This is a genomic window from Acidihalobacter sp. (assembly GCF_037381185.1).
Lineage (GTDB): Bacteria > Pseudomonadota > Gammaproteobacteria > DSM-5130 > Acidihalobacteraceae > Acidihalobacter_A.
This window is the reverse complement of sequence record NZ_JARRQY010000047.1, coordinates 1-43116: the sequence shown is the minus strand read 5'-3', so window position 1 is coordinate 43116 and position 43116 is coordinate 1. Positions and strand designations below refer to the sequence as shown.

40 protein-coding genes are annotated in these 43116 nt (G+C 63.3%); 26 read left to right on the top strand and 14 right to left on the bottom strand.

The window, feature by feature from the left end; all coding sequences use genetic code 11:
- Nucleotides 1-420: 420 nt before the first annotated feature.
- Nucleotides 421-1644, bottom strand: coding sequence for a hypothetical protein (locus tag P8014_RS15535; protein WP_337818241.1), 1224 nt, complete (start codon nucleotides 1642-1644; stop codon nucleotides 421-423).
- A gap of 244 nt (nucleotides 1645-1888) precedes the next feature.
- Between P8014_RS15535 and P8014_RS15530 the strand changes: the two genes are divergently transcribed.
- From P8014_RS15530 to P8014_RS15520, 3 genes are all read left to right on the top strand, one after another.
- Nucleotides 1889-2734: an OmpA family protein gene (locus tag P8014_RS15530; RefSeq protein WP_337818240.1), complete on the top strand. Its 846-nt coding sequence runs from the start codon at nucleotides 1889-1891 to the stop codon at nucleotides 2732-2734.
- Nucleotides 2735-2859: 125 nt separating this feature from the next.
- Nucleotides 2860-4071 (top strand): argininosuccinate synthase, encoded by a 1212-nt coding sequence (locus tag P8014_RS15525; RefSeq protein ID WP_337818239.1) that lies wholly within the window; start codon nucleotides 2860-2862, stop codon nucleotides 4069-4071.
- Nucleotides 4072-4111: 40 nt separating this feature from the next.
- Entirely contained in the window at nucleotides 4112-4900 is a 789-nt protein-coding gene (locus P8014_RS15520) for a VacJ family lipoprotein (RefSeq protein ID WP_337818238.1), read from the top strand.
- A gap of 73 nt (nucleotides 4901-4973) precedes the next feature.
- Here the strand turns inward: P8014_RS15520 and P8014_RS15515 are convergent, their stop codons facing one another.
- Nucleotides 4974-6149 (bottom strand): phospholipase D-like domain-containing protein, encoded by a 1176-nt coding sequence (locus tag P8014_RS15515; protein ID WP_337818237.1) that lies wholly within the window; start codon nucleotides 6147-6149, stop codon nucleotides 4974-4976.
- A gap of 103 nt (nucleotides 6150-6252) precedes the next feature.
- Between P8014_RS15515 and P8014_RS15510 the strand changes: the two genes are divergently transcribed.
- Genes P8014_RS15510 through trxA form a run of 5 tightly spaced genes read left to right on the top strand, consistent with a single transcriptional unit; the run spans nucleotide 6253 to nucleotide 9866 of the window.
- A complete protein-coding gene (locus P8014_RS15510; protein ID WP_337818236.1) occupies nucleotides 6253-6780 on the top strand; it encodes a hypothetical protein in 528 nt (175 codons plus the stop codon).
- A gap of 6 nt (nucleotides 6781-6786) precedes the next feature.
- Nucleotides 6787-8163 (top strand): UDP-N-acetylmuramate:L-alanyl-gamma-D-glutamyl-meso-diaminopimelate ligase, encoded by a 1377-nt coding sequence (gene mpl, locus P8014_RS15505; RefSeq protein ID WP_337818235.1) that lies wholly within the window; start codon nucleotides 6787-6789, stop codon nucleotides 8161-8163.
- A complete protein-coding gene (locus tag P8014_RS15500) occupies nucleotides 8160-8786 on the top strand; it encodes a flavin prenyltransferase UbiX (protein ID WP_337818234.1) in 627 nt (208 codons plus the stop codon). Before mpl ends, P8014_RS15500 begins: the two co-directional genes overlap by 4 nt.
- A complete protein-coding gene (locus tag P8014_RS15495; protein WP_337818233.1) occupies nucleotides 8783-9397 on the top strand; it encodes an LON peptidase substrate-binding domain-containing protein in 615 nt (204 codons plus the stop codon). The genes P8014_RS15500 and P8014_RS15495 overlap by 4 nt, the downstream gene beginning before the upstream one ends.
- Before the next feature lie 52 nt (nucleotides 9398-9449).
- Nucleotides 9450-9866, top strand: coding sequence for a thioredoxin (gene trxA, locus P8014_RS15490; protein WP_337818243.1), 417 nt, complete (start codon nucleotides 9450-9452; stop codon nucleotides 9864-9866).
- A gap of 64 nt (nucleotides 9867-9930) precedes the next feature.
- Here trxA and ugpC read toward each other — a convergent pair whose 3' ends face one another.
- The 6 genes from ugpC to P8014_RS15460 form a co-directional block, all read right to left on the bottom strand.
- A complete protein-coding gene (gene ugpC, locus P8014_RS15485) occupies nucleotides 9931-11070 on the bottom strand; it encodes a sn-glycerol-3-phosphate ABC transporter ATP-binding protein UgpC (RefSeq protein WP_337818232.1) in 1140 nt (379 codons plus the stop codon).
- A gap of 64 nt (nucleotides 11071-11134) precedes the next feature.
- The gene (locus P8014_RS15480; RefSeq protein ID WP_337818231.1) at nucleotides 11135-11905 is read right to left on the bottom strand and encodes a glucose 1-dehydrogenase; all 771 of its coding nucleotides are present in this window, start codon (nucleotides 11903-11905) and stop codon (nucleotides 11135-11137) included.
- A gap of 20 nt (nucleotides 11906-11925) precedes the next feature.
- Nucleotides 11926-12750, bottom strand: coding sequence for a carbohydrate ABC transporter permease (locus P8014_RS15475; RefSeq protein WP_337818230.1), 825 nt, complete (start codon nucleotides 12748-12750; stop codon nucleotides 11926-11928).
- Nucleotide 12751: 1 nt separating this feature from the next.
- On the bottom strand, nucleotides 12752-13567 hold the full coding sequence (locus tag P8014_RS15470; protein ID WP_337818229.1) for a sugar ABC transporter permease: 816 nt from the start codon (nucleotides 13565-13567) through the stop codon (nucleotides 12752-12754).
- Nucleotides 13568-13724: 157 nt separating this feature from the next.
- A complete protein-coding gene (locus P8014_RS15465; RefSeq protein WP_337818228.1) occupies nucleotides 13725-14495 on the bottom strand; it encodes an L-iditol 2-dehydrogenase in 771 nt (256 codons plus the stop codon).
- 156 nt (nucleotides 14496-14651) lie between these two features.
- A complete protein-coding gene (locus tag P8014_RS15460; RefSeq protein ID WP_337818227.1) occupies nucleotides 14652-15962 on the bottom strand; it encodes a sugar ABC transporter substrate-binding protein in 1311 nt (436 codons plus the stop codon).
- A 265-nt stretch (nucleotides 15963-16227) separates the two neighbouring features.
- On the opposite strand from P8014_RS15460, the gene P8014_RS15455 reads away from it, so the two are divergent.
- From P8014_RS15455 to P8014_RS15385, 15 genes are all read left to right on the top strand, one after another.
- Nucleotides 16228-17241: a LacI family DNA-binding transcriptional regulator gene (locus tag P8014_RS15455; protein WP_337818226.1), complete on the top strand. Its 1014-nt coding sequence runs from the start codon at nucleotides 16228-16230 to the stop codon at nucleotides 17239-17241.
- A 12-nt stretch (nucleotides 17242-17253) separates the two neighbouring features.
- Nucleotides 17254-17529: a hypothetical protein gene (locus tag P8014_RS15450; protein WP_337818225.1), complete on the top strand. Its 276-nt coding sequence runs from the start codon at nucleotides 17254-17256 to the stop codon at nucleotides 17527-17529.
- 127 nt (nucleotides 17530-17656) lie between these two features.
- Entirely contained in the window at nucleotides 17657-19450 is a 1794-nt protein-coding gene (locus tag P8014_RS15445; protein WP_337818224.1) for an acyl-CoA dehydrogenase C-terminal domain-containing protein, read from the top strand.
- Between the two features lie 13 nt (nucleotides 19451-19463).
- Complete coding sequence (locus P8014_RS15440) at nucleotides 19464-20213, top strand: electron transfer flavoprotein subunit beta/FixA family protein (protein WP_337818223.1); 750 nt, start codon at nucleotides 19464-19466, stop codon at nucleotides 20211-20213.
- Nucleotides 20213-21142 (top strand): FAD-binding protein, encoded by a 930-nt coding sequence (locus tag P8014_RS15435; RefSeq protein ID WP_337818222.1) that lies wholly within the window; start codon nucleotides 20213-20215, stop codon nucleotides 21140-21142. The genes P8014_RS15440 and P8014_RS15435 overlap by 1 nt, the downstream gene beginning before the upstream one ends.
- Nucleotides 21143-21188: 46 nt before the next feature.
- Nucleotides 21189-22838 (top strand): electron transfer flavoprotein-ubiquinone oxidoreductase, encoded by a 1650-nt coding sequence (locus P8014_RS15430; protein WP_337818221.1) that lies wholly within the window; start codon nucleotides 21189-21191, stop codon nucleotides 22836-22838.
- Between the two features lie 130 nt (nucleotides 22839-22968).
- Complete coding sequence (locus tag P8014_RS15425) at nucleotides 22969-23367, top strand: MerR family DNA-binding transcriptional regulator (protein WP_337818220.1); 399 nt, start codon at nucleotides 22969-22971, stop codon at nucleotides 23365-23367.
- Between the two features lie 62 nt (nucleotides 23368-23429).
- Nucleotides 23430-24566 (top strand): thiolase family protein, encoded by a 1137-nt coding sequence (locus P8014_RS15420; RefSeq protein ID WP_337818219.1) that lies wholly within the window; start codon nucleotides 23430-23432, stop codon nucleotides 24564-24566.
- The gene (locus P8014_RS15415; protein WP_337818218.1) at nucleotides 24566-26890 is read left to right on the top strand and encodes a 3-hydroxyacyl-CoA dehydrogenase NAD-binding domain-containing protein; all 2325 of its coding nucleotides are present in this window, start codon (nucleotides 24566-24568) and stop codon (nucleotides 26888-26890) included. The genes P8014_RS15420 and P8014_RS15415 overlap by 1 nt, the downstream gene beginning before the upstream one ends.
- A 3-nt stretch (nucleotides 26891-26893) precedes the next feature.
- On the top strand, nucleotides 26894-28678 hold the full coding sequence (locus P8014_RS15410; protein WP_337818217.1) for an acyl-CoA dehydrogenase C-terminal domain-containing protein: 1785 nt from the start codon (nucleotides 26894-26896) through the stop codon (nucleotides 28676-28678).
- A 37-nt stretch (nucleotides 28679-28715) separates the two neighbouring features.
- Complete coding sequence (locus P8014_RS15405) at nucleotides 28716-29219, top strand: thioesterase family protein (RefSeq protein ID WP_337818216.1); 504 nt, start codon at nucleotides 28716-28718, stop codon at nucleotides 29217-29219.
- 94 nt (nucleotides 29220-29313) lie between these two features.
- Nucleotides 29314-30135, top strand: a complete 822-nt coding sequence (locus P8014_RS15400) for an NAD(P)-dependent oxidoreductase (protein WP_337818215.1) — start codon at nucleotides 29314-29316, stop codon at nucleotides 30133-30135.
- Nucleotides 30136-30167: 32 nt separating this feature from the next.
- Entirely contained in the window at nucleotides 30168-32003 is a 1836-nt protein-coding gene (locus P8014_RS15395; protein WP_337818242.1) for a long-chain fatty acid--CoA ligase, read from the top strand.
- A gap of 180 nt (nucleotides 32004-32183) precedes the next feature.
- Complete coding sequence (locus P8014_RS15390; RefSeq protein ID WP_337818214.1) at nucleotides 32184-33323, top strand: beta-ketoacyl-ACP synthase III; 1140 nt, start codon at nucleotides 32184-32186, stop codon at nucleotides 33321-33323.
- 197 nt (nucleotides 33324-33520) lie between these two features.
- Nucleotides 33521-33799 carry a DegV family protein gene (locus P8014_RS15385; protein WP_337818213.1) on the top strand — a complete coding sequence of 93 codons (279 nt, stop codon included), beginning with the start codon at nucleotides 33521-33523 and terminating at the stop codon, nucleotides 33797-33799.
- 46 nt (nucleotides 33800-33845) lie between these two features.
- On the opposite strand, the gene P8014_RS15380 is transcribed toward P8014_RS15385, so the two are convergent.
- The 4 genes from P8014_RS15380 to P8014_RS15365 all read right to left on the bottom strand — a co-directional run bounded on the left by P8014_RS15380 (nucleotide 33846) and on the right by P8014_RS15365 (nucleotide 35762).
- Nucleotides 33846-33998, bottom strand: coding sequence for a hypothetical protein (locus tag P8014_RS15380; protein WP_337818212.1), 153 nt, complete (start codon nucleotides 33996-33998; stop codon nucleotides 33846-33848).
- A gap of 194 nt (nucleotides 33999-34192) precedes the next feature.
- Nucleotides 34193-34411: a hypothetical protein gene (locus P8014_RS15375; RefSeq protein WP_337818211.1), complete on the bottom strand. Its 219-nt coding sequence runs from the start codon at nucleotides 34409-34411 to the stop codon at nucleotides 34193-34195.
- Nucleotides 34401-34955, bottom strand: a complete 555-nt coding sequence (locus P8014_RS15370) for a GNAT family N-acetyltransferase (RefSeq protein WP_337818210.1) — start codon at nucleotides 34953-34955, stop codon at nucleotides 34401-34403. Before P8014_RS15370 ends, P8014_RS15375 begins: the two co-directional genes overlap by 11 nt.
- Before the next feature lie 18 nt (nucleotides 34956-34973).
- Nucleotides 34974-35762: a TatD family hydrolase gene (locus P8014_RS15365; RefSeq protein ID WP_337818209.1), complete on the bottom strand. Its 789-nt coding sequence runs from the start codon at nucleotides 35760-35762 to the stop codon at nucleotides 34974-34976.
- Nucleotides 35763-35886: 124 nt separating this feature from the next.
- On the opposite strand from P8014_RS15365, the gene pepN reads away from it, so the two are divergent.
- Nucleotides 35887-38538, top strand: coding sequence for an aminopeptidase N (gene pepN, locus P8014_RS15360; protein ID WP_337818208.1), 2652 nt, complete (start codon nucleotides 35887-35889; stop codon nucleotides 38536-38538).
- 701 nt (nucleotides 38539-39239) lie between these two features.
- A complete protein-coding gene (locus P8014_RS15355) occupies nucleotides 39240-39713 on the top strand; it encodes a hypothetical protein (RefSeq protein ID WP_337818207.1) in 474 nt (157 codons plus the stop codon).
- 28 nt (nucleotides 39714-39741) lie between these two features.
- On the opposite strand, the gene P8014_RS15350 is transcribed toward P8014_RS15355, so the two are convergent.
- Entirely contained in the window at nucleotides 39742-40113 is a 372-nt protein-coding gene (locus tag P8014_RS15350; RefSeq protein ID WP_337818206.1) for a hypothetical protein, read from the bottom strand.
- A 240-nt stretch (nucleotides 40114-40353) separates the two neighbouring features.
- On the opposite strand from P8014_RS15350, the gene hemN reads away from it, so the two are divergent.
- Nucleotides 40354-41736 (top strand): oxygen-independent coproporphyrinogen III oxidase, encoded by a 1383-nt coding sequence (hemN, locus tag P8014_RS15345; RefSeq protein WP_337818205.1) that lies wholly within the window; start codon nucleotides 40354-40356, stop codon nucleotides 41734-41736.
- A gap of 1200 nt (nucleotides 41737-42936) precedes the next feature.
- Here hemN and P8014_RS15340 read toward each other — a convergent pair.
- On the bottom strand, nucleotides 42937-43116 hold a 180-nt coding region (locus tag P8014_RS15340), incomplete at its 5' end, for an EAL domain-containing protein (protein WP_337818204.1).

Below are 43116 nucleotides of genomic sequence, written 5' to 3'. Positions count from 1 at the left end.
CGCCGCTGGCGAAGGCAATAAGCCTTCCCTGCACGGCGCGCCTTGTGGCGAAACAGCCTGGAGTCGCTGCAGCCGCCAATGGCACAGGTGCAGAGTGCTTGGGGTGCCTTTCTTTCGCCCCTTTCTTTGGGCATGCAAAGAAAAGGGCTCGGGCGCGTCACCCAAATAGGATCAATACTGGAAACGTTGATTCGCGCCCGAAACGAGCGCTGGCGTCAACAATGGGAACGGGTATCACTGTATTACCAAAACAGCCGCAGCCAACAAGTACGTCGCCTTCACTCACGCAAAATCGAAACTACAAACACCGATGCACGCCCGAGAACTCCACGCCAATCGCAAGAACCTGCGGTGCAATCAAAAAAGCCCCGCACTTTGGCGGGGCTTTCCAGTCGGACGCATCGGCCCGACGAAGGCTGATCAGTCCTTGTTGCCGCGCAGGAGGCGATAAGCCAGCTCGATGACGAAGCGCAGCACGTACTGCGTCTTGCGCGAGAAGACGATGCTCAGCAGCCCGAACAGGCCGCCGCCTTTCTTCTCCTTGCCTTCCATGGCCTGCATGGTGCTGTGCAGGGCGGGGATCGCACCCTGGATCTGTGGCTGATATTCGCGTAGCAGATCGCTGGTCTCGTCCAGCCAGGCCTTGAAACGCTCGTCCTCCGGAATGTGTGGCTCGATGGCGGCCAGCAACATGTTAACCTTGCGGAACATGCCGGTGCGGTTGACGGTGGCGAAGAAGGTGACCATCTCCGGGCCGACCTGTTCGAGGCCTGCGTGGCGGATGCCGGCAAGAATGGCGCGCACGCGCACGGTAAGGGTCTCGGCATCGCCCTTGACTACGTCGTTGGCCTGCCAGGCGATGTCCAGCCACTCCAGAGCGCCGGCGGCAACCTTGGCGCCGATGGTGCCAAGGTCGAGATCGTTCATCACTTCAGGCGCCATGTCGCGCAGGGTGCCGACGGCGATGCCGATCTGTCCGCCCCAATGTTCGGCTTGACCGACCAGCCATTCGACCCGGTCGCCGAGGCTTTCGGCATCGCCCTGGGCGAGGTGCTTGGCGCGAATGGCGATGCGCCACCACTGGTCGGCCATGTCCTCGAGCACGGCTACACGTTCCGGCAAGTCGAGTTCCTTGACGCGATCGCCTACGATGCGCAGCCCTTCGCGGGCCGTGGCGGTCCAGTAGCGCAGGTTTTCGTTGAGCCCGTTGAGACGCTCGGCCAGCGCTTCGGGGTCGATGGAGGCGGTCAGCGAACCGATCTGCGCGAGCAGCGGAGGCAGCACCTTGAGCAGGCCGCTGCTGTGCAGGGCGCCGAGTAGATTGATCAACTCGGGCGCGGCTTCGCGCACCTGGGCGGTTTGCATCGCCTGCAGGTTTTCGTGCACCGACTGCTGCAGGGCCTCGGCCGAATCGATACCGAGGAAGCTCATCAGTTCCCCGAGGGTGTGGACCAGCGCCTCGACTTCGGGGCCGACGCGGTCGGCCATGGCGTCGATGTCGATGCTGTCGCGCATCGACTCGAGTGCGGCCTGCGCCAGTTTGAGCAGTTCGGCGATCTGATTGGCGGTATCGCCGACCTTGCCCAAGCCTTCGAGCTGACCGGCGGTGAGCTGGACCTCCGCGTTATCTTCTTGCAGCGTCATTGCAGGGTTCGACATCGTTGCTATGCCTCTCATGTGGTCTGTCTACGTATCGTGGACGAGCGGTTCCTTCTTTTCGCATCACTCGTAATCCCGCATTTTGCCACCTTTTTACCCCGCGCGGCCATTGTGTATGGGGCCATGCTCCGAGGGTGTCCACGCAATGACCGGCTCAAGCGCACGGTCTTGCTGCCGACAACAAGTTACGAGCGGTCGTCCGCGCTGTATTCGAGTCCACGGATCAATCATGCGTTCCCTGTTGTGTTTGCTGCTGTTCTTCGTCGGGATGACGACGGTCCGCGCCGAGACTTTGGAGTTCGGTAATGTCATGGAGCAAACGCAATGGCATTTGGAACGCGGGACGTTCACCTGCGGCTTGGTGCAGACCATCGCTGACTATGGCCGTGCCGAGCTGGTGCAGCGCGGCGATGGACGCTTGGGTTTCAGCGTTCACGCGAGGCCAGGGCTGTACGAAGGCCAAATGACCCGCGTGGCGCTGGTGACGGCGCCATGGCAGTCTCCGGCGCAGCCTCGGGTGTTAACTATGAGCCAGGGGGCGGTGGGTCTGCCGGTGAAGCTCGACAGCGAGGCCGCCCGCCAAGTCATGTTGGGCTTTCAGGGCGGACGCTTCACGGAGTTCAGCTATCCGGCGGACAGTCAGCCGAGCATCAGGGTGTTCATCTCTTCGCTGGGTTTCCGTGCGGCGCTCGGCAAACTGCAGAAGTGCGTGAGTGCACTGCCTTCGGCGAAGTTCTCCGACTACGCCAAAACCGAGGTCCATTTCGCCAGCGGCTCCTACCGGCTGGGCAAGGCGGGACGTGAACATATCGAGCGTTTGGCGGGGTATCTAAAAACCTACGGAGGAGTCAAGTTGATCATCGCAGTGGGCAATACCGACAACGTTGGCTTCGCCACCTTCAACTACCGCTTAGGGGAACGCCGGGCTCGCAGCGTCGCTGATTTCCTGCGCGCGCAGGGGGTGGGGGTGCCGATCGAGGTGATTTCCCACGGTGAATCCCGTCCGGCCGATCTCAACAGTACGGCCGTCGGGCGAGCGCACAACCGCCGCGTGACCATTACGTTGGAACGCTGAGGCGCGTCCCGCTGATGGCGGGCGGGTCTCCGGCGCGCAATCACGTTATACTGGAAAGGCATATATCTAATACAGCCCACGCACTCTGCGTGGGCTCGTCGTTGAAAATGTCGGAGTCAAAGCGCATGGCGGACGTGAACAAGGTCGTGCTGGCCTATTCGGGCGGCCTGGATACTTCTGTAATCCTCAAGTGGCTGCAGGAAACCTACGATTGTGAGGTGGTGACCTTCACCGCCGATTTGGGACAGGGCGAGGAAGTCGAACCGGCCCGCGTCAAGGCGCAAAAGCTTGGCGTGAAGGAAATCTACATCGAGGATCTGCGCGAGGAGTTCGTGCGCGACTTCGTGTTCCCGATGTTCCGCGCCAATGCCATCTACGAAGGCGAGTATCTGCTCGGTACGTCCATCGCCCGTCCGCTGATCGCCAAGCGCCTGGTCGAAATCGCCAACCAGACCGACGCCGATGCCGTGTCTCACGGCGCGACCGGCAAGGGCAACGATCAGGTGCGTTTCGAGCTGGGCGCCTATGCGCTCAAGCCGGGTATTCAGGTCATCGCGCCCTGGCGCGAATGGGATCTGAACTCGCGCGAGCGCCTGCTGGCCTACGCTGAGCAGCACGAGATTCCGATCGAGCGTCACGGTCAGAAATCGCCGTATTCGATGGATGCCAACCTGCTGCACATCTCCTACGAGGGCGGTGTTCTCGAGGATCCTTGGGCTGAGGCCGAGGAGTCCATGTGGCGCTGGAGCGTGTCTCCGGAGCAGGCTCCCGACCAGCCGACCTACATCGAACTGAGTTTTGCGCAGGGTGATGTGGTGGCCATCGACGGCGAAGTGATGAGCCCGGCGGCGGTTCTGGCCAAGCTGAATCAGATCGGCGGTGCCAACGGCATCGGCCGTCTGGATATCGTCGAGAATCGCTACGTGGGCATGAAGTCGCGCGGTTGCTACGAAACCCCTGGAGGCACAATCCTGCTCAAGGCGCATCGTGCGATCGAATCCATCACACTGGACCGCGAGGCGGCGCACCTTAAGGATGAGGTCATGCCGCGCTACGCCAGCCTGGTCTACAATGGTTACTGGTGGAGCCCGGAGAGGCGTATGCTGCAGTCGATGATCGACGCCTCGCAGGCGCCGGTGAACGGCGTGGTGCGCCTGAAGCTCTACAAGGGCAACGTAAGCGTGGTGGGGCGCAAGTCCGACGACAGTCTGTTCGATGCCAGCATCGCGACCTTCGAGGACGATGCCGGGGCTTACGATCAGAAGGATGCCGCCGGCTTCATCAAGCTCAACGCGCTACGCTTGCGCATCGCCGCGGCGCGCGGCCGCAAGGCCTGAAGCTCGCGCGCGGAGGACCGGGACGTCTGGAGAACCGCCGGTGAAGACAATCACGACCCGACTGCGCCGAGCCGGATTGCTCGGCGCGTTGCTCGCACCCCTGCTGGGGGGGTGCGCTACCACGCCTCATGCATCCAACCCGGATGATCCGTGGCAGGGCTACAACCGGGCCATGTACGGTTTCAACACGGCGCTCGACCGCACCGTGTTGAAGCCCGCGGCAAAGGGTTACGACGCAGTGACGCCGACGTTCGTGCGTGGTCGTGTGAGTGATTTCTTCTCCAATCTCGGGGACGTTTCGGTCACGGCCAACGCGTTGCTGCAGGGCAAGCCCCAGGCGCTGGAGGACTTTACCCGCTTTCTGATGAACAGCACCTTCGGTCTGGCCGGGCTGTTCGACGTGGCTACGCCGCTTGGCCTGCCCAAGCATCAGGAGGATATCGGCATGACACTGGCGGCCTGGGGCGTGCCTCAGGGGCCATACGTCGTGCTGCCGCTGTTCGGACCGAGTACGTTGCGCAACGCCCCGTCGCCGTTGGTGGATGGCACGCTGTTGAATCCGCTCGGCTACTACGAACATCCGCGTACACGCTGGGCCTTGACCGCGCTGAAGTTCATCAGCCTGCGCGCCTCCTTGCTGCCCCTGGATTCGACCATCGACGAGGCCTACGATCCCTACGCTTTCGTGCGCAACGCCTATCTGCAGCATCGTCGTTACCTGCTCGAACGGAACAATCCCAAGCCTGCCGGCCCGAAACAGGGGCAGCAGCTCGATTCGCTTCAGCAGGAACTGCTGCAGATGCAGTCAGGTTCTTCGTCGTCCCAGTAGAATGGTTGAAAGTCGGGGTTTGTTTCGGGCGCGGGGCCGCGGAAGGTATTTCTTGTCTTGCGTGGATCGTGCGTCAACTGCGTTTTGACGCAAGAGGGTGACGCTTGGGGTTGCGAAGCCCCTGCCGATAGCTGCGCCGCGCGAGCCACGCGCTGATCTCTCCCCAGAACCACTCCCCGAGGCGTTCCCAGCGGCTGCGTTTGCGCCACTCGCGCAGGATGATTTCCTCGGCTTGCGCCAGATCCGCGCGGAACACATCGAGTGCGGCGTCGGTGCAGCCGGGATCGCGAATGTCCAGATTCGCTTCCAGGTTCCAGCGCAAGGTCCAGTGATCGAGGTTGGCCGAGCCGACGCTGATCCAGTCGTCGCAGATCATCAGCTTGGTATGCGTAAAGCGTGGTATGTACTCGTGAATGTGAACGCCGGCGCGCAGCAGGCGACCATAGTGCTGTCGGCTGGCGTAGCGGACAGATTCATGGTCGGTGTTGCGCCCCGGCAGCAGCAGGCGCACTTCGACGCCCCGTCTGGCAGCACCGCGCAAAGCGGCAGCCAGTACGCGAGGGGGCACGAAATAGGCGACGCTGATGAGCACGCGTTGCCGCGCGTGGCGGATGCGGGCAATGAGTTCCTCGATGAATTCGCGTCGGCCCGGTTCGTGTACCAGCAGACGCGCCGCGCCTCCGGGTTCTGTCGGGGTGGCGGGCTGCAGTCGCGGCAACGCACCCTCATCGCCGCCGCCCAGCCGCCAGATCCTCGCGAAACTGGCTTGCAGGTCATCGATGCAGGAGCCTTCGACGGATAGCATCAGATCGTGCCACCAGCTCTGCGGGCGGGCGAGCGGATCGAAATCGTCGGTCAGTCCCGCGCCGCCGACGAATGCCTTTAGTCCATCGGTCACCAGCAGTTTGCGGTGGTCGCGGTGCAGGTTGCGGTGCAAGGGTCCGAAGCGCAGCGGATTGTAGAACAGGAGATTGACGCCGACGCCAAGCAGGCGTTGGCGGTCGTAGGAGCCCAGGCGCAGCGAGCCGAAATCGTCGAGCAGCATGCAGACCCGTACGCCGCGCCGGGCTGCTTCGCTCAGCGAATGGATGAAGCGATCGGAGACTTGCCCGGATTCGCACAGGTAGGTTTCCAGCAGCACGTAGTACCGGGCGCCGTCGATGGCTTCCAGCATGGCCGGCAGGAAGCGCTCGCCATCGACCAGTATGCGTAAATGATTGGAGGGCCGAAATGGGTGACTGGGGCGCATGGCGTTAGCGCGGAAGCGCCCTGCAAGGAGCCTGAAATGCTATGCTCGACTTCCTGTCGCTGGATTTGTTTGCCACGTTTCGTTGCGTTCCCTGTAAACCGTCGTGCCTTTTCTCAGTGTACTCAAACTGATCTTGCGTCTGTGTCTGTTGCGCGCTGGTCCGCAGGACCTGCCGGCTTCCTACGGCTGGCTGGCCGCCAGCATCGGCGGTTACACGCTGCTCAGCGTGTTCAATGTGCTGCCGCTGTACAGCTGGGGAAATGCGCTGGCCCAGGCCGTGGTCGAGACCAGCGTGCTGGCGGCTTGGATCTACGGCGCTCTGATACTGGCGCACCACCCGGGCAGACTGGTCCAGACTTTGACGGCGGTGGCGGCGGCCGGCACGGTCATGGGTATATTGTTGACACCACAGGTCTACGCCTTGTTCCGTGCCGAGGCGAATGGAATCTCCGCGCCCTTCACTTCTTTCTCCTATCTGCTGACGGTCGGCTGGACACTTGCCGTGTTCGGGCGCATCTTCCAGCATGCGCTGGATCTGCGCCAGGCCTGGCTCGGTGTCATGGTCGCGTTGGCACTGGTGTTGACGTCCTCATTGCTGATCATCGGCATCTTCGGTGGTATGGCGGGATAATCAGATATGCATATTCATATTCTCGGCATCGGCGGCACCTTCATGGGCGGCATCGCGCAGCTCGCCAAGGCCGCGGGGCATGAGGTCTCCGGCAGCGACGCGCAGCTCTATCCGCCGATGAGCACGCAACTCGAGGCCGCCGGCATCGCCGTGCACAGCGGCTACGATCCCGCGCAGCTCGAGCCGGCGCCGGATCAGGTCGTAGTCGGCAACGTCATGCGCCGTGGTCTGCCTGTGGTGGAGGCTCTGCTCGAGAGCGGTCTGGACTACGCCTCGGGGCCGCAATGGCTGGCCGAGCACGTGCTGCGCGGGCGTTGGGTGCTGGCGGTGGCGGGCACGCACGGCAAAACCACCACCAGTAGTCTGCTTGCGCACATCCTGCAGCAGGCCGGGCTGGAGCCGGGGTTTCTGATCGGCGGCGTCCCGGCGGATTTCGGCGTGTCCGCGCGGCTGACCGACAGCCCGTTCTTCGTGGTCGAAGCCGACGAGTACGATACCGCCTTTTTCGACAAGCGCTCCAAGTTCGTTCACTACCGGCCGCGAACCCTGGTGCTGAACAATCTCGAATTCGACCACGCGGACATCTTCCCTGATCTGGCCGCAATCCAGCGTCAGTTCCACCATCTGGTGCGTACCGTGCCCGGCGGCGGCCTGATCGTGCGCCGCGGCGACGATTCGGCGCTGGACGAAGTGCTCGCGATGGGCTGCTGGACGCCGGTCGAGGACTTCACGCTGGACGGCGGAAACGGCTGGAGCGCGAAACTGCTCGCCGAGGACGGAAGCCGTTTCCAGGTGCTGCACGACGGCCGGCCGCAGGGGGAGGTCGAATGGCAGATGCTGGGGCGTCACAATGTATCCAATGCGCTGGCTGCGCTGCTGGCCGCGCGCCACGCCGGGGTCCCGCTGGCAGCGGGGCTGGAGGCGGTGGCGTCCTTTCGCGGCGTGGCGCGGCGGCTGCAGGCGCTCGGCGAGGTCGGCGGCGTCGCGCTGTACGACGATTTCGCTCATCACCCCACCGCCATCGCCACGACGCTGCAGGGACTGCGGGCACGTCAGTCGCAGGCACGCCTGATCGCCGTGCTGGAGCCGCGTTCGAACACCATGCGTATGGGCGTGCATCGTGCGCGTCTCGCTTCTTCGCTGGATGGCGCCGACCGTGTGTTCCTGTTCCAGCCCCCGGATCTCGACTGGCCTTTGGACGAGGTGGCCCGCGAACTGCCGGGCCGTGCCAGCGTAGACGCCGATCTTGACGCGCTCGAGGCGGCGCTGCTCGAGGAGCTGCGCCCCGGCGATCATGTGGTGTTCATGAGCAACGGCAGTTTCGGCGGCTTGCCGAAGCGGGTGCGGGATGCGCTGCTCGAGCGCAGCGGGGAACCGGCATGAGCGGGGCGCGGCGTACCGTTGCCCTCGCCCTGACCGGTGCTTCCGGCGTGCAGTACGGCTTACGCCTGCTCGAATGTCTGATCAAGGCCGATGTGCACGTATACCTGATGCTGTCGCAGCCGGCGAGGGTGGTTATCGGCATGGAGACCGATCTCAGCCTGCCCGGCCGCCAGGCCGAGTCTGAGCGTGTGCTGGGCGAGTTGTATGGCGCTGCGCCCAGGCAGTTGGAGGTGTTCGGGGAACAGCAGTGGACGGCGCCGGTCGCCAGCGGTTCGGCGCCGGCCGAAGCCATGGTGATCTGTCCCTGTACGACCGGTACGCTTTCCTCCGTCGCCGTCGGTGCGTCGCGCTCGCTGATCGAACGCGCGGCGGACGTGACCCTGAAGGAGCGGCGCAAGCTGATCGTCGTGCTGCGCGAAACGCCGCTGTCCGAAATCCACCTGGAGAACATGCTGCGACTCACGCGCATGGGGGCGGTGATGATGCCCGCCAATCCCGGTTTCTATCATCGGCCGCAGAGCGTGGAGGACCTGATCGACTTCATGGTCGCGCGCGTCCTCGACCACCTGGATGTACCGCACCAGCTGATGCCTCGCTGGGGTGTAGAGGAACTGCCGGAGTGAACAAGCCGGCGGAACGCGGCGTGCGTCTTCCTCTGTTTCCACTGCACAGCGCGCTGCTGCCGGGTGGGTTGCTGCCGCTGCGCATCTTCGAGACACGCTACCTGGACATGGTGCGAGACTGCCTGCGCGGCGGCGACGGTTTCGGCGTGTGTCTGATCGAATCGGGCAACGAGGTGGGGGCGACGCCGAGCATCCACAAGGTTGGTACCCTGGCGCGCATCGTCGACTGGGACCAGCGCCCCGACGGCCTGCTGGGCATCGTGGCCAGTGGCGAACGCCGTTTTCGCGTGTGTGCGCAGGAGACCGGGCGGAACGGTTTGCTTCATGCCGAGGTCGAATGGCTTGAGGATGCGGCGCTGGCCGAGACGCTGGAGTTGCCGCAAGAGTATCGTGAGCTGGGCGAGTTGTTGCGGCGCCTGGTCAGGGAACTGGGGGCACCGTTCACGCTGTTCCCCGAGGAACGTTACGGACATGCCGGATGGGTCGCCGACCGGCTGACTGAACTGCTGCCGCTGGCGCCCGCCCTGAAGCAGGCCCTGGTCGAACTCGACGACGCCATGCAGCGGCTGCAGAGGGTGGGCGAACTGCTGCGCAGCGGCCGGTTTTCCTGACTTTGGCCGTTGATTTGGTCGGTCATCCAAGTTCGTGTATTATAATTTTCTAATATTAACCGCCGCAAGGCAGGAGGCCATGATGGCTGCTGTGGAATTGAACGAAGAGAACTTCGAACAGACGGTGCGCGACAACGACATCGTCGTCGTCGATTTCTGGGCGACGTGGTGCGCGCCCTGCCGCGCGTTCGCGCCGACCTTCGAGGCTGCTTCCGAAAACCATACGGACATCGTTTTCGGCAAGGTCAACACGGAAGAGGCGCAGGGACTGGCTGCCGCGTTCCAGATCCGCTCGATCCCGACGCTGATGATCTTCCGTGAACAGGTGATCCTGTTCTCGCAGCCGGGCATGCTGTCGCCGCCGCAGCTGGAAGAGGTGATCGGCAAGGTGCGGGAACTCGATATGGCGGAGGTTCATGAGGATATCCGCAAGCAGCAGGCCGAGGCCCAGCAGGCACAATCCTCCTGAAGACCGTTGCGGCCGGGCGGGCGGTTCGTCCCGGCCGCATATTTCTCCGATGGTCCGTTTTCGACTAACCGGCCAACGCGACTTTCCCTTCGCTCGGATTACCGCTCAGGCGCGTCAGTGCGTTGCCCTGTTCATCGAACAGATGGCACAGTGCGGCGCGGACGGCGAGGTCCGGCCGCTCCCCGTGTTCGACCGCTGCGTGCCCTGAGGCTTTGATTTCCACCTCAAGGCCTTCGCCCAATTGGGCGTGAATGAGCTTTTCGCCGCCGAGATGTTCGATGACCTTTACCTCGGCCGCCAGCGTGATATCGGCCGCCCCGTCCACGCCGCGCTCCACGCCGAGATGCTCCGGACGTACGCCCAAAGTCACTTCGCCGCCGCTTGTCAGCGAGCTGCCGTCCACCGGCACGGTCAGCCTGACGTCCCCGGTAAGCGTCACCGTGACGCCGTCGGCGTCGATCGCGTCGATGCGTGTCTTGATGAAGTTCATTTTGGGTGAGCCGATGAAGCCGGCAACGAAGAGGTTGCGTGGCGTTTCGTAGAGTTCGAGCGGTGTGCCCAGCTGCTCGAGATGCCCCTGGTTGATCACCGCGATGCGGTCGGCCATGGTCATGGCTTCGATCTGGTCGTGTGTAACGTAGACCATGGTGGCGTCGAGGCGCTGGTGCAGTTTGATGATCTCCAGGCGCATCTGCACACGCAGCGCCGCGTCCAGATTCGATAGCGGTTCGTCGAACAGAAACACCTTGGGATCGCGTACGATGGCCCGCCCGATGGCTACGCGCTGGCGCTGTCCGCCCGACAGCGCGGCCGGTTTCCTGTCCAGCAGGTGGCCGATCTGCAGGATTTCGGCAGCGGTGCGTACGGCTTCGTCGATCTGTGCCTGAGGCGTTTTCGCGAGCTTGAGGGCGAAGGTGATGTTGTCGCGCACGCTCATGTGCGGGTAGAGCGCGTAGGACTGAAAGACCATGGCGACCCCGCGCTTGCTGGGGGGGACGTCGGTGACGTCCTGATCGCCGATGATCACCTGGCCTGAAGTGGGTTCCTCGAGGCCGGCGATGGTGCGCATCAGTGTGGTCTTGCCGCAGCCCGAGGGGCCGACGAAGACCATGAATTCGCGGTCGGCGATGTCGATGTTGATGTTCTCGAGAACGGTTTGTTCGCCGTAGCGCTTTTCGATGTTGGCGAGTCTGATCTCTGCCATGGCGGTTTCCTCCGGTTCGCCGGGCGCAGCCGGGCAAAGCCCGGCCACGCGGCGGGGTTTCTGCTTACCAGGCCGTGTATCCGCCATCGACGATGAGGTTGCTGCCGGTGGCGAAGCTGGCGGCGTCGCTGGCGAGATACCAGACCGCATTGGCGATTTCGACGGGTTCGCCGACGCGTGCCATGGGAGTCATTTCCAGCCAGGTCTTTTTCCATTCCGGCGTGTTCATGCCGAGCTTGGTCATCTCGGTGCCGATATAGCCCGGCGAAACGGCGTTGACGCGCACGCCGCGATCGGCCCATTCGGCCGCCAGGGACTGCGTGAGCATGATTACGCCGGCCTTGCTGGTGTTGTAGTGGGACTGCGGTTGCGGCTTGTTGGCGATCACGCCCGACATGGAGGCGATGTTGACGATCGAGCCGCTGTTGCGTGCGAGCATGCGCCTCCCGATTGCCTGGCAGCACCAGAACACCCCGTTCAGGTTGATGTCGATGACCTGCAGCCATTCCTCCGGGCTCAGCTCCTCGGAGGGTTTGTTGAAGGCGATGCCGGCGCAGTTGACCAGGATGTCGATCTCGCCGAGTTGCTTGCGGGTCGCCTCCTCGATGGCGGTCACGCTGTCTGGTTCACGTACGTCGACGGTCAAGGCCACCGCGCGCCGGCCGGTGGCCTTGACGTCGAACGCAGTGCGTTCAGCATTGGCAGCGTTGCTGTCGGCAACCGCCATGTCCGCGCCGGCATTGGCGAGCGTCATCGCGATCGCACTGCCGATGCCGCCGCCGGCGCCGGTCACCAGCGCAACCTTGCCGCTCAGGTCGAATGGGTTGTTGTTCATGTTTCCTCCTTGATTGCGTGTTATTTGACGGCGCCGAACGTCAGTCCGCGTACCAGTTGCCGTTGGGTGAACCAGCCGGCGATCAGGATGGGCAGTACCGCCAGCGTCGAGCCGGCGGCCATGTTGGCCCAGAACTGACCACGGGAACTCTTGAATCCGGATACGAACACGGACAGCGTGGCGCCGTGGACGTTGGTCAGATTGATGGCCCAGAACGCTTCGTTCCATGCCAGTACGATGGCCAGCAGCGCTGTCGAGAGCAGTCCTGGCATGGTCAGGGGAATGACGATGCGGACGATTTCCACCAGCATCGATGCGCCGTCGGTACGCGCCGCTTCAAGGATCTCCTTGGGCAGATCCTTGAAGTAGGTGTACAGCAGCCAGATCACGATAGGCAGATTCATGGCGGCGTAGATGAAGACCAGCCCGAAGACGTTGTCCAGCAGATGCAGGCGGTTGTAGACGACGTAGATTGGTACCAGAACGCCCACCGCGGGCAGCATTTTCGTGGACAGTATCCACAGCAGGGTGAAGTCGGTGCGCCGGGTGCGGTGGAACACCATCGAATAGGCTGCCGGGATGCCCAGCAGCAGGCAGATCAGGGTGGAGACCACGGAACTGATCAATGAGTTGCCGATGTAGTGCAGGTAGTTGTTGTTGACGATCGCGTCGATGTAGCTGTGCAGCGTCGGCGTGAAAAAGAACACGGGATGCAGGGCGGAGGCCAGGGTGTTGGTCTTGAACGAGGTCAGTACTAGCCAGAATATGGGGAAAAACATCAGGAAACAGACCAGATAGGCCAGGATGTTGATGCCGATCTTCTGCTTGAGCGATAGGCGGTTCATGTCAGGCATCCTCCCTGATGTTCCGGTTGATCATGCGCACCAGGAAGATGGCGACGATGTTGGCCAGAATGACGGCGAAGATGGCTGCCGCCGAGGCGCCGCCGACCTCCCATTGCGAGAAGGCCTGCAGGTAGATGTAGTAAGGCATGTTGGTGGTAGCGACGCCGGGGCCGCCGGAGGTCGTCACGTAGATCTGCCCGAAGATGGCCAGGAAAAAGATGGTCTCGAGCATCACGATGGCGTACAGCGAACGGCCAAGATGGGGCAGGGTGATGTAGCGGAAGGTCTTCCAGGCGCCGGCGCCGTCGAGGTTGGCGGCTTCCTTGATGTCGTCGGGGACTCCCTGCAGGAGGCCGAAGGTCGGGTTCATCATCAGATCCTTCCAGATGAGACCGGTGACCACCGGCATGACGAAAAACGGTGAGGCTGCGAACGTGCGGACCACGTTTTTGCCGATCACGCAGTCGTTGTTGTAGAGCAGAGCAAAGACCAGGCCGAGCACGATCGTGAGGATCAGCGTGCTACCGACCAGGACCAGGGTGTTGGAAAGCGAGGCGAGGAAATTCGGGTCGGTCAGGATGTTGATGTAGTTGCTCCAGCCCGCAAATCCCTTGATGTACGGCTGGATCAGGTTGTAGCGCCGAAACGAGTAGTAGATCGTCATCCCCAGGGGGATGATCATCCACACGAACAGGTATATGGTCGCCGGCCCGACCAGCCACAGGCTGCGCAACGATTTGCCACGTGCTTTTCGACCGGAGCCGAGTCCGTCGTTTCCGGGGATCGGCATCGTGGTATTGGAAATTGTCGTGTTCACCGCATTGACCTCCAACGTGATGTCCCGTCGCCTGGCGATCGGAGCGCTCCGGCACTGCGGGGCTCCATCGGTGGTTGTTTACAGTCCGCCCCAGGCAGCGGTTCTACCGACGACGCCATGTGCGAATCCGTACGGCTCGCGCCGTCGTCGGCAGTGTTCAGCTCATCCAGTTGCCGCCGTCGACGTTCAGCGTCTGCGCGACGACGTACTCGGATTCATCGCTGGCCAGGAATACGGCTGGGCCGACGTAGTCGGATACCCGACCCATACGGCCGTAGGGCACCGCCTCGCCGACCAGGCGTTTCTTCTCGCCGATTCCGCGGTTCTCGTAGCGGGCGAACAGGGCATCGACGGTATCCCACATGGGTGTGTCGACCACTCCGGGGGCGATTGCGTTGACGTTGATTCCGCGTCGGGCGAAGGCCAGTCCGGCGGATTGGGTGATGCTGATGACCGCGGCCTTGCTGGCGCAGTAGGCGGACACGAGTGGTTCTCCACGCCGCCCGGCTTGGCTGGACATGTTGATGATGCGTCCGCCCTTGCCGTTTTCCAGCATCTGCTTCGCCACCGCCTGCATCATGAAAAACAGGCCTTCCACGTTCACCGCCATGATCCTGCGGAAGGATTCGCGGGTGACCTCCTCGATCGGTGCGAGGTCGAAGATCGCAGCATTGTTGACCAGGATGTCGATACGTCCGAATTCGGCGACAGCGCCTCCTACGACCCGGTCGATCGATGATTGCTCGGTCACGTTCAGATGCATCGCGCGGGCTCTGTCGCCGATTTCGCCGGCGGCCTGTTCGGCGGCATCCAGGTTGATGTCGGCGATGATCACGTGCGCGCCTTCGGCGGCGTAGCCTTGCGAGATGGCGAGTCCGATGCCCTGGGCGCCGCCTGTGACGAGAGCGACTTTATCCTTCAAGCGCATGATGGTTGCCTCGGTTTCATGCCGCGGATGCAGTCCTGCTTCAGGTGATCGATAGGAACGGGGAGCAGGAAACTGCGCCGGATTGCGCCGCTGCCGGCAGTGGGGACGGGCCGTGCGGTCCGTCCCCACGCGAAGGGTCAGTGGCGGCTCATGGCCTTACTTGAGATAGCCGGACTGCTTCATGACGTTCGTCACGTAGGACTGGGAGCGTTGCAGCGTCTGATTCACGCTCATTTGTCCGGCCAGGGCCGCGGCGATGTTCTGCCCGACCTGCGTTCCCAGCGCCTGGAACTGCGGAATGCTGACGAACTGCACGCCGGTGTAGGGCACGGGCTCTAGCGTCGGGTTGTTCGGATCGGCCTGATTGATGGCCTTCAGAACGATGCCGGCGTAGGGGGCAGCCGCCTTGTATTTCGGATTCTCATAGGTCGAGTAGCGGGTTCCCGGCGGCAGGTTGACCCAGCCCTGCGTCTTGCCGACCAGATCGATGTACTGCCTGGAGGTGGCCCATTCGATGAAGGTGCGCGCCGCCTGCATGTTCCTCGTATCCTTCGGGATGGCCAGCGCCCAGGTCCAGAACCAGTGGGATCCGCGCACCGTCTTGGCGATCGGGGCCTGCACGAAGCCGACGTCCTTTGCGACTTTCGAGGTCTTGGGATCGGACAGGTAGCCCGCGGCGACGGTGGCGTCGATCCACATTGCGCAGTGGCCGTTGGCGAACAGGTTCTCGTTTTCCACGAAGCCGTTGGAGGTCGCGCCGCTGGGGCCGTACTTGGTGAGCAGGGTGAGATACATGTTGAGGGCGTTGTGCCAGGCCGGCGTGTTGAGCTGCGGTTGCCACTTCATGTTGAACCAGCGCCCGCCGTAGGTGTTCACCATGGTGTCGAACAAGGCCATGTTCTCGCCCCAGCCCGGCATGCCGCGCAGGCAGATGCCGTTCACGTTGTTTGCCGGATCGTTGAGTTTCTTGGCGAACTGCTCGACCTGACTCCATGTGGGGCGCTCCGGCATGGTCAGACCGGCCTTCCTGAACAGATCCTTGCGGTAATAGGTGAAGGACGACTCGGCATAGAACGGCAGGGCATAGAGTTCGCCCTTGTAGGACAGCGCCTGCCGGACCGGCTTCATCACGTCCTTGAGGTCGTAGGACTTGGGCAGATTGTTGAGCGGAGCGATCCAGCCGTTCTGGGCCCAGATCGGAGTGGAATAGGCGCCGAGGGTGACGATGTCGTAGCTGCCGGCCTGCTGCGAGATGTCCAGTGTTACCTTCTGGCGCAGCTCGTTTTCCGGCATGACATCCCAGTGCACCTTGATGTTGGGATGGGTCTTTTCGAATTCCGGTGTGAGGCTTTTCATCACGACCATCTGCGGATTGTTGACGGTCGCGATGGTGATCTGCGTCTGCGCCTGGGCGTACAGCGGGGCGCACGCGCACAATGCGAGAGTGGCTATTGCTAGTCGCTTCATGTCTTTCTCCTCCTCATGTTGCTCGCTAGAGCTATTGGCCGTTCGTGCCGGCCTTTATCGAATCAATCCATTAGTTTCGTCGAGATTTTGAGTCTCCTGCGCCAAAATGGCCACGTGGCCATTTTAATTAGCAGTCGATATTTGATGTGTCAAGTCGACAGGGGAGAATTGTTTTATCCGGTGCGTGGACGATCGCTGCGCGGATGATCTTGTAAACTCTCGGCTGTGAGGGGTTTGGATAAACCGATCAACCGGATCAGGTATCATGCCTACAATCAATGACGTAGCTGCTCTGGCAGGTGTCTCGGCCACGACCGCCAAGCGCGTACTGCGCGAGCCCGAGCGTGTCGCGCCGGCCACGCAGGAGCGCGTGCAAAAGGCGATCGACGAATTGCACTACGTGCCGGACGAGCGTGCGGGAGCGTTGCGCCGGGGACGCAACCGCTCGGTCGGACTGGTTCTCGCCAGCGTCGTCGAACCCTTTTTCGCTTCGCTCATGCGAGTGGTCTCGCACACGCTGCGCCAGCACGGTTATACGGTGCTGGTCGCCGAAAGCGAATACGAAGCGGAACTGGAGCTGCAAAGCCTCAAGCTGTTTCACGGGAACCGGGTCAGCGGCCTGATCATCCGTCCCGGCTACGGTAGTCCGAATCTCGATTACCTGCTGCGCATGCGCGATCATGGCACGCATATCGTCGAGATTGACTATCACTATCCCGATAGCCCCTTCAGTTGGATCATGCTGGACAATGCCCGCTGCGTTCGCGAAGGCGTGCGCCACCTCTACGACATGGGACACCGGCGTATCGCGGCGCTGGGCAGCTACGATCCCGTCATCAATCCGGAGGATCGTTCGCGTACCTTCCCTCTGGCCATGCAGGAGCTGGGCCTGGAGGTTCCGGACGAATATCGTAGGGTGATACGCCTGACGGAGGACGATGCCTACCGGCTCACCCACGATCTCATGCGTCTGGACCGCCCGCCCACGGCGCTGTTCGGGTTTAACGGCAGCGGTACCCTGGGCGCCTTCCGTGCGCTGCAGGAACTGGGGCTGCGTATTCCGCAGGACGTGTCCCTGCTGAGCTTCGACGACTACACCTGGATGCAGGTCGTGCGGCCGCAGATCGACGTGTTCTCGCAGCCGGTCGACGATATGGGGCGCCTGGCGGCGCGTCTGGTCGTATCGGAGGTGGAGCAGGGCGGGGAGCCCCAGATCAAGCACAACGTATTTCCGGGAGAACTGCTCAAGCGTGGGAGTTGTGCCGCACCCCGGGACTAGGGATTCGTTTCGATGGAAATTCCATCGGGATGCGGCGGCTTTGTTTTCGGGGATTTTCATGCAGCCAGCCATCCCCCGCTCTACCGCATCATTCAGTTTCGAGATGAACCACTCGTATATTTCCGGGTTCTCGTTTTCTATGAACTGGTGCATTTTCAGAACCCGGCCCTGACTTATCCTGTTTTCTCTCCAGGCAAGGCCCTCGCTGGCGAGGTCGAGTTGCGTGTGTTTTTGATCGTGGGGGTTGACCGGGGTTCCATGATTGACAGTGACGTTAACGTCAACTAGATTCCCTTCACGTGTATTAATGTCGCATCGCCGTCCAGGCGGGCGGGCTGCTGTTCCCCTTCGCGGGATGGAGGGACGCTGCGTCGGCCAGGGCGGGAAGCGGTGCGTTTTGTCGAGGAGCCGCTGCATGCCGCTATACCAAGCGCCGATCCGGGACATGCTGTTCGCCTACTACGAACTCCATCAGGGTGAGAGTCTGCGAACGCTGTCGGGTTTCGAGGAACTGGATCGGGAGACAGTCACCGCGATTCTGGAAGAGGCGGGGCGCTTCGTCGGCGAACGTCTGCTGCCGATCAACCGCAGCGGCGACGAGGTGGGCTGTCTCTGGCAGGAGGGCCGGGTCATTACCCCGGCGGGGTTCAAGGAAGCCTACCGCGATTTCGTGGAGGCGGGGTGGAACAGTATGGCTCTCGACACCGACTACGGTGGGCAGGGCTTGCCGAAAACCCTGCACATGCTTGTCGACGAGATGATCTGTGCCTGCAACCTTTCCTTCAGCCTTTATCCGGGCCTCACCAACGGCGCCTGGGAAGCTCTGGACAGTTATGCGGCTCCGGAGTTGAAGGAACTCTATTTCCCGCGCATGGCATCGGGTGAATGGAGTGGCGCGATGTGTCTCACCGAGCCGCACTGCGGCACCGATCTCGGCCTGTTGCGCACCCGTGCGGAGCCCTCGGGCGACGGCAGCTATCGCATCACCGGGACCAAGATATTCATCACCGCGGGCGAACACGACCTGACCGAGAACATCGTGCATCTGGTGCTGGCGCACACGCCGGACGCGCCTGCGGGCATCAAGGGCATCAGCATGTTCGTGGTGCCCAAGATTCTGCCCGATGGCGAGGGCGGTTTGGGTGAACCCAACAACGTCGCCTGCGGTGCCATCGAACACAAGATGGGCATCAAGGCGTCCGCCACCTGCGTGATGAATTTCGATGGCGCACGTGGCTGGTTGGTCGGCGAGGCGAACAAGGGCATGCGGGCCATGTTCAAGATGATGAACATCGAGCGCCTGGCCGTCGGTACCCAGGGGCTGGGCATCGCCGAGGCGGCGTATCAGAACGCCGTTGCCTATGCCCAGGAACGTTTGCAGGGGCGCTCGCCGATGGCCGGGCAGCGCACGGATGCGCCGGCGGATCCGCTCACCGTCCATCCGGACATACGCCGAATACTGCTCACCATGCGCGCGCTGACCGAAGGTTGCCGGGCGCTTGCCGTCTGGGTGGCGCAGCTGATCGACCAAGCCGCTGGTTGCTCCGATCCTGAGGAACGGGAGCGGGCCGAAGAGTTGGTCGCCCTGCTTACGCCGGTGGTCAAGGCCTACTTCACCGATACCGGCTTCGAGGTGGCGAACCTCGGCATGCAGGTCTATGGCGGTCACGGCTACATCCGTGAGCACGGCATGGAACAACTGGTGCGCGATGCCCGCATCGGCCAGATCTACGAGGGCACCAACGGGGTGCAGGCGATGGATCTGGCGGGGCGCAAGCTGCCGATGGCGGGCGGTGCCTTGATCGAACGCTTTCTGGAGCCCGTGAGGGCCTATCTGCGGGCCAGGGAGGGGGATGCGCATCTGGCGGAATTCACTGTTCCCCTGGCGGAAGCCGCCGACCGGCTGGACAGCGCGGCGCGGACCCTCCTGCAGCGTTCCGCGGCGGAGCCGGCGGAGATCGGCGCCGGCGCCGTGGATTTCCTGCAGCTGTTCGGCCTGACCGCCCTGGCTTACATGTGGGCGCGCACGGCCGAAATCGGGCTGAGCCGGGGTGATGGAGACGAAGCCGTGTTCTACGCCGCCAAGATCAGAACGGCACGCTTTTTCATGCGGCGCGTTCTGCCGCGCGCCGAGGCCCATTACCGGGCGGTCGATGCCGGCGGCGAGTGCCTGATGGATTTCGACGACCGGGCATGGTCACAAAGATGACGAGGAAGGGCGAATGAAGATTCTGGTTTGCGCAAAACGCGTGGTCGACGCCAACGTGAAGATCAGCGTCAAGGCTGACGGCAGCGGCGTCGATCTGGCCAATCTCAAGATGGCCATGAACCCGTTCGACGAGATCGCCGTGGAAGAGGCGGTGCGCCTGCGCGAGGCGGGCGCCGCCGACGAGAGCGTGGTGGTCTCCCTGGGGACCAGCGCCAGTCAGGAAACCTTGCGCACGGCCTTGGCCATGGGCATCGACCGGGCGGTTCTGGTGGAAAGCGAGCGGGACTTGCAGCCGCTGGCGGTGGCCAAGCTGCTGGCCGAGGTGGTCAAGCGGGAGCAGCCCGATCTGATCATCATGGGCAAGCAGGCGATCGACGACGACAACAACCAGACCGGTCAGATGCTGGCCGCGCTGCTGGGCTGGGGGCAGGGAACGTTCGCGTCCCGGGTGGTGCCGGCATCCGGCGAGGTGGAAGTGACCCGCGAGATCGACGGCGGGCTGGAAACCCTCGCGCTGGCGCTGCCTGCCGTGGTGACCGCGGACCTGCGCCTCAACGAGCCCCGTTACGTCAAGTTGCCCAACATCATGAAGGCGAAGAAGAAGCCGTTGGAGGTTATTGCCGCCGACGAACTGGGGGTCGATATCGAGCCCAGGCTGGAAGTGCTGAAGGTGGAGGAGCCGCCCAAACGCAGTGGCGGCGTCAAGGTGGCCGATGTGGCGGAACTGGTGGACAAGCTGCGCAACGAAGCGAGGGTACTCTGATGGGCGTTCTGGTCATTGCCGAACACGACGGCGGCTCGCTGGGTCCGGTGACCCGCAATACCGTTACCGCGGGCACCCGCCTCGGCGAGGTTACGGTGCTGGTGGCCGGCGAAGGCTGCCGCGGGGCCGCCGACGAGGCTGCCGCCCTGCGGGGTGTCGCACGGGTGCTGTTGTGCGACGACGCTGTCTGCGGCCAGTCCCTGGCCGAGCCGTTGGCCGCACTGCTCGCCGGCATCGGTCGGGAGTACAGCCATCTGTTGGCGCCGGCCACCACCTTCGGCAAGAACCTGATGCCGCGGGTGGCGGCGCTGCTCGATGTGGCCCAGATCTCGGAAGTCATCGAGGTGGTCGACGCCGATACCTTCAAGCGTCCCATCTATGCGGGCAACGCCATCGCCACCGTGCGCAGCGCGGATTCGACCAAGGTGATGACGGTGCGCGGTACCGCCTTCGAGCCTGCCGCTGCGGGTGATGCCGCGGCGCCGGTGGATGGCGTTCCACCGGTTGCGGCCAAGCCGGTTTCCCGCTTCGTCTCGCGCGACCTGACCCAGTCCGACCGTCCCGATCTCGCTGCCGCGCGGGTGGTGATTTCCGGTGGCCGCGGCCTGGGCAGCAAGGAGAATTTCGCCATCATCGAAGCGCTGGCCGACAAGTTGGGCGGTGCGGTGGGGGCGTCCCGGGCGGCGGTGGACGCCAGATTCGTTCCCAACGACTACCAGGTGGGTCAGACCGGTAAGATAGTGGCCCCGGAACTCTATATCGCGGTCGGCATTTCCGGCGCCATCCAGCATCTGGCGGGCATGAAGGAGAGCAAGGTGATCGTCGCCATCAACAAGGACGAGGATGCGCCTATCTTCGAGGTGGCCGATTACGGACTGGTGGCCGACCTGTTCGAAGCGGTGCCGGCGCTGACCGCCAGTTTGGAGTGATTCGGGGTTACCCGGACAACGGATACTGAGACCGATGGGGGAGCCGATGGAACGCGAAACCATGGAGTTCGATGTGGTGATCGTCGGTGGCGGACCGGCCGGTCTGTCCGCTGCGATCCGCCTGCGTCAACTGGCGCAGCAGCAGGAGCGGGAGCTTTCCGTCTGCGTGTTGGAGAAAGGCTCGGAAATCGGCGCCCATATCCTGTCCGGGGCGGTGTTCGAAACCCGCGCCCTGGATGAGCTGCTGCCCGATTGGCAGGCCCAGGGTGCGCCCCTGGATACGCCGGTAAGCGAAGACAGGGTGATGCTCTTCACCGGCCCGGAGAAGGCCATACGCATGCCCACGATGTTGGCCCCCCGTACCATGCACAACAGGGGCAACTACGTCGTCAGTCTGGGCAATCTCTGCCGCTGGCTGGGAGAGAAGGCGGAGGAGGCCGGCGCGGAGGTCTTCGCCGGCTATCCCGCAGCGGATCTGCTGATCGGCGAGTCGGGGCAGGTGGAAGGGGTCGTCACCGGCGACATGGGCCGAGGCAGGGACGGCGAGGAGAAAGCGGGCTTCGAGCCCGGCATCGAACTGCGTGGGCGCTACACGTTCTTTGCCGAAGGCTGTCGTGGCCATCTCGGCCGGCAGCTCATCGAGCGCTACGGCTTGGACGAGGGCTGCGATCCGCAGCACTATGGCCTGGGGCTAAAAGAGCTGTGGCAGGTGGAGCCGGGCAGGCACCAGCCGGGACTGGTGGTGCACGGCGCGGGTTGGCCGCTCTCCGAAAACGGCGCCAGCGGCGGCTCCTTCCTCTATCATGCCGGCGACGGCCAGGTGGTGGTGGGTCTGATCGTCGATCTCAACTACGCCAATCCCTATCTTTCCCCGTTCGAGGAATTCCAGCGTTTCAAGCGGCATCCGCAGATCCGCGGCATGCTGGAGGGCGGCAAGCGCCTGAGCTACGGCGCGCGCGCCATCGCCAAGGGTGGTTTGAATGCCCTGCCGCGCCAGCACTTTCCGGGCGGCCTGCTGCTGGGCTGCGATGCCGGCACCCTCAACTTCGCCAAGATCAAGGGCAGCCACACGGCCATGAAATCCGGCATGCTGGCTGCGGAGACGGTGTTCGAGGCCCTGGCGGGAGACGAGCCGGCCGATCGCGATCTCAGGGCCTATGCGACAGCGGTGCGCGGCTCGTGGCTCCACGAAGAACTCCATCGCAGCCGAAACTTCGGTCCGGCGCTGCATCGTTTCGGCATCATGGGCGGGGGCGCCTTCAACTTCGTCGAGCAGAATCTGTTCCGCGGCAAACTGCCGTTCACCCTGCACGACAGGACCACGGACCACGCCAGCCTGAAGCCCGCCGGCGAATGCCGGCCCATCGAATATCCCAAGCCCGACGGCGTCATCGGTTTCGATCGCCTGTCCTCCGTGTACGTCTCCAACACCGGCCACGAAGAGGATCAGCCCTGCCACCTGACGCTGAACGACGCGGATGTGCCGATTTCGCTCAATCTGGCCCGCTACGACTCGCCCGAGCAGCGCTATTGTCCGGCCGGGGTCTACGAGATCGTCCGTGACGGCGAGCCTCGTCTGCAGATCAATGCGGCGAACTGTCTCCACTGCAAGACCTGCGACATCAAGGATCCTTCGCAGAACATCGTCTGGCGCACGCCGGAGGGCGGCGGCGGGCCCAACTATCCCAACATGTGAAGACGTTGCACATGCGCGCGCCGTCGCCGTACGCGCTTGAGCGTACGTGCGGCAAGAGCGGAATTTTGACGCTAAGTGACTTATAGGTATTTAGATTGACGTTAACGTAAACCAAACCTATAGTGAACCCATGACATTTTCATCCGCATCCGCCGACCTCTATAGCGTGACCGAACTGGCCGAGGAGCTGGGCATCACCCCGCGCGCCATTCGTTTCTACGAAACCAAGGGTCTGATCAAGCCCCGTCGGGCCGGCACCACTCGCGTGTACACCTATCGCGACCGGGCGCGCATGCAGCTCATCCTGCGCGGCAAGCGCCTGGGGTTTTCGCTGGCGGACATCAAGGAGTATCTCGACATGTACGACGTCGATCCTTCCCGGGCCAAGCAGGTGAAGCTGCTGCTGGAGAAGGTCGACAGGCGTATCGGCGAGCTGGAGCAGCAGCGCGAGGATCTGGAGACCACGCTCGCCGAACTCGATGAGATGCGCCAGCAGTGCGTCGCCAAGGTCGAGGGCGCGACGCAGTGAATCGCGGCAAGGCCTGAGCCGCTTTCTTTGAAACCATCGACGAAATCATCCGGAGTGAGGCAATGAAGCGTGTCGTGATTGCTGCTTATGTACGTTCCCCCTTCACGTTCGCCAGCAAGGGCGAAATGGTGAAGGTGCGGCCCGACGATTTGGCCGCGCAGGTGATCAAGGCCCTGCTCACCAGGAGCGGGGTAGAGCCGGAAGATATCGAGGACCTGATTCTCGGCTGCGCCTTCCCCGAGGCCGAGCAGGGATTCAACATGGCGCGCCTGGTCGGTTTCCTGGCCGGTCTTCCCCAGTCGGTGGCCGGCACCACGGTGAACCGTTTCTGCGGCTCTTCCATGCAATCCATCCACATGGCGGCCGGCGCCATTGCGATGGGGGCGGGCGACGCTTTCATCGCGGCCGGGGTCGAATCCATGACCCGGGTGCCGATGACCGGTTTCAATCCGATGCCCAACCCGGCGCTGTACAAGGCGATGCCCGCCGCCTACATGGGCATGGGCGAGACTGCGGAGAACGTGGCCAGGAAGTACGATCTGGCCCGATCCGAGCAGGAGGAATTCGCGGTCCTCAGCCACACCAAGGCTGCAGCGGCGCGTGCCGAAGGCCGCTTGAGCGACGAGATCGTCGCCATCGATACCGGCAGGGGGCTGGTGGAGCACGACGGCTGCATCCGTCCCGACACCACGGCCGAGGGACTGGCCGGCCTCAAGCCGGCCTTCGCCGCGGACGGCTCGGTGACCGCAGGCACGTCCTCGCCGTTCACCGACGGTGCCAGCGCCACCTTGGTCTGCAGCGAGGAGTACGCGCAGGCGCACGGGCTGAAGCCCATCGCCGCGATCAGGAGCATCGCCGTGGCCGGCTGTGCCCCGGAGATCATGGGCATCGGCCCGGTGGCGGCGACGCGCAAGGCGCTCGAGCGCGCCGGTCTCCAGGCGGCTGACATGGACGTCATCGAACTCAACGAGGCTTTTGCCAGTCAGTCGCTCGCCTGCATCCGGGACCTGGGGCTGGATGCGGACAGGATCAATCTCGACGGCGGCGCCATCGCCCTGGGCCACCCGCTGGGCGCCAGCGGCGCGCGCATCACCGGCAAGGCCGCTTCGCTGCTGCAGCGCGAGGGTAAACAGTTCGCCCTCGCCACCCAGTGCATCGGCGGCGGTCAGGGCATCGCGACCGTTCTGGAGGCGCTGTGATGGAGATCAACAAGGTTGCCGTCATCGGCGCCGGCGTCATGGGCGCGGGGATCGCCGCGCACATGGCTAACGCCGGGGTGCCGGTGGTGTTGCTCGATATCGTGCCGGACGGGGCGAAGAACCGGAACGTCATCGCCGAAACCGCGCTGAAGAAGCTGCTCAAGGCCGATCCGGCGGCCTTCATGCACAAGCGCAACGCCAAGCTGGTGACGACCGGCAACATCGATGATCACCTCGAACTGCTGGCCGATTGCGACTGGATCATCGAGGCGGTGATCGAGCGCCTCGACATCAAGAAGTCGCTCTACCGCCGAATCGATGCCGTGCGCAAACCTGGCACCCCGGTCTCTTCCAACACCTCCAGCATCCCCCTGGATCGCCTGGTGGAGGGGATGCCGGAAGGTTTCGCCGAGGATTTCCTCATCACCCACTTTTTCAATCCGCCCCGCTACATGCGGCTGCTGGAGTTGGTCCGTGGAGCGAAGACCCGCGAGGAGGCGGTGGCCGGCCTGCGGGATTTCTGCGACCGCCGTCTGGGCAAGGGAGTCGTCGACTGCAAGGACACCCCCGGATTCGTCGCCAACCGCATTGGCATCTACTGGATCCAGACCGCCGTGCTGGAAGCTTTCCGCATGGGGGTTTCGGTGGAAGTGGCCGACGCCGTGATCGGCAAGCCGGTCGGCATTCCCAAGACCGGCGTGTTCGGCCTTTCCGATCTGGTGGGGCTCGACCTTATGCCGCATCTGATGCAGAGCATGAAGGCGACCCTGCCTGCAGGCGACGCCTTCTTCGAGGTGGCCGAGATTCCGCCGCTGCTCGAGCGCATGATTGCCGACGGTTACACCGGCCGTAAGGGCAAGGGCGGCTTCTACCGTATCAACCGCGAGGGTGGGGGCAAGGTCAAGGAAAGCATCGATCTGCAGACCGGCGAATATTCGACCTCGGTCAAGCCGGGCCTGGCGAGCGTCGGGGCCGCGAAACAGGGCGTGCGCGCGCTGCTGGAGCATCCCGACGAAGGCGGGCGCTATGCCTGGCGGGTATTGTCCAAGGTGTTGAGCTACGCCGCGGGGCTGGTACCGCAGATCCACGACGACATCCATGCGGTGGACGAGGCGATGCGCCTGGGCTACGCCTGGAAGTATGGTCCCTTCGAACTGATCGACCGCATCGGCGGTGCCTGGTTCGCCGAACGTCTGCGCGCCGAGGGCATGGCCGTGCCGCCGCTGCTCGAAGCGGCCGGCGACCGTCCCTTCTACCGCACCGAAAACGGTGTGCTGCAGTATTTCACCATCGGCGGCGAGTACCGCGAGCTGCCGCGCCCGGAAGGCGTCCTGCTGCTGGCCGACCTCAAGCGCGGCAGCAAGCCCCTGGCCCGGAATGCCTCCGCCGCGTTGTGGGACGTCGGCGACGGCGTCGCGTGTCTGGAGTTCACCTCGAAGATGAACACCATGGACCCGCAGATCATGGCCATGATCCGCAAGGCCACCGAATTGGTGCCGGCGCAGGGTTACAAGGCGCTGGTGATCTACAACGAAGGCACGAATTTCTCCGCGGGCGCCAATCTGGGGCTGCTGGCCTATGCCGCCAATCTGGCCATGTGGAACGAGGCCAGGGCCATGGTTAAGGAGGGGCAGGATACCTATCTGGGCCTCAAGTACGCGCCCTTCCCGGTGGTGGGTGCGCCCTCGGGCCTGGCGCTCGGCGGCGGCTGCGAAATCCTGCTCAACTGCGATGCCCTGCAGGCGCATGCCGAGACCTACGTGGGACTGGTGGAAGTCGGCGTCGGCGTCATTCCCGGCTGGGGCGGCTGCAAGGAGCTGCTGACCCGCTGGACGGTGAACAAGCGCCGCCCCGGCGGCCCCATGCCGCCGGTGATCAAGGCCTTCGAAACCATCAGCGTGGCGACCGTGGCCAAGAGCGCGGCCGAGGCCGGCGACTACCTGTTCCTGCGCGAAGGCGACGGCATCACCATGAACCGGGACCGCCTGCTGGCCGACGCCAAGGCGAAGGCGCTGTCGCTGGTGGACGGCTATGCGCCGCCCGAACCGGTGTCCCTCAATCTGCCCGGTCCCACCGCCCGCGTCACCATGGAAATGGGCGTGGACGGTTTCGCCAAGCTGGGCAAGGTGACTGCGCACGACAAGGTGGTGGCCGACGGCCTGATCGAGGTCCTCAGCGGCGGTGATACCGATATCACCGAATCCCTGTCCGAACAGGATGTGCTGGATCTGGAGCTGGAGCAGTTCATGCGCCTGGCCCGGCACCCGGACACCCTGGCGCGGATGGAACACATCCTGGAAACCGGCAAACCCCTGAGGAACTGAGCCATGGCCGAGTATCGTCCCCCCTTGAGGGATTTCCAGTTTATCTACCACGAACTGTTCGATCCGGCGCGAATTCAGGCCCTGCCGGGCTGCGAGGAATTCGACGGTGACCTGGTCGACGCCGTGGTGGAAGAGGCCGGCAAGTTCTTTTCCGAGGTGCTGCTGCCGTTGAACCGCAGCGGCGACGAGGAAGGTTGCCACCTCGAGGACGGCGAGGTGCACACCCCGACCGGATTCAAGGACGCCTACCGGCAGTTCGCCGAGGCGGGTTGGACCGGTTTCGCCTGCGCTCCCGAATACGGCGGCCAGGGCTTGCCCAATGCCGTCACCCTGCCGGTGCAGGAGATGCTCTGCGCCTGCAATCTGTCGTTCGGCATGTATCCCGGTCTTTCGCACGGCGCCTACAACGCCATCGAGGCGCACGGCGACGACGGGCTGAAGGCGCTCTATCTGCCCAAGCTGGTCGACGGTAGCTGGTCGGGCACCATGTGCCTCACCGAACCCCAGTGCGGAACCGATCTGGGGCTGATCCGGACCAAGGCCGCGCCGCAGGACGACGGCAGCTACAAACTGAGCGGAACGAAGATATTCATCAGCGCCGGCGAGCACGATCTGGCCGACAACATCGTCCATCTGGTGCTGGCTCGCCTGCCCGATGCGCCCGAGGGCATCAAGGGTATCAGCCTGTTCGTGGTGCCCAAGTTCCTGCCGGACGCCGACGGCGAAGCCGGTGAGCGCAACGGAGTCGTCTGCGGCGCGCTCGAACACAAGATGGGGATCAAGGCCTCGTCCACCTGCGTGATGAACTTCGACGATGCTACCGGCTGGCTGATCGGTGCGCCGAACAAGGGTATGCGTGCCATGTTCACGATGATGAACACGGCGCGCCTCGGCGTTGGCGTGCAGGGCATCGGTCTCGGCGACGCGGCCTATCAGGGCGCCGTGGCCTATGCCCGCGAACGCCTTCAGGGGCGCGCGCTGAAGGGCGCCAAGACGCCGGACAAGCCGGCCGATTCGCTGCTGGTCCATCCCGACGTGCGGCGCATGCTGCTGACCCAGCGCGCCTATGTGGAAGGTATTCGCGCCCTGGGCAGCTGGATCGCCGGCGAGATCGACGTCTACGAGCGTTCGACCGACGAGAAGGAGGCCCAGGCGGCGGAGGATCTGGTGGCGCTGCTGATCCCAGTGTTCAAGGCTTTCGGTACCGACGCCGGTTTCGAGTGCGCCAACCTGGGCGTGCAGGTCTTCGGCGGCCACGGCTACATCCGCGAGCATGGCATGGAGCAGTACGTGCGCGATGCGCGCATCACCCAGATCTACGAGGGCACCAACGGCATCCAGGCCCTCGATCTGGTGGGCCGCAAGCTGCCTGCGCACTTCGGCCGCTACATGCGCCGTTTCTTCCAGCCCGTGTCGGCTTATATCGAGGACCGCCAGGCGGACGAGCAGCTTGCCGAGTTCATCCAGCCGCTGGCCAAGGCTTTCGGCCGGCTGCAGCGCGCCAGCGCCTGGATAGCGCAATCCGGATTGGGCAACCCCGACGAGGCAGCCGCCGCTTCCAGCGACTATCTGCGCCTATTCGGCTTTACCGCGCTGGCCTACCTGTGGACGCGCATGGCCGAGATATCCCTGGCCAAGCGGGATGGAGAAGAGCGTCGGTTCTATCAGGCGAAGATCGATACGGCCCGCTTCTTCATGCAGCGTCTGCTGCCGCAGAGCGGCGGACTGTTTAGCGCGATCCTGGCCGGCGGCAAGCCCATGATGGCCTTCGACGACGAAGCCTTTTAGGAGTGCATGGAGAAGCGGTGGAGCGGAGAGTGAGGCATTGAATCTGTTCTTTCGCATGCTGCGGGTTTTCGGGATGGCGCTGCTGCGCTCGCGCATCGGCCTGCAGGACAGCTCCGAGCTGAGGTTCCTGGTTCTGCCAACGGACCTGGATATCAACGTGCACATGACCAATGCGCGCTATCTCAGCTTCATGGATCTGGGGCGCACGGATCTGCTGGTGCGCGTCGGCCTGCTGGCGGCGATGCGGCGAGAGCGCTGGATGCCGGTGGTTGGACACATCGACATCCAGTTTCGCCGCCCGTTGTCGCCGTTTCAGCGTTTCAGCGTGAGCAGTCGGCTGCTGCGCTGGGACGAGAAGTGGCTCTATATGGAGCAGCGTCTGGAGAGCGCCAAGGGAGTCCATGCGGTGGCCACGGTGCGAGGGCTGTTCCTCGATCGTAACGGGACGAAGGTGCCCTCGCAGCGATTGCTGGAGCGCCTGGGATACCACCGGGAAGAGTCACCGTCGCCGCCCGAGGATGCGCGCAGTACGGACGCCTGAGGCAGTGGAAGCGATCGAATGAGAAGTGTGGCGGACCTCGGCGAGGATCGAGCGGGGCCAGGCATACCAAGCGATTATTTGGAGGAGACCGCGAATGAGCAGTCTGAACGGGAAGACCCTCTTCATTACCGGAGGGACCCGCGGCATCGGTCTGGCTATTGCCATTCGCGCCGCGAGAGACGGCGCGAATGTCGTCATCGCCGCCAAGACCGACAAACCCCATGCGGGCCTGCCGGGGACGCTGGATACGGCCGTCGCCGAAATCGAGGAAGCCGGCGGGCAGGGGCTGGCCGTCAAGACCGATATCCGTGACGAGCGGCAGATCGCCGATGCGGTGCGGCAGACGGTGGAACGCTTCGGCGGCATCGATATCCTGGTGAACAACGCCAGTGCGATCAGTCTCACCGGCACCCTGGAGACGCCGATGAAGCGCTATGACCTCATGCACCAGGTCAATGCCCGCGGCACCTTCGCCACTTCCCAGGCCTGTCTGCCGCATCTGCTCGAGGCGGACAATCCTCATATCCTCAATCTTTCGCCGCCGCTGTCCATGCAGCCGAAGTGGTTCAAGGGGCATTGCGCCTACACCATGGCCAAGTACGGCATGAGCCTCTGCGTGCTGGGCATGGCGGAAGAGTTCCGCGAACGGGGCGTGGCGGTCAACGCGTTATGGCCGCGCACGGTGATCTACACAGCGGCCGTTGCGATGCTCCAGGGAATGGTCAAACCGGAGAACTGCCGTACCGCCGAGGTCGTTGCCGATGCCGCCCGCGCGATTCTGATGCGTGACAGCCGCTCCTGCAGCGGCAACTTCTTCGTCGACGAGGAGGTGTTGCGCGAGGAGGGCGTCACCGATTTCGCGCGCTACGCCATGGACCCGGCCGGGCAGTTGCTGCCGGACTTCTTTCTGGATTGACGGCGGTAATTCCGATGCAGAGCCGTGAACCGATGGAAGCGCAGGAAGTCCGTCCCGGCACGGCGGGCGAGACGCCGCGTTTCATCGCCGCCGAGGACGCCGTGACCCTGGCCGGTTTGTTCCGCCGCCGCGTCGAACTCTCTCCCGATGCGGTGGGTTTTCGATACTTCGACGCGGACGGGCAGGCCTGGCGCGATCTGACCTGGTCCCGGATGGCGGAGCAGGTGGCGCGCTGGCAGGATGCCCTGGTGCAGGAAGGCCTGTCGCCGGGCGACCGGGTCGCCGTGATGATGCGCAACTGTTGCGAGTGGGTCATGTTCGATCAGGCCGCGCTGGCTCTGGGCCTGGTTACCGTGCCCATCTATGCGGACGATCGCGGCGGCAACGTTTCCTACATCGTCCGCGATTCGGGAAGCCGGGTGCTGGTGGTGGGCGGCCAGGAGGAGTGGGAGCGCATCGCAGCCGAGGTCGAGGCGATGCCGGAGCTGCGGCGCATCGTCCATGTGGGGCCGCTGACCGAACCGGTCGACGATTCCAGGGTCACGGCGCTGGCGCAATGGCTTCCCGAAACAGGCGGCGGCTCGAGGATGCACGACGCTCGAATCGGAGATCTGGCCTCCATCGTCTACACCTCGGGAACCACCGGCTTTCCCAAGGGGGTGATGCTGAGCCACCGCAACATGCTCAGCAATGCCGAGGCGCTGGCGCGGCTCGTCGATCTCGGTTCATCCGATATCGCGCTGTCGTTTCTTCCCCTTTCCCATACTCTGGAGCGGACTCTCGGCTACTACTTCGCCGTGATGGCTGGGATGACCGTCGCCTATGCCCGCTCCATCAGCGAGCTGGCGGAAGACTTGCTGATCATCCGCCCGACGGTGTTGATCAGCGTGCCGCGCATCTACGAGCGCGTCTACGCCAAGGTTATGGACGGCCTGGAGCGGAAAGGGGCGCTGGCCAAGCGGCTGTTCGGGCTTACCGCGCGCGTAGGCTGGAAGCGTTTCCTCGTTCATCAGGGGCGCGGTAAGTGGGGGGCTTCCCTGTTGCTGTGGCCGCTGTTGGACCGGCTGGTGGCGCGTAAGCTTTGCGACAGGCTCGGCGGGCGGGTGCGTCTGGCCGTGAGCGGTGGTGCGGCCCTGGCGCCGCGCATATCGCAGGCCTTCATCGGCCTGGGCGTGCCGATCCTGCAGGGCTACGGACTGACGGAAAGCTCGCCGGTGATCAGTTGCAACCTGCCGCACGACAACGTGCCCGAAAGCGTGGGGCGAGTGGTGGGCGGCGTGGAGGTGAGCATCGGCGACAACGACGAACTGCTGGCCCGTGGACCGAACATCATGCTGGGCTACTGGAACGATCAGGATGCCAGTGACCGGGTTCTAGACAGCGACGGCTGGCTGCATACCGGAGACAAGGCGCGCCTGGACGAGACGGGACATATCTACATCACCGGGCGCATCAAGGAGATCATCGTCCTCAGCAACGGGGAGAAGGTTTCGCCTACGGACATGGAGGCGGCCATCACCCTGGACCCGTTGATCGAGCAGGTGATGGTGATTGGCGAACAGCGTCCCTATCTTTCGGCCATCTGCATTCTGGATCCCGAGTATTGGAAGGAATTCGCCCCCATCATCGGTATCGACCCGAGCCGGGCGAGAGCCCTGGAACTGCCGGAAGTGCAGGCCGCGGTGCTGGCGAGGATCGCCGAACGCATCAGCGCATTTCCCGGTTACGCCCGGATATTGCGGGTCCATCTGAGTTTCGAGCCGTGGTCCGTGGAGAATGGCCTGATGACCCCGACCCACAAGCTGAAGCGCGCACAGGTGATGAAAAAGCTGGAAGCGCCGGTCGCCGATCTTTATTCGGGGCATTGACGCTCGAGCGTGAGCCGGGGGGATGTGCAAGCTGCGCTAAGCTCTTCGTTCAAGCTCGGCATTGCGCAAGCGGTTGGAGCCTGGCGCAGGCCGAGTCCGATATGAATTGCCCCCATATTCCACGATGCACGAGAGATCGCGGAATGGACTTCAACATCAGGCCATGGCCGGAGGTCATCTGTGTCGCATTCCTTGTCGAGGAGCAAAGTGGTCATCAGCGGGACGGGTTTGTTTACCCCTGACGAAACCATCACTAACGCGGAGTTGGTCGAATCCTTCAACCGCTATGTGGATGCGTTCAACCGGGACAACATGCAGGCGATCGACGCCGGGGAATTGGAGCCTCTGGAATATTCCAGCGAGGCGTTCATCGTCAAGGCCTCGGGTATCGAAAGCCGTCATGTCGTGAACAAATCCGGCGTGCTGGACCCTTCCCGTTTATGCCCGTCCATTCCGGAACGCGGTGACGAAGAGCCGTCCCTGCAGTGTGAGATGGCCGTAAGTGCGGCCAGGGAAGCGCTGGCGCAGGCCAACAAGAGTCCGGCTGAGGTCGACGCCGTGATCGTGGCCTGTTCCAATCTGCAGCGGGCTTATCCGGCCATTGCCATCGAGGTTCAGGATGCCCTTGGAATCCAGGGCTTCGCTTTCGACATGAACGTGGCCTGTTCCTCCGCCACCTTCGGTCTGCAAGCTGCCAGAGATGCGATTCTGGCGGGGTCCGCCGAGACGGTGCTGCTGGTCAATCCGGAGATTTGTTCCGGCCATCTGGCGTGGCAGGATCGCGACTGTCACTTCATTTTCGGCGACGTATGCACTGCCCTGGTGGTGGAATCCGCAGAGAACAGCGACGGCGATGAAAACTGGGAAATCGTCGGTACGCGTCTGCTGACCCGTTTCTCCAACAATATTCGAAATAATTTCGGCTTTCTAAACCGTTGCGACGAAAGCGGGGTAGGTGCCAGGGACAAGCTGTTCCGTCAGAACGGCCGCAAGGTATTCAAGGAAGTCGTGCCCATGGTGGCGGAGATGATTGAATCCCATCTAACCGACGAGTCCATCGGGCTGAGCAGTCTGAAGCGAATGTGGCTGCATCAGGCCAATCTCGGAATGAATCAGCTCATTGCCAAAAAGGTGCTGGGGCGGGACGCGACTGTGAATGAGGCCCCGGTAATACTGAACGAGTACGCCAATACCAGTTCCGCCGGTTCGGTCATCGCGTTTCACAAGCACCGGAATGATATGGCGGTCGATGATGTCGGCGTGATCTGTTCGTTCGGCGCCGGATATTCGGCCGGCAGTGTGATCGTCAGGCGCAGTTGAGGGCGTTCCGGCCGCGAGAGCCGGGGCGAATATAATGAGCGGTGGGATGAGCTGCACGGAGCAGGGTGGGCGAATCATAAGCAAGCCGAACGGATTGCGTGTATTGCAGGCGCGATGTTCGGGGCTGTCCTACCGCGCGCGTCCCGCGGAAAAGTGAAAAAAGCGTTAGCTGGTTTGCCTAGCAGGCCGTCAGTCTATTGAATATCAAACCCATAATCGGCATGAGTCAGGGCGATACCGAGACGATTGCGACGGCGCGTGGGTTCGACCACGCTGTTGAGAAACTTCTGCAAATCGCCGCTGCCGCAATCGACAGCGGACTGCAGACCGATACGGTCGTCCTGAGCTATGCCGGCGATCCGTGGGTTCAAGAGCCATGTCGCCAGGCACGGGGGAAGGCGCTGGAATCCAGCATGAGCACGACCGCAGGCGTGAATGTTGGACCGGCCGCCATATCGCTCGCTTACGCGGTCTGAGCGAGGGGGCCGCCGGGTTGAGCGTCTCGCCGCTCATCCCATACGTTCATTCGTGCGGCGGGGTCTGACGAATCTTCTGCGCCAGAATGCTGTAGACGAACGGAACGTCGTGTCCGCGATGCTGAAGGTAGAAGCGTCCAGGCCCGCGTTCTTCCAAATCCGAGAAGTCGTTGTAGGGGCTGTATGGAAATTCGTTCATGCGAAGAATTTCGATCCCGGCTCCGGTCAGCGCGTTCAGCACGCTTGAGATGGGGGGCCAGGTAGCGAGCCGGGTGAGCGCCTCGCTACCGTTTTCCGTTCGGTTTGAACTCTGCTGCTCTCCGACAATTGCCTGGCCTGTTCTATGGCAACCGGCGAAATGTCTACGCCGGTGCACATCGCTCCGCATCTGGCCTATGAGAGCGTGTCCAGGCCGAAATGGCATTGGAGGTGCAGCAGACGACGGCCCGACACCGGGCCGAGTTCGTTCAGTTCGATTTCCCGCAGCGAGGTTGCCCCGTTGAGAAAGCCTTCGACGTCGTAGAACTTGGAGTGCAGATGAGCCTCGGCACGCTGGTCCCAGACTGTAGGATTCATCTCGAAGTAGTCGGCTTCGGACGTGTCAGGGTTCATAGGGGCCATGGAGAGGGGGCGATTCGACGGCCGTGTCGGCGGATGCCAACGGGCGCTTGATCATTTCGTAGCAGTCCATAGCTTCGCCGTTTGCGAGCTTCTGGGTCGCCGGCCGGATCACGGTATAGCCTTGCGAGCGGTAGAACCGCACGGCGTTCTTCGAGGCGTTCAGGCTTATCTGTCCATTGCCGTGCGTTGCGACAAGCGCTTCCACACGTTGCAGCAGTTGGCGCCCTATGCCGTTGCCGCTTCTTTCCGGAGATACGTAGAGCGCATGGATGACGCCGTCCGCGGCGGAGAACATGCAGAAGCCGTTGATGGAGCCGTTTTGCCCCTGGGCGACGAGAACATGGCTGTCGACCGAGTCGATGCGCCAGCGCATCCAGGCGAATCGGGCGTCCTCCGGCGGCGGTGACCAAGCGTCGAGGACGTTCTGCGGATAATCGTGTTTCGCACTTTCGTGGACGGCCGCGTAGTGCAGCAGAACCAGGCGTTCGGCATCCTCGTTTCGTGCATCGCGGATATGGATTGTCGAAGCGCTCATTCTCACCGGCGTCTGGCGTCAAATGCCGTAAAACGCCCGCGCCGTAGCCGTCGTCTCCGCCGCCAGCTGTTCGGCGGAGCGGTTCAGCGTCTCGGCGATCACCTGCAGGATGTGCGGTAGGTAGGCGGGCTCGTTGCGCCGCGAGCGCGGTTTGGGATGCATGTCGCGCGGCAGCAGATATGGCGCGTCGGTCTCGATCATCAGCCGGTTCGGCGGGATGTGATGGATGAAGTCCTTGAGGTGATGACCGCGGCGTTCGTCGCATATCCAGCCGGTGATGCCGATGTGCAGGTCGAGGTCGAGATAGGCCAGTAGTTCGTCTTCTGTGCCGGTGAAGCAGTGCACCACGGCGTTGCCGAGCTGCGCGCGGTGACGGCGCAGGATGGCGATGAAATGTTCGTGGGCCTCCCGTTCGTGCAGGAATGCGGGCAACCCGAGCGAGGCGGCCAGCTCGAGCTGGGCTTCGAAGGCTCGCTCCTGATCCGGACGCGGCGAATAGTCCCGATTGAAGTCCAGACCGGCCTCACCGATGGCGCGAATCTTCGGGTGGTCGCCGGCGAGCCGGTGTAGGGTGTCGGCGGTGGCCTCGTCCCAGGTGAGGGCACGGTGCGGGTGCACGCCTACGGTGGCGAAGAGGTGCTCGGGCATGTGCTCGGCCAGGGCGACCGAACGCTCGCTGTCTTCCAGGTCTGACCCGGTGCAGATCAGCCGCGTCACGCCGGCTTCGATGGCGCGCTTGAGTACGGCGTGCTCGTCGGCGCGGAACGATTCGTGAGCGAAGTTGAAACAGATATCGACCAGTTCCATTGCGGGACTACCTTTGAAAACGCCCGGCACTATAGCAAAACCGCTGTGGCGTGGTTTTCGTCCCGTCGAGGGCCGGGTGTAGTATTCGGACAATATCCATTCATCAGGGAAAGGACACGCAGGCATGAAGGAAGCCACCCCCCGCACCATCTATCTGAAGGACTACCGCGCGCCGGCGTTTCTGATCGAGCGCACCGAACTGCGTTTTGAACTGGGCGAGGAGTCCACGCAGGTCAACGCCCGTTTGCGCGTGCAGCGCAACCCGGCCGCCGATACCCCTGATGCGCCGCTGGTGCTGGACGGCGAGGAGCTTGAGCTGTTGGCGGTGCGCCTCGACGGTCGGGAGCTGCAGTCCCACGAGTGGTTGCAGGATGCGGATTCATTGACGCTGTCGAATGTGCCGGATGCGTTCGTGCTGGAGATCGTCAACTGCATCAAGCCGCAGGAGAACACGCGCCTGGAGGGACTTTACAAGTCCTCAGGCAATTTCTGCACGCAGTGCGAAGCCGAGGGATTCCGGCGCATCACCTACTACCTCGACCGCCCGGACGTGATGAGCGTGTTCACCACAACCGTGGTCGCCGACGCCCAGCGTTACCCGGTCATGCTGTCCAACGGCAATCCGGTCGAACAGGGCGAGTCGGGCGAAGGCCGCCACTTCGTCACCTGGCACGACCCGCATCCTAAACCGAGCTACCTGTTCGCCCTGGTCGCCGGCGATCTGGCCTGCATCGAGGACGGCTACACCACCGCGTCCGGACGCGAGGTGGCGTTGCGTATCTACGTCGAGCCGCACAACGCCGACAAGTGCGCGCACGCCATGGCCTCGCTGAAGAAATCCATGCGTTGGGACGAACAGCGTTTCGGTCTGGAATACGATCTGGATATCTACATGATCGTCGCCGTCGACGACTTCAATATGGGGGCGATGGAGAACAAGGGGCTCAACGTCTTCAACTCCAAGTACGTGCTGGCGCGCCCGGATACGGCCACCGACATCGACCACGAACGCATCGAAGGCGTCATCGCCCACGAGTACTTCCACAACTGGACCGGTAACCGCGTGACCTGCCGCGACTGGTTCCAGCTCTCGCTCAAGGAAGGTCTCACGGTGTTCCGCGACCAGAGCTTCACCGCGGAGATGACCGCTGGCGCGGTCAAGCGCATCGACGACGTGCGCCTGCTGCGTACCCACCAGTTCGCCGAGGATTCCGGTCCCATGGCGCATCCGGTGCGCCCGCCCTCGTACATGGAGATCAACAACTTCTACACGGTGACCGTGTACGAGAAGGGCGCCGAGGTGGTTCGTATGTACGAGGCGCTGCTCGGGCGCGAAGGTTTCCGCCGCGGCATGGATCTGTATTTCGAGCGCCACGACGGCCAGGCGGTGACCACCGACGATTTCCTTGCGGCGATGGCCGATGCCAATGGCGAGGATCTGACGCAGTTCCGGCGCTGGTACGAGCAGGCCGGCACGCCGCGGGTGCGGGTCGAGGACGACTGGGACGAAGAGAACGGACGCTACACGCTGACGCTGCGCCAGAGTTGCCCGTCGACGCCGGGGCAGAAGGAGAAACAGCCGTTCCTGATACCGTTCGCGGTCGGTCTGCTGGACGCCGAGGGGCGGGACCTGCCCCTGCGACCGGCTGGTGGGACCGAGGCCCAGGGCACGACCCGCGTGCTGAGGCTGACCGAGGCCGAGCAGGAATTCGTGTTCGAGGGTTTGAACGTACGTCCACTGCCTTCGCTGAACCGGGGATTTTCCGCTCCGGTGCGTGTCGAGTATCCCTACGCCGACAGCCAGCTCGCCTTTTTGGCCGCGCATGACTCCGATTCGTTCAATCGCTGGGATGCCGGCGAGCAACTGGCGGTGCGGGTCATGCTGGAATTGGCCGAGGACCATCAGTCGGGTCGCCCGCTGACGCTGCCGGCCGGCTTCATCACCGCGTTCGCGGCGGTGCTCGCCGACGAGTCGCTGGATGCCGCGGTCAAGGCCGAGATGCTCAGCCTGCCCGGCGAAGCGTGGCTGGCCGATGCCATGGACGTGGTCGACCCCGATGCCATCCATGCCGCCAGAGACTATGCGCGGCGCGCGCTGGCCTCAGAACTCGAGGCGCAGTGGCTTGCCGCCTATCACGCCAACAGTCTCTCGGGCGCTTATCGCTACGCTCCGCAGGATGCGGGTGCCCGGCGTCTGCGCAATCTGGCCCTGGATTACCTCGCCTCGCTCGACAGCGCGCCGACGCGAAAGCTGGCCTTGAATCAGTTCGGCGAAGCCGACAACATGACCGACAGCCTCGCGGCACTGGCCGCGCTGATGCGCACCGGCGGCGAAGAGCGTGAGCGCGCCCTGGAGATTTTCTACGAGCGCTGGAAGAACGAGCCGCTGGTGCTCGACAAGTGGTTCACGCTGCAGGCCATGGTGCAGCGCGCGGGTACGCTGGAGCGGGTCAGGCAGCTCATGCACGATCCGGCCTTTTCGATCCGCAACCCCAACCGTGTGCGCGCGCTGGTCGGGGCGTTCGCGCAGGGCAATCCGACCGGTTTCCATGCGGCGGACGGCTCCGGCTATCGTTTCATCGGCGAGCAGGTACAGGCGCTGGACGGGCTCAACCCGCAGGTCGCCGCACGCATGGTGGGGGTGTTCAGCCGCTGGCGGCGCTATGGCGATGGCCGTCAGGCGCAGATGAAGGCGGAGCTGGAGCGGCTGCAGACGCTGGAGCTGTCGCGCGACGTCTACGAGATCGTCAGCAAGAGTCTGGAGAACCAAGGCTGACCATGCGCGCCGGCAAACGGCTACCCTGCTGCTCGTTTGTCTGTTGAGCTGGGCGACGACGTCCTTTGCCGGTCAATTCCCCCGGGTGACAGATGCGCTGGAGCCCGATCCGCAGGATTTCCAGAAGGAGACCCTGGGTACTGGTTCGGGGCGCGAGAACCTCTATTGGGGCAGGGGTGTCAATGGTTGGCGCGCTGTGGTGCTTGCCGATCCCGTTGGCTGGTGAGGCGATATGTACACGCTGTGGGTGGTGAAGCTGGACGTCGCCAGGGAAGCCTTCGTCGCCGCGCTGAGGGATCCATCCCGGCAGCCTTACCGACAGTCCGTTGCATATCAGGATTGGCGTCCGCCATTGGTCTTCTGGTCGGAGAAGCGGTGTCAGGCCTGGCTTGTTACGGTCAACGAACCGTATAGCGTACTAGGGCCTGTTCACACGATTGCGCGATGCGCTGCCGGAGCCGTTTTTCGTGACCCGCCAGGCGCCGCGAGCGAGGTGTAGCCCGGCTACATGAGCGAGCGGCAACGCCGCGGGACGCGAAAAACGGCCCGGCCCTACGGGTTGTGTCCGGTTGACCGCCACTCGGCGTTGCTCGTCGTTCATTTGGAATGACCAAATCTCTCTCCTCGCGCCTTGATTGGCGGTCAACCGGGCGCAACAGCGCACCGCGCAATCGTGTGAACAGGCCCTAGGCGACTGGGTCGTGTATACGGTGGCGGCGCAGGGCGCCCATCAAGACTGCACCATCGAGTTCCGGCCGCAGCATCGGCGCATTCTGGCAGCGCTGCCGAAACCTGTGCAGCGTTTCGAACATCTGTTGGAAAAGTCCATCGGACCGGGTGAAGAAGAAGGCACCCTGCACCCGACGCTGACACTGCTGCTGCATGTCAGACGATTGCTCGCGAACATGGCATTCCGGCCTTGGGCCGTGTCCGACGCCGATGCCTACAATACGCGGGAGCGGGTTGATCTCGGGTTGGTGGTATGGGCGGAACAGGGAGCATCGTATTCACGTTTGTATCTGCAGATTCAGCATGCGTACGCTCCGGCAGAGCATGCGTTGGCGGCATTTTACGAACGTAAGTACGATATGTCCCCGGAGCGCGCCAAACGTTTCGCTGCGAAGGTGACGGATATCCTGTACCGCGCGAACTTTGTCTTTTCGACGCGAGACTGAGCGCGCCTTTGCGGATTCTCCGTCTCGACTATCGTAGCGCTTCGTCCATTCCGACAGAGCAATCGTCAACGAAGAGTTGGATTGATTCGGCGAAGTCGGGGTCGACCTCGGCCTTGTCGATCGTGCAGTGTACGATCAGTTCTTGCTGCTGCGTGTTGTAGGTGATCGTCCAGGACAGGGCGTGCGGGCAATCGAGCAGGGAAAAACGCGCGCCGCAGCGGAGCGGTTCCCGGCTCACCTCGAAAGCGCCCCACAGGCAATAAAGGTCACCCGTATGGCCGGAGTTCACCGTGATCGAATCGATGGAAGCACATAGCTTGGGCAGGTTGTCCAGGATCAGCAGGCTGTGGAGTCGATCGATGCCCGGGTCGGCGATGCATTTCCTGGCGTAGAACTCCATCAAGACCGCTCCTGTGAAATGTAGAGACGTGGTGGCTGCTGGTGCGCCGAGTATTGTCGAGTATTGTAATGTGACGTAGGGTGATTGTGGCGCGCACCGGACTCGGGGCGGGAAGCTTGCTTCAGGTCAAGGTCGGCAGCGTTTAGTTGATGCAGAATCGTCGCTTGACCGGAAGCGTACCCGAGGCGTGCTCGCCACATCGCGCTGCCGTTGTTTAACGTGCATTCCCGGAGGATGCGGGTGAACGCAGACAAGCAAAACGTCTTTTTCGACCCCGACCTGATCCGCCGCTACGATTGCGCCGGCCCGCGCTACACTTCGTATCCTACGGCGGTGCAGTTCCACGAGGGCTTCGGCGAGGCCGAATACCGCGCGGCCGCCGTGCGCAGCAATGCCGAAGGACGGGCGTTGTCGCTGTATTTCCACCTGCCGTTCTGCAATACGGTTTGCTACTACTGCGCCTGCAACAAGATCGTGACCAAGGATCGCAGCCGCGCCGCGCCGTACTTGCAGCGCCTGCATCGCGAAATAGCCATGCAGGGTGGGCTGTTCGATGTCGGTCGCAAGGTCGAGCAACTGCACTGGGGCGGAGGTACGCCGACATTCATCTCGCACGCCGAGATGAGCGAGCTGATGGAGGTCACCGGACGGCATTTCGAGCTGATCGAGGATGGCGAATATTCCATCGAAATAGATCCGCGCGAAGTGGATGGCGGGACCATCGGACTGCTGCGCCGGCTCGGTTTCAACCGCCTCAGCCTGGGTGTGCAGGACTTTGATCCGCGGGTGCAGAAGGCGGTGAACCGTATCCAGGGCGAAGCCGAGACCCTGGGAGTGATCGACGCCGCGCGCGGGGCGGGTTTCCGCTCGATCAGCGTGGATCTGATCTATGGTCTGCCGCACCAGAGCGTGGCGAGTTTCGCTGCGACGGTGGACAAGGTCATCGCCGCCGCCCCCGACCGCCTGTCGGTCTTCAACTACGCGCACCTGCCCGAGCGATTCAAGCCGCAGCGGCGCATCGCCTCTGCCGATCTGCCCAGCGCGGCGGAGAAGCTCGCCATCCTCGAGGATACCATCGGCCGCCTGACCGCCGCCGGCTATGTCTATATCGGCATGGATCATTTCGCGCGTCCGGACGATGAGCTTGCCGTGGCCCAGCGCGAGGGTACGCTGTATCGCAACTTCCAGGGCTACTCGACGCACGCGGATTGCGATCTGGTCGCCATGGGGGTGACCTCCATCGGCATGCTGGCGGACACCTACAGTCAGAACGTGCGTACCGAGCCGGAATATTTCGAGCGTGTCGACGCGGGGCGTCTGCCGGTGTTTCGCGGCGTCGAGCTGAGCCCGGACGACCGCCTGCGGCGAGCGGTGATCACCGATCTGATCTGTCACTTCCGGCTCGATTACGCGCGTATCGAGAGAGCCTACGGAATTGTGTTCGCGGACTATTTCGAACCAGAACTGCAGGCGCTGGGAGCCTTGCAGATCGACGGCCTGCTCGTGCTCGAGCCGGGCGGCATCGTGGTAACGCCGGCGGGTCGTCTGCTGATCCGCAACATCTGCATGACGTTCGACGCTTATCTGGCCGCGGCGCAAGGCGGCTATTCGAAGGTGATCTGAGGACCTGCAGTCCTGAGTCGAAGTACTACGCTAAATAGGGACAAACCGGTGAGGAGGGGTATGGTGCCAAGGGAGTTCGAAGAGAAGCGCGATTTCATGCGCATTCCACCCCAAGATTGGTTCTGCGGCGCCCTTGGAGGCCAGTGCCGAGGTGGTCCGTGTGGATGTCATTGAGCCGGATAGGCTTTACGAGATCGGTGTGGCGTTCAGCGAGGTGCGTTGACGGTTTACTGAAGACGCGTGAGTTTCCTCGTTTTGGATTCTTTTGGTGTGCTGATTAGGGCCCTTCGTTGAGCTTCTGGGGCATGTTTCGGGCGCGATTTGAGGCATGAGGATCCGCTCTGAATCGGTGACGCGCCCGAGCCGATTTGTTCGGCACATCCCTGCGCCTTGCCCCTGAACGGGGCCCGCAGTCATTCGCCGTCCAGGCGAAAGGCTGCTTGGCCGGCGTCCTGCCGGCCATCCCCGCCCAGGCGCACGTTCGCGAGGCAAGCGATCAGGGGGGACCGAACGTCAAAACAGGGCGAGTCCGAAGCTGAATCGTTTTGAGCTAGCTTGGTAGTAAATCAAGCGTTTGGGATACGTTCTGTTTTGACTCCCCGGTTCCCGTGTGGCCTTGCCTCGAGCGTGCGCCCCGGCGCGGGGTCGGGCGGCAGGGACGCCGCCCGAGCAGGCTTTGCCTGGAAGGCAAGTGCCTGCGGTGCCCCGTGCCGGGGCGTGCGCTCGAGGTTTGCCCGTAGGGACAAGCACAGCACTCTGCACCTGTGCCATTGGCGGCTGCAGTTGGCTGGTGTGCGTTCAGGGCAAGGCGCGGTGCGCAGGCAACGCCGCTGGCGAAGGCAATAAGCCTTCCCTGCACGGCGCGCCTTGTGGCGAAACAGCCTGGAGTCGCTGCAGCCGCCAATGGCACAGGTGCAGAGTGCTTGGGGTGCCTTTCTTTCGCCTCTTTCTTTGGGCATGCAAAGAAAGGGGCTCGGGCGCGTCACCCAAATAGGATCAATACTGGAAACGCCGATTCGCGCCCGAAACGAACTCTGGCTCTAAAAACCGGGAAAAGATTTCATTACATCGCCAACGCGAAACGGTAAACCTCGAACTGCGCCTGCATCGATGCTCCCGTCAAGCACGGGATTGCACGGCGAAGTAGAAAACCGACACCACCGCCTCCGTCAGCCGCACAATCCGGCCGCCACACTTGGTCTATTTCCCGTCGACGCAGGCAGCCGTCTGATCGCTGGAAAGCGCCAGCAGGGCCTCGATGTCGGAGGCCGTGGCCGGCCGGCTCAGCAGATATCCCTGCATGCCGTGGCAGCCGTGCTGCGAGAGCCAGGCGCGCTGCATTTCCGTCTCTACGCCTTCGGCAACGACTGTCAGGTCGAG

What these genes read in the sequence shown, in the direction of transcription:
- ugpC (WP_337818232.1), bottom strand. Translation starts at nt 11,070, where the DNA reads ATGGCAGAGATCAGACTCGCCAACATCGAAAAGCGCTACGGCGAACAA.
- P8014_RS15515 (WP_337818237.1), bottom strand. Translation starts at nt 6,149, where the DNA reads ATGCGCCCCAGTCACCCATTTCGGCCCTCCAATCATTTACGCATACTG.
- P8014_RS15380 (WP_337818212.1), bottom strand. Translation starts at nt 33,998, where the DNA reads ATGAACGAATTTCCATACAGCCCCTACAACGACTTCTCGGATTTGGAA.
- P8014_RS15400 (WP_337818215.1), top strand. Translation starts at nt 29,314, where the DNA reads ATGAGCAGTCTGAACGGGAAGACCCTCTTCATTACCGGAGGGACCCGC.
- P8014_RS15455 (WP_337818226.1), top strand. Translation starts at nt 16,228, where the DNA reads ATGCCTACAATCAATGACGTAGCTGCTCTGGCAGGTGTCTCGGCCACG.
- P8014_RS15420 (WP_337818219.1), top strand. Translation starts at nt 23,430, where the DNA reads ATGAAGCGTGTCGTGATTGCTGCTTATGTACGTTCCCCCTTCACGTTC.
- P8014_RS15450 (WP_337818225.1), top strand. Translation starts at nt 17,254, where the DNA reads ATGGAAATTCCATCGGGATGCGGCGGCTTTGTTTTCGGGGATTTTCAT.
- P8014_RS15350 (WP_337818206.1), bottom strand. Translation starts at nt 40,113, where the DNA reads ATGGAGTTCTACGCCAGGAAATGCATCGCCGACCCGGGCATCGATCGA.
- P8014_RS15460 (WP_337818227.1), bottom strand. Translation starts at nt 15,962, where the DNA reads ATGAAGCGACTAGCAATAGCCACTCTCGCATTGTGCGCGTGCGCCCCG.
- P8014_RS15370 (WP_337818210.1), bottom strand. Translation starts at nt 34,955, where the DNA reads ATGAGCGCTTCGACAATCCATATCCGCGATGCACGAAACGAGGATGCC.
- P8014_RS15365 (WP_337818209.1), bottom strand. Translation starts at nt 35,762, where the DNA reads ATGGAACTGGTCGATATCTGTTTCAACTTCGCTCACGAATCGTTCCGC.
- P8014_RS15410 (WP_337818217.1), top strand. Translation starts at nt 26,894, where the DNA reads ATGGCCGAGTATCGTCCCCCCTTGAGGGATTTCCAGTTTATCTACCAC.
- P8014_RS15440 (WP_337818223.1), top strand. Translation starts at nt 19,464, where the DNA reads ATGAAGATTCTGGTTTGCGCAAAACGCGTGGTCGACGCCAACGTGAAG.
- pepN (WP_337818208.1), top strand. Translation starts at nt 35,887, where the DNA reads ATGAAGGAAGCCACCCCCCGCACCATCTATCTGAAGGACTACCGCGCG.
- P8014_RS15445 (WP_337818224.1), top strand. Translation starts at nt 17,657, where the DNA reads ATGCCGCTATACCAAGCGCCGATCCGGGACATGCTGTTCGCCTACTAC.
- mpl (WP_337818235.1), top strand. Translation starts at nt 6,787, where the DNA reads ATGCATATTCATATTCTCGGCATCGGCGGCACCTTCATGGGCGGCATC.
- P8014_RS15535 (WP_337818241.1), bottom strand. Translation starts at nt 1,644, where the DNA reads ATGACGCTGCAAGAAGATAACGCGGAGGTCCAGCTCACCGCCGGTCAG.
- P8014_RS15475 (WP_337818230.1), bottom strand. Translation starts at nt 12,750, where the DNA reads ATGAACCGCCTATCGCTCAAGCAGAAGATCGGCATCAACATCCTGGCC.
- P8014_RS15465 (WP_337818228.1), bottom strand. Translation starts at nt 14,495, where the DNA reads ATGCGCTTGAAGGATAAAGTCGCTCTCGTCACAGGCGGCGCCCAGGGC.
- P8014_RS15425 (WP_337818220.1), top strand. Translation starts at nt 22,969, where the DNA reads ATGACATTTTCATCCGCATCCGCCGACCTCTATAGCGTGACCGAACTG.
- P8014_RS15525 (WP_337818239.1), top strand. Translation starts at nt 2,860, where the DNA reads ATGGCGGACGTGAACAAGGTCGTGCTGGCCTATTCGGGCGGCCTGGAT.
- P8014_RS15500 (WP_337818234.1), top strand. Translation starts at nt 8,160, where the DNA reads ATGAGCGGGGCGCGGCGTACCGTTGCCCTCGCCCTGACCGGTGCTTCC.
- P8014_RS15480 (WP_337818231.1), bottom strand. Translation starts at nt 11,905, where the DNA reads ATGAACAACAACCCATTCGACCTGAGCGGCAAGGTTGCGCTGGTGACC.
- P8014_RS15395 (WP_337818242.1), top strand. Translation starts at nt 30,168, where the DNA reads ATGGAAGCGCAGGAAGTCCGTCCCGGCACGGCGGGCGAGACGCCGCGT.
- P8014_RS15430 (WP_337818221.1), top strand. Translation starts at nt 21,189, where the DNA reads ATGGAACGCGAAACCATGGAGTTCGATGTGGTGATCGTCGGTGGCGGA.
- P8014_RS15415 (WP_337818218.1), top strand. Translation starts at nt 24,566, where the DNA reads ATGGAGATCAACAAGGTTGCCGTCATCGGCGCCGGCGTCATGGGCGCG.
- P8014_RS15375 (WP_337818211.1), bottom strand. Translation starts at nt 34,411, where the DNA reads ATGAACCCTGACACGTCCGAAGCCGACTACTTCGAGATGAATCCTACA.
- P8014_RS15435 (WP_337818222.1), top strand. Translation starts at nt 20,213, where the DNA reads ATGGGCGTTCTGGTCATTGCCGAACACGACGGCGGCTCGCTGGGTCCG.
- P8014_RS15530 (WP_337818240.1), top strand. Translation starts at nt 1,889, where the DNA reads ATGCGTTCCCTGTTGTGTTTGCTGCTGTTCTTCGTCGGGATGACGACG.